Raw genomic sequence first — 57,671 nt, 5'->3', positions numbered from 1 at the left:
TTTGAACCAGCGGCACTGGTCCAAAACTATCCCCGTGGGGGCAAAGCCCTGCGCGGTGCCTTTTCCCGGTTTCAACCCCAAGACACCATTGCCTGGTATCGGCAACGAGGTGTGAAACTAAAAACCGAAGCCGACGGGCGCATGTTTCCCGTCACCGATGATTCTGGCACCATTGTGGATTGCTTAGTCAAAGCAGCCCGCACAGCCGGTGTCACCATCAAGACCCGAGCCGCCGTCAAGCAAGTGACCGCCACCGAACCCGGCTTTGTGTTGAGTCTTAAAACCGGCAAAGTAGCCTGCGATCGCATTCTTTGCGCCACCGGCGGCAGTCCCCAAGGACATCGGATTGCCCACAGCCTAGGCCACGCCATAGCATCCCCCGTCCCCTCTCTGTTTACATTCACCGTTAAAGACCCTGACCTCAGAGCCCGCAGCGGACTATCCATGAACCCAGTGGAGGTGAAACTCAAACTCACCGGTCAAAAAAAGCCCCTGACCCAAACCGGCCCTGTCCTTGTAACCCATTGGGGTCTAAGTGGGCCAGCGATCTTAAAACTATCGGCCTGGGGGGCAAGGGCACTGCACGACCAAGGCTACCAAGGCACCATAGTGATCAATTGGGTGCCCCACATGAACCAAGATGAGGTGCGATCGCTACTACAACAGAGCAGACAGGACGGGGGTAAACGGACAATCTCCAACCACAACCCCACATCTGCCCCCAAACGACTGTGGGCCTACTTTATACACAAAGCCCAAATCGATGCGCACACCCAGTGGACCACCCTATCCAACAAAGCCATCAACAAACTCACCCAAGAGCTATGCCAAGGAAACTATAGGCTACAAGGCAAAGGTGTCTTCAAAGACGAGTTTGTTACCTGCGGCGGCATCACCCTCAAAGAAGTAAACTTTAAAACTATGGAAAGCCGCCGCTGTCCAGGCATTTTCTTTGCCGGTGAGATTCTCGACATTGATGGCATCACCGGCGGCTTTAACTTTCAAAGTGCATGGACCACCGGATGGTTAGCGGGTCAAGCCATTGCGATGCCGTGAAGAATTCCTACAAGGACGAGCCCAAATCAAATTCCCTAGACACAATTGAATTAGGCCTAACGCACATAGTTCACACCACAGGTGACCAGCAGCCATTTGCGCAAGCTATGTGCCGTGTAGCTATGAAACCATTCAGCGGCTTGCCTACACACAGCTTATTCTTCTTAATTTCTCGGCTATCGTACACCATGGACTACCATCTATTGATCAAAGATATCCCTAACGCCACAGTGACCCAATACGAGGATACTTTTTTGATCACCGTGGCCAATAGCCAGCTTGCTGCCACCGTTCTAGAACGGGTCATGCATCATAAAGCGTGTTGCTGGATTGGCCTACAGCCACAGCAAAAAGATGACCTACCCAGCATCTATGCGGCCTACCCCCTCAAACTATGGTTAGCCACAGTCGCCACCCAACTGGCAAACGGATAGAAATTCCACCCATTATCAATGAGCCCCATTAAGGCCATGGCAGTACTGCCATGGCCTTTCAGCAAATTTACGTAAGCATGTTAGGCAATCTGGGGCATCCCACCCACAGGCCCCAAAGTAGACATCAAAAAAAGCACTGAACTCTGCCGAAGAAACTTCATCAGAAGATTAAAAAATCACTGATAGAAACAGAATTAAACAGTTTTTTTGAATTGACTTCATAAACAATCGAGACGCAAAAAGGTTGGCATACAAAGACTATAGCCCACCATCAAGATTGTTTAATTCATAAACTCTCTACACAAAGAACAAAACAGATTCCGCAACTTCCTTAACAGAGGAATCACCAATACTTCGCGGTTCATTTATAGTCATCGCCACGCACAACAGCTACATTAGAAATGTGAGAGCGGGGTATTCACCAATATCCAACTGCATGTAAATGACAACAAGACTAAGGAGAGTCACCAACTCCAATTGAGAGACTCTTCCGTATCAGCTCCCTAACATCAGCTGCATACCTCTTGTTTATGACTCAGTAACAACTGCAATTTTCCCGACCATCTTTTGGCCACGGGGACATTGCACCATGCCAAGGATTATTCCGCAGACCACTTTGTTATTAGATTCAACACACCCAGGAACACGCTTTAGATGAACATCCAGTCTCTTAGTGCAGCTTTACCCCAGCAGTTAACATTAAAAGCAGTCAATCGTATTCACAATCACTACACAGATCCTAACGATCCGACTGACACCAGCTATGTTGACCTTGTTATCGAAGACGGTGGTGCGTTGAATGGTACAGTCGATGGCTTCTGCATCGACTCAGACAGAGATATCGGCTTTGGCGTTGATGAGAACTTCAACGGTCAAATCGATGCGAACACTAACGAAGTGGGCAGCAGCTACACCGCTAAAGTCTATTCCAGCTACGAGCCTCTGCCGGACGCACTCGTAGGCACCGGGCTGATTGAAAAGCCCGAAAACCTAGACCTACTCAACTGGATTATCAACCAAGACTTTACTTACCAAACATCCCCTAGCGGTGGTAACTATACTTGGGCCGATCTACAAAGGGCGATTTGGACCCTGATTGATGACGAAAACTCCACGGCTGGTGGCGTTGGCCCAGAAGGTGACTATTGGCAGCAGGCGCGGGTAGATGAGATTGTTGCGGCTGCCCGTACCAATGGCGAAGGCTTTGTCCCTAGCTTTGGCCAAAAGATGGGAGTCATTATTGTGCCTGACACCGATGGTGACGGTGCCCCTGATGCCCAAATCCAGTTTGCGGCGATTGAACTTGCCAAACTCGGGGACAAAGTTTTTGCAGACAGCAACAACAACGGCCTCCAAGATGCCGCTGAAACAGGGGTTGCAGGCGTCACCGTTAACTTATTAGCTGACATCAATGGTGACGGCACCATCGAAGCGAACGAAGTCATTGACACCACCACCACCGACGAAAATGGTGAATATAGTTTCACAGTTGTTGCCGGCGACTATAAAGTTCAGTTTGAAGCGGCTGATGGCCAAGAGTTTACCAGTGCCAATGCGGGCAACGACGCCCTAGATTCTGATGCCGATGTCGTCACTGGCATGACCGGCACCATTAGCCTCAACCCCGGTGAGTATAACTCCACCATTGACGCGGGCATTGTGGTTGATGAACCCAAGGCAAGCCTGGGCGATCGCGTTTGGTATGACACCGATGGTGATGGCGTGCAAGATGCTGGGGAAAAAGGCGTTGAAGGCGTTAAAGTGACCCTCACCGGCGGTGGCGCTGACGGCATCATCGGCACGGCAGATGACACCACGGCTGAAACAACCACCGACGCTAACGGCAACTATCTCTTCGACAACCTCAATGCTGGCGAAGAGTACAAAGTCACCTTCTCTCATTTGCCCGAAGGCTATGAGTTCACCGCCGCTAACGCGACTGAAATAACTGGCGAAGAAGTCATCTTTGACTCTAGTTTTGAAAGCGCCGCCAAGAGAACAGGCTTTGTGAAAAGTGGTCTGGAAGGCTGGCAATCCACCGATGGTTACATTGAGATTCATTCCACTCACAACTCTGCCGATGGCCGGAACCACATCGAGCTAAACGATGATGCCATCAACTACTTTAACGATGCCCGCAATATTTACCGCCATGTGGAGACTGAGGTGGGCAAGCAATATACCCTGACATTCCAATATGCGGCTCGCCCTGGCTTTAGCGCCGATGTAAACGCCATGGAAGTGCGCCTCGATGGCTCCACCCTCTTGGCTCTAGAGGAAGATGGCTCCGGCAGCCGTGGCTATAACTGGAAGACCTACACGGTTTCCTTTGAAGGCGATGGTACATCCAAGCAGCTAGAGTTTCTCTCCACCGGTCAAGCCCTAGCCTATGGTCGCGGTGCTCGCCTAGACGATATTAAGCTCGTCGCTTCCATGGGCAGCAATGATGACACCCGTGATTCTGATGCTGACCCCATTAGCGGCATGAGCCACATTGTCACCCTAGAAGCCGGTAAACACAATTCCACCATTGACGCGGGCATCGTTGAAAAACCCGTGATTACCACTGGACAAATTATTGGCCATGACTGCATCCACGAAGGAGATTCTGCCTCCTACCAGGTGAAGCTCGATGGCATCGTCACCAAAGACACCTACGTCACCATCAATATTGACAACGGCAGTGCGAAGCAGGCCGATGGATATCACCAAGAAACCATTAAGAGCCTATCCAACCCCTACACCCACAACGTGAAATGGGGTGAAAAGGGTCAGCTTTATACCGCTAACCACTACGACCGCTACTATGCATCTCGCTATTGGAATGGAACTCACTGGTTCTCTGGGGACCTGAACCAGCTGCCCGTCGGTGCCCAGAACCTAACGGATGACTTCGAGGTTGCTGGTGCCCAGGGCGACAAGCTGGTGGTGAAGATTGCCGCCGGTAGCGACACCTCCGAGTCCTTTGATATTTCGGCGTTGAAAGAGATTCAGCTGGGCAAGATGTTCTCTAGGGTAAAGGCCACTGAAGGCACTGAGAGCTTTAGCCTCAACATTGAAAAGATTGGCGATATTGACGTCAACACCGGTGCGAAACAGATTCACATTAAGGACAACTACGCCAACTACTCCCCCATCTCGTTCGATTTGAATGGTGATGGCGTCCAAACCGTGAGCATTGACCAGGGCGTGATGTTTGACATGCTCAACACGGGTACGGCTGTGAATACTGGCTGGCTCTCCGGGGAAGATGGCTTCCTGGCCGTTGATAACAATGGCGATGGCCTGATCTCTTCCCGCGCCGAGCTGTTCGGTGGCCTAGTGGGTGATGGCTTTGCCAAACTAGAGACGTTCGACAGCAATGGCGATGGCCTGGTAAATGAGTCGGACGACCTGTTTGGTGACCTGCGTCTATGGCAAGACAGCAATGAGAACGGCTTCACTGACCAGGGTGAGCTAGTTAGCCTGACCACAGCGGGCATCACTGACCTGGTGACTGGCTACACGGATGTGTTTAGCACCGATGCCCATGGCAACGTCCACGGTGAGCACAGTTCTGCTAAGCGCAATGGCAGCACCATCGACATGGTGGATGTGTACTTCCAGGTTGCCGTATAGAACTTCAGGGTCCATGTCCAAGGCAGCCTTAGCTGCCTTGGACACCATTAGCCACACCAACCGGTAAGGGAATCCTTGATCTCCTACCGGTCCTCATACCTAAAGCTTTTAGCGATGCAGTTGGCTCCTCCTGCATCGCTTTTTTATGGGCTGGATTCCGGTCGCTGACCAGCCTCAAATCTCTCCTTGCCAGGTTAAGGTTTGCTCGGCCGTATTCTGGCCAAAGGAGCGAATAATCTTGAGTTCCACCTGGGCCTGGGTGCCTTCGCTCAATAGCTGGGAGCGAATGGGCAACCGGCCTAGGGATAGGGTGAATCGATTGTGATCTTGCTGCACTAAGCCAGGGGGCACAGGGCCGTCAAACTCCAGGTCATAGCGACGACGGCGACCGTCATCATCCGTGGTGCTATAGCGGACTTCAAACCGGGTGTCGAGGACGTCGGATTGTTGGGCTAAATCCACGACATTTAGCTCAAAGGTGCGACTGCGGCCCTCCACTCGGCCCACCGCTAGCTGGGTTACGTCTGCCACGGAGACAATGCCATTGACACGATAGGTGGTGAGGGTATCTTGTTCCACGGTTTCCCCCAGGAGCCAGTAGGTGTCTGGAAAGTTGATGCTGATATTGCCGTTGGGCTGCAGGGCTAAATTCAGCACATCGTTGAAACTGGCCACGGGCTGGGGAGCCTGCCAGTCTAGGGCAAATTGTTTTTCTATGTGGCCTGTGTAGAACTGGTAGGTATTGGCAATGGTGGAACCGGGGGCTAGGAGCTCGGTGGCCCCGGTGCGGGTCTCCCAGAGGTTGCGCGATAGGGTAATCGGTCGATGGGCCACGGTAGCGATCGCAACCGACCGGGTGGGCGCCTCATCGGGAATGACCTCAGTTTGGTTGATCAACACCAGCTTACCTAGGCGCCCCTCCTCGCCATCACGGCCATGGCGACCATCGCGGCCATGGCGACCATCCGTGCAGTCATACTCTTCCAACCGACAGGTGCCGTCGTTGCACACCTCCACGGTCCAGCGCTCATGGGCACAGTCACAGCCGTCGGTACCCTCGCCACCGCGACCACCGCGACCACCGCGGCCCCCCTCAGCCTCCACCAAAATTTGTTGCAGGGCACTGGGTTCTGTGTAATACACCGTGAGGGCACCGCCGTGGCCACCACGGCCCCCATCACCGCCGTTGCCGCCATCACCGCCGTCAGCGGCCTTGAGATCGTGACGTTCTGCTCGGGGTTGGCGCCGACAAAAGATCCGAGTTGCATATTCACCGTCATCCCCATCTTCACCATCGGTGCCCGACAGATCCACCCGCATTGGCGATCCCGTTGCCTGGATGGGGCGGTTGGGTCCATCGCGACCCTCCCGCCCAGATCGGCCATCGCGACCGTCTAACCCATCGCGGCCATAGGTACGACTGGCTAAGGCCTGGGTATCGCAGATATCCACAGCCGCGATGGATACCCAGCTGGTGGCCGTGAGCGTACTAATGGTCAGGGCGCTGAGGCTCCAACGCACCAAGGAAGGCAATTTTAAGGACATGATCATAGGGACACAAACCAAGAATTAGCGGCAGGGCAGCCGCCTCTCTGTTATCTAAAGAAAACTGGCACCATGGCAATGGGGCATGGGACACAGTTTTTTTTGACTACCCTGGGGGATGGGGCGAAATAAGCGTGGATGAGTTGATAGGCTATAGATTGCCTGTAAGCCGGTTGCTTGCCAGTCACCTTGGCTTTATGCCCTAAAGCCTGTGGGCCGAACCGTGGTCCTAGTCCATGTGAAAGACGTTCTCTATCGGTATCCATGTTATCCACCCTCGACGATCTGAAAAATCGCCTACAAACCGCCCTAGTGAATGCGTTTGGCCCTGACTTGGAGGGTACCGATCCGGTATTAGTGCCGACCAATAATCCTAAGTTTGGCGACTACCAGGCCAATGTGGCCATGTCTTTGGCCAAGCGACTCAAGGATAAACCCCGTGCGATCGCAACCAAAATCGTCGAAAACCTCACCATCGACGACCTGTGCGAAGAACCGCAAATCGCCGGTCCCGGTTTTATTAACCTCAAATTCAAAACCGACTACTTGCAAAACCAGCTCAAGGCCGTTTATGCCGATGAGCGTTTGGGCATCCCCACCGCCAACCCGCCCCAGCGCACCATTGTCGACTTTTCTAGCCCCAACATCGCCAAAGAAATGCATGTGGGCCACCTACGCTCCACCATCATCGGCGAAAGCATTGCCCGCACCCTAGAGTTTCTGGGCCACGATGTACTGCGGCTGAACCACGTGGGCGACTGGGGCACCCAGTTTGGCATGCTGATCACCCACCTGCGGGATGTGTGCCCCGAAGCCATGACCGACTCTTCCACCGTGGATATCGGCGACCTGGTGACGTTTTATAAGCAGGCAAAAAAACGCTTTGACGACAACGACGACTTCAAAACCACATCCCGTGAAGCCGTCGTCGATTTACAGTCTGGCGACCCAGAAGCACGCTTGGCCTGGCAGGCCCTGTGCGAACAATCCCGCAAAGAGTTTCAAAAAATTTATGACCGCCTAGATATTACCCTGCAAGAACGGGGTGAATCTTTTTATAACCCCCTGCTAGATGATGTTGTTGTCGACCTCAAATCCCTTGGACTGCTAGAGGAAGACCAGGGTGCCCAGGTTGTTTTCCTCGAAGGTTTTACCAACAAAGACGGCAACCCCCAGCCCCTCATTGTCAAAAAAACCGACGGCGGCTTTAACTATGCCACCACGGATCTCGCCGCCATCCGCCAGCGCACCACCCAAGAAAAAGCCCAGCGGATTATTTATGTCACCGATGCGGGGCAGGCCAACCACTTTGCCCAAGTCTTCCAAGTAGCCAACCGCGCCCAGTGGATTCCTGAAGGCGTCGAACTGGTCCATGTCCCCTTTGGTCTGGTGAAAGGCGAAGACGGCAAAAAACTGAAGACTCGCTCCGGCGAAACCATCAAGCTAAAAGAGCTGCTCAATGAAGCCATCGATCGGGCCGAAAAAGACCTACGGCAGCGCATTGCGGATGAAACCCGTGACGAAACAGAAGAGTTTATCCATACCGTCTCCACCGGGGTGGGGATGGGTGCGGTGAAATATGCAGACCTCAGCCAAAACCGCACTAGCGACTATATCTTTAGTTTCGATAAAATGCTGGCGCTCCAGGGCAACACCGCCCCCTACATGCTGTACGCCTATGTGCGGGTGCAGGGCATTAGCCGCAAGGGAGACATTGACTTTAGCCAGCTAGGGGATGCGCCTATGTTGCTGGCAGAAGAGTCGGAACTCACCCTGGCCAAGCATCTGCTCGCATTAGATGCCGTTGTGATGGAAGTGGCCCAGGAGCTATATCCCAATCGTCTTTGCCAATATTTGTTCGAGCTTAGTCAAAAGTTCAACCAGTTCTACGATCGCTGCTCAGTCCTGCAAGCGGAAGAACCCAACCGCACCTCTCGACTGATGCTGTGCGACCTGACTGCGCGGACCCTCAAGCTAGGTTTATCACTGCTGGGTATTTCGGTCCTAGGGCGAATGTAGCCCGATGGGGGCATGGCCACAACCAACCTGCCAAGGCCCAAAGTAGTAGAAGGCGTACTTTTATAACAAAAGGTACGGTACCGGTTCGGCATTTTTTTCGCTAGGTTGAAGCTTAATAGTATGCACGTATCCCTAGCCGGTCGACCCGCTAATAGAAATTTCTATGCGAAATCTGACTTCCCTGCGTAAACTACGCATGCGGCCCATCATGGCCATCTGGAAACGCTCTTTGGCCAGACTGTTAGACCTGTACGAAGCCAAGCGGGGAAGCTTCATCTCTTTTTTCCCAAAGCTTTTTTGCTTTTTTACACTGCTCAATATCGGCTGTTACTGGTTAGCGCTGCTGACCGCCTATCCCTACGAAGCCTTTGGTGATGAGCGTGTGCATTATTTGCTGCTGCAATTTCCCGTCGGCATCCTAGGGGCACTATTCGACAGTTTGTCGTTTTTTATCACGGTGTGGATTGCGAAGCGTGCTTTGAAGACCACCTCCATTGGCAGCTACATTGCCCACCTCAGCGTTGATATTGTGATTGCCATTGTGGCCACCTGGTGGGTGCTCTTTGTATTTTCAGTATCTGGCTGGTTGATTAGCTTTGTTCTACAGTCGCCAGAATCTTTAGTGGCTAGGGCCGATAAGTATGAAGCACGGGTGGTGCAGGCGATTACCGACCCAACGAGCAAAAGCAATCTGAAGAATATTTATTTTGGTGTGGTTGTGGGTATTTCGGCCATGCTGCCCACCTTTACCCACCTGTTTTTGTCGGTGCAGGCGGTGGCTACCTATTTGAAGAAGTACGCCCAGCGCTGGAGATTGGGGTAGCGATAAATAAATGCGGTCGGTTGGATAGAACGCAGTGCGACCGAACACCTTAAAGCACACACCAACACGCCCAGATTCCTGTAGCATCAGTACATCAGGGGTTATGGAAGGGTCCGTGGGGCATGCAAGCTACAACTAGGGTGTCAGGTGCTTTTAAGGCTGCTATTGCGATCGCAATTTGTCTAGGCATTTTCTTTCGCTTTTTTCACCTAGATCGCAAGGTTTACTGGTTTGACGAGGTTTATAGCACCACCCGCATCGCCGGATATACCATCGCAGAAGTGCGAGCCGAACTGTTTCAAAACCAGATCCTGCCAGCGCCCACCCTACAGAAATATCAGCGGCCCAAACCCAACAGCACCCTACCCGATACCGTTGATGTCTTGATTCAAGAAGACGCTAAGCATCCGCCGCTCTATTACGGACTGGCCAATGTGTGGATGCGACGGGTGGGCCACTCCATCGCAATGTCCAGGTTGCTGCCAGCGTTAATTAGCCTGGTGGCACTGCCCCTGATGTTTGCCTTGGGGCTGGAACTATTTTCGTCCCAGGTTGTTGCGGCCCTAGCAACAGTCTTTTTAGCCCTCTCCCCATTTGATATTTTATTTGCCCAAACAGTGCGGCAATATAGCCTGCTCACCGTGATTATTCTCGGCAGTAGCTGGGCCTTGTTGAGGGCCATGCGGCTACACAAATGGCAAGCTTGGGCCTGGTATGCCGTCGCCTGTGCCCTGGGTTGGTACACCCACCTATTTTTTAGCTTAACGGCCATGGGCCATGGGGTTTATGTTGTCATGCAGCAATGTTTTAGCCGCAGTCCTGCCCGCTCTTTTCGCCACAGGCTACAGCCCCTGATCTCCTATGCGCTCGCGGTTGGCTGTGCCCTACTGCTTTATATTCCTTGGATGATCGCCTTACTCACAGGGGGTGAACGCACCTATGCGTCGTCCAACTGGTTGAGTTCATCCGTTGATTTTCTATACTTGCTCAAGTTTTGGATCTTGAGCTTTAGCAGTCTCTTTTTTGATCTCGATGTGGGCTTTAACCACCCTGGCACCTACCTCCTGAGGCTACCGTTTATTGCCTTAATCGCGATCGCACTTTACCAGGTGCAACGCCACACATCCAAGGGGGCAGGCTGGTTTATCTTAACCTCGGTGCTGGTGCCCTTCCTGGCATTAGCCGTGCCAGATATTGTCTTCGGCGGAAAGCGATCGGCCATTACGCGATATCTGATTTGTTCTTTTCCCGGCATCCAACTGGCAGTGGCCTATTTATTTGGCAAATATCTGTTAAAACGACGCATCTGGCAGGGTATTTTAGCCATCGTACTCACCGGCAGCATTGCGTCTTGTACGGTGAGCGCCTATGCATCGAGCTGGTGGAGTAAGGGGGTGAGTGTGGCCAATGGTAAAACCGCCGCAGCCATCAATCGGTTGGAGGCACCGCTGGTGATTAGCGACCAGGGCAACAGCTCCCTGAACCAGGGAAATCTGATCTCCCTCAGCTATCGTCTAGATGACGATGTGCGCTTATTGTTAATTGACCCGGATGCGATCGCAACAGGTCTTGCCCTAGTCAACACAAGCGACAATGTTTTACTATATGCGCCATCGAGTGACCTACGTCGCCAGGCTGAGGCCGCGTGGGGGGCCTTGACCCATGTGGACCCACCGGAAGCCAATTTACTAGAGCGTGCTCAACCGACAACAGCCCCATAGCCTAAGGAAATGAACAAGACCATGATTGTAATTTTTAACCAGCCCTAAATGAGCTTCGCTAAGCCCGAGTCAAGCTTGAGGATGGCGTTGGCTGTGTCCGAGCCTGGCTCAATAAGCTCAAAATCTTCAAACTCAAACCCTGGGGCAACAGAACACCCCACCAACACCCGATCCTTAATGGGTACCGCCGCCTGCCAGTAACCAGCCGGAATCACGTGGCAAAAGTTCATCGACTTCACCGACAGTTCAATGGATACCATCCCCGTAGACTGGCCATCCCATTGGTACAAGTACAACCCTTCCCCCTGGTAGAGGTTCCACACCTCATCATTAGATACCCGGTGAAACCGACTGACTTCATGGGGCTCTAGGGAAAAATAGATATGGGTCAAGGCCGTCCTGGTTTTATCACCCGATACTACGTGATTGGCAGAACGATACACTTCAAGATAGCGACCACCTTCGGGATGCTTGAGCAGATCGGAGTATTTCATGGGTCTAGGGGTTGATCATACTGGGTATGCCATACCCTAGGCTAAGGGTTCTGGGCACGATGGCAGCTAGAACTAAAGATTTTCCATAGCTATGGGGGCCCGACGCATCCATCAACGGGGACATAGCGAGAAATCCCCCAAACTCGACAATTTTGACAGTGGGGCTCACCGGGGTTTGCCCGTCGAATTTGTGCGGCAATGGCTTGGGCCCGATCTAACGTATCCAACAGGCCAAACTGGTTTGTTTCAGTTGGCGCGAATATGTCTGGAAACGAGCCACAGTTGAGCAACACACTAATACTGTTATCGGCATCAACAATGTCATAGCCACAAAAATCAAACTGTTGTGTAGGTGAGACATGCTGCTCTGGCTCTTGAGTCAGCTCAAGAATGTTGTGTTTGGCTGGATCAAACTGGATTCGGTCCCGTAGATAGGCATAGTCGGTAAAGAAATACACCCTGTTATCAGCATGGATATTGTGGTCCCAATCGGCAGTAGTGAGCGCATCAATCACGGGAGCACACAGCAAACCGTCGACTGTGATAATTTCTCTGGCCTGGGTTCTGCCTGACCACTGGATATACGCTTGCCAAGCCTCTCCGTTGGCAGCCGTAAAACGATGGTGGGCAGAATACATAGGCATCCGCAACAGTAGACAACAATAATGCTGCTATCTGGCTTCTCCATGTAAAAGAAAAGAATATCCCTTCTACCAGGAGATAGTAGGCTGGGCCAGATTAGTCCTACCCTAGCCCATAAAACGGACGATGTATGGGCTAGCCCCCTTAACCGGCATAGGACTGAGGGCGATGGATGTAGAGACATATCAAACACAGTAACCCTAACCCCATTTCCAGTCCATCTGCCCACACTAAAGACTGGGTAGGTACACCATCAACCATCATGCCGAATAATCGCGAGATCCCATAGGACAGGTAAAGCAAGGTGGCAAGCAGGGTGGACGTAAAGGTGAGCTGGGAGATAAATGCGCCAGCGACAATCAACACCCCGGAGGTGAGCAGGAATCCGGCGGGAGCACGCACCTCGCTCAGCAAGTTCACATTGCTGCCAAGATCAATGTGGTTGAGGCCATAGAAGGCGGCGGGCGATCGCAAAATAGACGAGCCCACTAAAACGGCAATTGCCCCGGTCACCCATAGAATTACTTGCAAAAATTTAGATGATTTCATGGTCTTACCTTGGAAAATAAGCATGTGGAAAGTGGGCTACGGAGCATGGCAAAGCCAGTGCGAAATGCTCCGCAGCATAGGTTCAATTGGGTAGCCCCGTCCGCTGATAGAGGGAGAGGGTGAATAGAGCCGCCGCTATAAACGCAGCTACCGTGCGCACATGGTTCCAAAAGGTCCAATCGCTGAGGTATCTGGCCCACAGTCTGGCCCCTTCGGCACTGCTGGGATTGACCACCGCTAGGGCATCGTTGAGGGGAATATTGCCAGCGACGGTAACGCCAATGGTGCCAATGACATAGACCATGGCCCCCACGAGCCAGTAGATGGCACCGGGCTGGTAGAAGTGGCCCAGGGCTGCGATCGCTAACACCACACCCACCACCGCCGGACCAAAAAACGCCGCCATAAACCAAGGATTAATAACCGTGATGTTGATGGACTGCATGGCCGCGATGCCAGAGGCGGGGGTTTGTTGCCCCAGGGCCTGCATCACAAAGGTAGAAAATGCAAAGAAAATGCCCGCGCTGAGGGCGCTACCCACCGCTGCACAAAGAACTAACGGCAACCGAAACGTTTGAAACAGGTCCATAATGCCTCTAAAAAAATGTAGGAGTACGGGAAAAGCCCCCAGGGGTTGGGGCCTAGAAAGCGGAGTGCGTGGAAGCGGGATAGGTTTAGTAAGACAGGCTGGGAGTCTGGTACAACGAGGACTGGTCCGATAGTTGCTTCAAAATAAAGTCCGCCACATCGGCCCGAGAAATTTTCAATTGGGTCGTCCGATCGGTACTGGGAAAACCATGGCGATACTGCCCGGTGCGTGGCCCATCAATAAAAGCTCCGGCGCGCACAATGGTCCAATCAAGGTTGCTTTGCCGCACCAAGTTTTCCTGGCGCTGATGATCGGCAAACACATGGCGCAAAATCAGACCAAACATAATGTACTTCCAGTAGAAGTCCAGATTGCCCCAGCTATCGCCAGTGCCCATGGTGGACTGGCAAATCAGTCGGCGCACGCCCACCGTTTCCATCGCTTGAATAATCTGCTGAGTCCCTTCCGAGCGCACAGTGCCCGTGAGCTTTTTACCCGAACCCAGCACACAGACCACGGCCTCCTGCCCGGCGATGGCCTGTTCCACGGCCTGCGGATCCATTACATCTCCTTGGACCAGGGTCAAACTGGGATGCTGCATATCCAAATTATCCACGTGGCGGGCAAAAGCGGTCACCCGATGGCCCTGGTCTAGGGCTTGGTCTACCACCTGGCGACCAACGCTGCCGGTTGCGCCGAAAATTACGAGTTTCATAAGCTGTGTAGCTCCTATGCAATGACACCCTCAGCTTAGGAATCGAGTTGCCATGGCGCTGTCACATTATTGGGGAACTATCACAATCTTGCGATGGGTTTGCAGATCGAGACGAAAACCACGGTCTACAATGGCAAATGAAGCCGATGGTAGCGCCCGAGATTGGCCCTATGTCCGAATCTGCCCCCCTGCCCGCCTACAGCCTGCCCCCCAGTTGCCAACCTGGGACTGATGAAAGTAAAGCAACCATGCGCATTACGCAGTTGCACAATGCTGCCTCTGGGGAAGGGCCATACCATTGCGCAGATGGGCACACCCTCTTTATGTCCCTGGCCCCCCGTCCGGTGCACTATTTACAAAAGCAAGATGGCAAAACCTACACGGGGCTATACCAAAAAGGGGAGCTATTGATTACACCGGCCAACACGCCCCTATTTGTCCGCTGGGAAGGGATAGAAAATTGCCTGCAAATTCAGCTAACGGATGCGTTTCTAAAACGAATTGCAGGGGAAACGTTTGGTGGCAATGGGGAAAGGCTACAGCTAGTGCCATCGTTTCAGCAGCGGGATGGCCAGGTAGAAGCGATCGCAAACCTGATCCTCACCGAATATCAACAAAACCCAACAGGCAACCAGCTATACACAGACTCCCTAGCCAACATTTTGGCCGTCAACCTATTGCGCCAGTTTGCCACCACCCAACGACAATTGCCCACCTATGCAGGGGGCCTGCCCCAGCGACAGCTAATCATTATTTTGGACTACATCGACGCCCATTTAGACCAAGAGATTAAGCTAGCCAGCCTAGCTGCCCTGGTGGACATGAGCCAATTTCACTTGAGCCACCTATTCAAACAATCCATGGGGTTATCGCCCTATCAATATCTGTTGCAACAACGCATAGAACGAGCCAAACAACTCCTACAAACAACAGATGGATTGATCGCAGATATCGCCCTAGAATGCGGCTTCAATAGCCACAGCCATTTAACCAAACAGTTCCGCAAAGCCACAGGCATAACCCCAAAAATATTTCGCACGAACAAGGGTTAGGTGAATGCACAAAAAGACGTTTCACCCATGGAAACCCTCACGTATACAGTAATCGTTCAACATCCACCACCAGCTAAGCGCAGCCGAAACTAAAACCTCACCAATATTTCCTGATCCCTCGCCCCCGCTAGCTGAGCGCAGCCGAAGCTAATACCCAACCGAGCCCACCCTGAATCCCCCACCAGCTAAGCGCAGCCGAAGCTAATACCAAACCGAGCCCACCCTGAATCCCCCGCTAGCTGAGCGCAGCCGAAGCTAAAACCACACCAATCCCACCCTGAATCCCCCGCTAGCTGAGCGCAGCCGAAGCTAAAACAATACCGATCCCACCCTAGCGATTTACGTTCTATCCCTTATCCCGCAGCACATAAACATACGCTTCTACCATCTCATCATTCTGCATTTTCACATTCACCACCACCCGCCGATAATCTTCCCCCTCAAACTCATCCAGCTCAGCCCAGTGAGCGGCCAAATGCTCAGAACAAAACACATGTCCCAAGATTTCATCCCCAGTCTCATCTAACACAATCCCTGGATAGCCCATGGCCGCACCCCAGCCCTGGGGCCGTAAATACCCCTGAACCATTGCCTTTTCCCAGGTGCCACCAATGGCACTCAGCACGTGCTCATTGGGCCGACCTGGACCTAACGTACCGTATACAAATAAACGTTGCATAATACAAATAGAGCTACCACACCTTCTTCTTTAACAGATCATTTTAAACCGGGTTGAAAGAGATTGAAGCATCGCGCATCAACAGACAGAACAAGAAACTATTGTTCCTTGACTTTATGCGTTCATATTATGAGCTCTATCCATGATGCGGACTATGTACATGGACCTGGCTGCGGCCATAAAGCTGCCCCCTGCCATATCGTTAATGACCACCTGCACTATCCCCACTGGGCCATTGCGATCACCATGGCCCAGTGAAACTGGTAATCGCTCCCTAACTGGGTAAGCATTGAGAGCGTTAACCCATCAGCCACCGCAGACTATTAGCCCTTTGCGGCAGTTGATGGGTATAGGCAACATTAGGTTTTAACCGCTGAGCCTAGCGCGCTAATGTTTGTCGACGGCGCAGGGTCATCTTTAGTGGAATGACGGATTGTGACGGATCAGGTCCATAAACTCTTGGCGAGTGCGGGCGTCGTCAGCAAACACCCCTTGCATGGAACTGGTAACAGTCCAAGAACCGGGCTTTTGCACACCGCGCATGACCATGCACATGTGGGATGCTTCCACCACCACTGCCACCCCCTGGGGCTGCAGCAGTCCCTGGAGGGCGTTGCCAATTTGCTGGGTGAGCCGTTCTTGCACCTGTAGTCGCCGCGCATACATTTCACAAATACGGGCAATTTTGGAGAGGCCAATCACCTTGCCGTTGGGAATGTAGGCAACATGGGCACGGCCTAAAATCGGCAAGATGTGGTGCTCACAGGAACTAAACAAGTCAATATCTCGCACCAGTACCATTTCGCTGGCATCTTCATGGAAAACGGCTCCATTGAGCAATTCATCCAGGGACTGGTTATAGCCAGAGGTTAAATATTTGAGGGCTTTGACCACCCGCTTGGGGGTGTCAATCAACCCTTCACGGTCGGGGTCTTCGCCTAGGCCTAATAGCAGTGTACGGACCGCTTGCTGCATCTCTTCGTCTGAAACAGGGGCCTTAGATTCAGTTTTAATTAACTGTTTACGAACGTCGTCAGAGGAAATGGAAAAGGTCATAAATAAGTTAGTGGGTAAATTGTGGCTAGAGTTATCAAACTGTCGAGCGATGGCGCAGCCGGTCCAGAGGACCATCGCAAACCGCTCAACCCCCTTCAATCAAGGACTGAAAGACTGGAATTGCAATTGCCCCATAGACAACTGCTCGCCAGGAAACACTGTCCTGACGAATTTTAAGAATCAGGCCAGGCATGCCGTCAGCTGTTGCTGAATGTCGTCGCCATTGAGGTGTCGCCCGATCAAAACAAGTTGGTTGCGTGGTGGTGTGGACCATTCTTCTCCATCAATGGAAAATCGGGGACCACTGAGCTGAAAAATGTTGCGCAGGTCGCTTTCTTTAAACCAGAGAATTCCTTTTCCTCGAAATACAGTCTTTGGAAGATTGTTTTGTAAAAAGTGTTCAAATTTTGCTACCTGGAAGGGGCGATCGCTCTCAAATGCAATTGAGACAAACCCGTCATTATCTAGGTGGGCGGAGTGGTGGTGGTCGTGACCATGATGCCCATGGTGGTGGCCATGATGCCCATGGTCGTGATCATGGTGGTCGTGATGATTGTCGTGACCATGGTGATCGTGATGATCATGCCCATGGTGATCGTGTTCTAATCCGGCATAGTCTTCAGGGTTGTTATACCCGACATCTAAAATTAACTGCAGGGGTACCTGACCCTGCTGACTATGCAAAATCCTTGCCCTCTCTTTAATACTACTCAAATACTTTTCTAACTCTTTCACCTGATCCGTTGGAGCTAGATCAACTTTGTTTACAATTGTAACATCTGAATAGGTAATTTGTTTTAATGCGGCTTCACTTTCAAAGTGATCGGGGGTGAAGGTTTCGGCATCCACCATGGCGATGATGGAATCCAGTCGGGTGAGATCTCGCAGTTCTGTGCCTAGAAATGTGAGAATAATGGGCACTGGGTCGGCCACCCCGGTGGTTTCAATTACCATGTAGTCAACTTGGTCCTGCCGCTCCATAATTCGATAAACGGCATCCACCAGATCGTCGTTGATGGTGCAGCAAATGCAACCATTGCTCAGTTCCACCATGTCTTCATCCATGGTCACTAACAGCTGGCTGTCGATGTTAATGTCGCCAAATTCATTGACGAGAATGGCAACTTTTAGGTCTTTATTGTTGCTGAGGATATGGTTTAAGAGGGTGGTTTTGCCACTGCCGAGGAACCCGGTGATGATGGTGACGGGCATTCCTCTTTTGGTGGGATTGGGGGCTGTGGAAGTTGTCATGGTTTGAGCTCTGGAAGCAACAGGGTGGGTTGGGGTGGGTTGGGTATTATTCAGAAAACAAGGATATTTCTGGCAAAGAAGTTACCAGTTATCCAGGCCCCCAAACCCCCAATTTTGGGGGCTTTGAGTCTTGTCCCCCCCAGCATTGGGGGGCTAGGGGGGCCTTCAACCGGTATAGCCTTTTGAGAAAAGACCTAATTGCATAAACCCACGAATTTACAAGGCTAACTTGCGTCTATTGGGAGCGAGCATGGCTAACAGAAAAATAGCCAGTTGGGCGGTGACAATGCTGGGGCCGGAGGGTAAATCGAAAACGGCGGAGACTATCATGCCGATGACGGCGCTGAGTGCTCCTAGGCCCGCTGAGATCAGGATATATTGAACAAAGGTGCGGCTGAGGAGACGGGCGGCACAGGCGGGAATGACCACAAAGGCGCTAATCAGCAAGACGCCGATGGCCTTGATGGAAATGCCTACCACTAGGGATAACAACACAATAAATGCGGTCCGCTGGGTAGAGACAGATACGCCCCGGGCAATGGCCATGGATTCATGGAGTGTGAGAAGAATTTGCGATCGCAACGTCAGCCCAATAAAGATGACGCAGGCCACCAACATCATGCCGCTAAAGACTAAATCGGTGGTGCGCATAGCCAGGATATCGCCAAACAACAAATGGGTAATGCCGCCCTTATAGTCATCCCGAAAACTCAGCAAAATAATACCAATGGCCAGGGAGGATGAACACACAATATTGAGTAGGGCATCGGTCCACAGATGGGTGCGTTCTAGGAAATAGGCCACCCCCAGGGCAAACAGCACCGCAAAGGGGAGGATCACCCAGGATGGATCCAGGCCCAACAACACCCCCACCCCAATGCCCAGCAGGGCCGATTCTCCTAGGGCATCGCTGAAAAAAGAAAGCTGTCGCAGAATGGTGAAGCTACCCATTAAGCCCCCCATAAATCCAGTCAACACACTGCCCATCAGTGCCCGATGCATAAAGGGCAGCTGCAACAGGTCAATGACACGGGTGAATTCAGCTTGGATGGCCATGGGTGAGTGGTGAGTGGTAAGTGGTGAGTGGGGTATAGGTTAGATTGAAGAATGAACCCCAACAATCGATCAGGAAAGTGGGTTTGGCAAGATATTTAACAAGAATGGCGATAGCGGACAAATTCGGGGCCATAGGCCAGGGACAAATTCTCTGGGGTGAGAGAATGATCTGGGGTGCCCTGGCACAGCAAAGTTCGGTTGATGCAGAGGACGCGATCGCAGCTGCGACGCACCATATCCAGATCGTGGGAAACTTGCAAAATCGCCCAGCCCTGGTCTTTTTTCAGCTGGTGCAGCAACCGATAAAACTCCGACTCGCTGCGCACATCCAAACCAGCGGGGGCCTCATCCAAAACTAACAAACGACGGGGCCGCACCAAACAATAGGCCAACAGTATCCGCTTGAGTTCTCCCCCCGACAGGGCACTGACCGGCTGTTGGTGTAAATGCCAGGCATCCACCTGGGTCAACGCCTGCTGCACCGCTTGGCGACGGGCTTTGCCCCCGGTCCAGGGCAGCTGGAGCCCCAGTCGGTCCCAGCCCAGTCCAACAAATTCGCGAACGGTAATGGGAATGCGGCGATCAAACAGAAAATTTTGGGGCAGGTAGGCAATCTGTTGCCTGACCGCTGGAGAGAGTTTACCGCTGGGGGATAGGGGCTGGCCCAGCACAAACACATCTCCGGACCGGCGGGGCAAGATACCCAAAATGGCCTGGATCAGGGTACTCTTGCCAGCTCCATTAGGGCCGACAATGGCCGTATCCATGCCCGCAGGCACCGTAAACGATACATTCTGCACCGCGGCATAGGCCTCTCGATAAACCGTTACCCCATTGACCACTAAGACTGGATCGCTCAACTGTTTTCTCCTGGCCCCATAGAATTATGCTCCGAACTAAGGGTATACCAACACCAGACCTAGTTCGATACCCCCAGGCTAGCGGCCAGGTTCTCGGCATTTTGCCGCATGGTGTCTAGATAGTAGTCGGGCTCCGTCGCATCTGAGGCCCCCACTTCCAACGGGTTAAACTCGCTGACACCAATGGACAGATCCTGTGCGATCGCCTTAAAGGACGTCTCCCCCACCTGGGGTTCGGTCATAATGGTTTTCAGACCTTCCGCCTGCACCGTATCGATCACCCGCTTCACATCGTCGGGGGAGGGGTTCTCTTCGGGTAGACCCACCAAAACTTCGGCATCCAACCCATAGCTACTGGCAAAGTAGGTGGCAAAGTCATGGAATACCACAAACGTCTGACCGCTAAAGGGAGCCAATGTCTCAGTAATATCCACATCTAACGTCTGCAGTTCAGTCATAAAGGCCTCCGCATTGGCGGTGTATTCCGCCTCGCCTTCAGGATCAGCCGCAATTAAGCCATCACGAATATTTTCCACCTGCTCGATGACGCGCTTAGGATCTAGCCAAATGTGGGGATCAAATTCACCATGGGCATGGCCGTCATGGGCCTTTTCCTCACCATGGTCGTCATGATCGACTTCGCCGTGGTCATCATGGCCTTTGGCTTCAGCATGGTCGTCATGATCGTCTTCGCCGTGGTCGTCGTGACCCTCTTCGCCATGGTCATCATGGCCCTCTTCACCATGGTCATCATGGCCCTCTTCGCCGTGGTCCTCGTGATCTGCTTCGCCGCTGGCCAGGGCAACGATGTCCTCACTGGAATCGATGGTCACCAAATCTGAATTGGCCGCATTTTCAATCAGATCATCTAAAAAGAACTCTATCTCCAGGCCGTTTTTCACCAACACATCCGCATTGGCCACCGCCTGAACATCGCTAGGTTTCGATTGAAAGTCATGGGGCCCCGTATTGGCGGGTAAAAGCTGTACGACTTCAGCGCGATCGCCCGCCACTGCGTTGGTGAACTGGGTGATGGGCAAAAACGTCGTCACCACCTGTAATGGGTCGGTGGCGGCGGAAGGCTCCGCTTCGCTAGTGGTAGGAGCCGTAGTACAGCCGCCCAGGGTGACGATGGCCCCCAGCGCCATGATTGATAACTGTTGTACCTGCCGTTGAAAACTCAGTTTAGACATCACGATTCTCTCTTCAACAAAGACATTCATTCTTTAGGCGCGGCCTTGCTATGGACGTAACGCCAGGGCCGCATCTTTGGCAAAATAGGTCAAAATCAAGTCGGCACCCGCCCGCTTCATACTGGTTAAGGTTTCTAGCATGACGGCCTTTTCATCAATCCAGCCCTGCTGCGCGGCGGCCTTGACCATGGCGTATTCACCGCTGACGTTGTAAGCCGCAACGGGCAGATTTGTGTGCTGTTTAATGCGGCAGATGATATCCATATAGGCCAGGGCCGGTTTCACCATGACAATGTCCGCCCCTTCTTGAATATCCAGCTCCACCTCTTTTATGGCTTCTCTGGCATTGGCCGCATCCATCTGATAGGTCTTTTTGTCACCAAACTTGGGGGCAGAATCCAGGGCATCACGAAATGGACCGTAGTAGGCCGATGCATACTTAGCGGAATAGGCCAGAATGCCCACATTAATCCAGCCCTCTGCATCCAGTGCCTTACGAATTTCCCGCACGCGACCGTCCATCATGTCAGATGGAGCCACAAAATCAGCCCCAGCCTCAGCCTGCACCAGGGCCTGCTTAGCCAGAACGGCAACGGTTTCATCGTTAAGAATTTGCCCATCTTGCACAATGCCGTCATGGCCCTCGCTGCTGTAGGGGTCAAGGGCCACATCGGTAATCACTAACAGATCCGGCAGCGCTTGCTTCAGGGCACGCACTGCCCGAGGAATTAACCCATCCGAGTTATAGCTTTCGGTGCCCGCATTATCCTTTAAATGCTCGGGAACTAGGGGAAACAGGGCAATGGCTCCAATGCCTAGCTCCCACACTGCTTTTGCTTCTTCTAGCAGCAGATCCAGGGAATAGCGAAAACAGTTGGGCATCGACGGTACCGCCTCCCGCTGTCCTTCACCTTCCATAACAAACATTGGATAAATCAAATCCGCCGCAGTTAGCACCGTTTCTTGCACCATCCGGCGCAATGTCCCGGCACGGCGCAGACGCCGGGGACGATGTACTTGGCCGGGATTATTGTCAGCGGGTACAGCTTCTACTATCGGTTCAACCGTATCTGTGTCGGCCTTCGGGGGCGCTGACGTGGGTGACATAAATGTGGATGACATAGGATGGAAACCCGTCATGATAATGATTATCATTTCTAGGTATCTTACATCAGTTTTTCGAAATTGAAGCGATCATAATCCTTAAAAATCATGACTCAGGTTCACTGTACGCGGGCTCAAACGGCGGTACTCCAGGTGCTGCAGCAACAGCGTGAGCCGATCTCGGCCCAGGCACTGTATACGTTGATCAAGCAACAGCAGAGGATTGGTTTAGCAACGGTATATCGAGCCCTGGATGCGCTCAAGCGCATGGGCCAGGTGCAGCATCGGGTCACGCTGACGGGGGAGACGCTTTACAATGCCGTCGAGCAGGACCGGCACTATATGACTTGCTTGGATTGTGGGCAGTCGTTTCCGCTGAATACATGCCCTTTGAAGGGTTTGGAGTTGTCACTAAAACATTCCAGTTCATTTACGATCTACTATCACACCCTGGAATTTTTTGGCCTTTGTGAGCCTTGCTCAGTACAAGGTGGGTGAGGGGCGGGATTTAGCGGGATAGAAATAAGGGGTAAGCTCACAATCATGCCCAGCGTCTAAAATAGGAAACTTATCCTAAGGGCTCTAAGTGGCAAGCCGGTAAGAACATGGACAGCATGTGGTGATGCAGTATGACCCAAGCAGTTGATTTAATATCCTCGCAATCATCACCATTGTCATTGCAAGATTTTCTTGTGTGGGATAGCGGTGATGATCATCTATATGAATTAATTGAGGGTGAGCCGATGCCGATGAGCGATCCCACTGCCAATCATGAGGATGTGGCAGATAATCTTTGTGATCTGCTCAGGCTGCATTATGTAGAGAAAAATTTGCCCTTTGTGCCGAAGCGTTCCAAGTTAATCTCTATTGGGTCTCGGAATGGGCGAGATACTGCCAGACGTGGCGATATTGTTGTTTTTGCCAAGGCTGAATGGGAACGGATGAAGGGGCTGTCTAGCTCTGCGATAGCTTATATTGCTCCACCATTGGTGATTGAGGTGGTGTCAACAAACTGGCGAGATGATTATTTGACTAAGCTGGCTGAGTATGAATCTATTGGTGTTAAAGAGTATTGGATTGTTGACTATGCGGCGTTAGGGGGGATGCGGTATATCGGTCATCCGAAGCAATCTACGTTGTCGATTTATACTATGGACGCCGAGACAGGGGAGTTTGGGATGCCGCAACAGTTTCGTGGGGATAATAATATTAGGTCTACCGTCGTACCTGAGCTTGCGGTAACGGCCCAGACTTTATGGCAAAAAGATTAGAGACTATTGGCCTTTGGATGCAGGCCCCAGATGTTGGATACTCAATCAACTAACTTGTGGTCCGAGGGACTATAACTGAGTTAGAGACCGCTTGAACTCAGTCGTGGGGCATTGGGCGAGGATGTTGATTAGGAGGGAGTAACCATGATGGAAAGCATTAAGGTACGTCAGCGGGTGGGTCAGGATGGCATTTTGCATCTTGAAATTCCGGTTGGCCTTCAGGATCTAGACATTGAAGTCATGGTGATCTATCAGCCCGTCCCAACGGCTACCACGGTTGGTTTGCCTTTAGAAGATCTCTATGGCATCTGCACGGATGATCCTATCAACGTTGATAATGGGGGGGATTTCAGAGGCGCTTGATGAAGATTTGGCGGGAGCGTTTGAGTAGGGATGCGCTATCTGCTGGATACGAATGTTTGTGTGGTGTATCTGAACGGTCGTTCTGCGTCGGTGCGAGACCGTTTGTTAGCGACGCCTACCGAGGAAATGGCTGTCTGCTCTGTAGTTAAGGCTGAGTTATTTTATGGTGCTTGTCGGAGTAACAACCCAAAGCGGACATTAGAACGCCAGCAAGCATTTTTATGACGGTTTGTTTCGTTGCCGTTTGATGATGAATCGGCTTTGTTGTAAGGCCAGAGTCGGACAAAGCTAGCCATTACCGGGACTCCGATAGGGTCTTATGATTTTCAAATTACTGCGATCGCTTTGTCGAACAATCTGACTTTAGTAACTCACAATACGCGAGAGTTTGAAAGGGTTGAAGGATTGCAGCTTGAGCATTGGGAGGCCGAGTAATGCGAGAGTTGTCACCAGGGTGGCTATTGCAATAATTGCTGATTGTGCTGAATATTGATTACGTAGTAAATAACTGAAATAGTCTGACTAAAAAGACTGAAAGATGTCTTCAACAATCTTTATCCCTGGTTAGGCAAACTATTCGGAAAACATTTCAGCTAAGGTAGCCAGCAGATTTTTTTGCTCATCCTGGCTGATGCGGTCCAGTTTTTTTGACTATTTGATTCAGATCTACCGAGATTGCCCGATTAGGCGTCTGCATGAAAATAATCTACCTCTTTGAGACATGTTCGAGGTGTGCTGTCCCCCTTACGAAGGGGGACTTACAGGGGGTTCTCGACAGTTAGCGCTATCGGTCCAGACCCCTCCGCCTACGGCACCTCCCCTTCGTAAGGGGAGGAGGTCCTACGACATATTCTATGATGGGGATTTTATTTATGTGCATTCCCCTTAGTTTCGAGATCGTTACCCAAAAATTAGTCAAACTGCAGATTCCGTAAGCTAACGAATGATAGAGCAGCAGATCCCGGTGCATCATCTATCAGTTCAATCTTTAGTTGACGTTGTTGAATTAGTTTCACAAGGCTTGACTAATAGAGAAATCGCTTTGCAGTTACACATCAGTCGTGATGCTGTGACACAAGTGCTAAAGCGAATGTTTCAGAAACTCGACGTTTCTGCCCGGACAGCAATGGTTGCAAAGTTAAAGATAAGCTAAACGAGATCACCATCAGACGTTTTGCCCAACTCCGTTATGTCTCTATCCACCTGTCGGATCAAAATCATCAACGGCAACACCTGCCAGCCCATGACGGCCAATATCAATGCCTCGGCCCAAAGCATTAAATTTCCAAGTACCGAAATTGTCACGGTGCAGCCCGAAAGCGGCCCTGAATCCATTGAGAGCTTTTACGATGAATATTTAGCAATCCCCGGCATTTTAGAACAGATTATTCTAGACAATGACTCTGACGCCTTTATTTTGGCCTGTTGGGGAGATCCAGGCATTGAAGCAGCCCGTGAGATTACGACTAAACCCGTGATCGGCATTGCTGAAGCTAGCCTGTATGTGGCCAATATGGTAGCGGCCAAGTGGAGCGTTGTTACCACTCTCCACCGCGTGCGGGATATGGTAGAAAAAACAATTGTTAAAACCGGTCTCACAGACCGTTGTGCATCTGTGCGAACAACAAAACTATCGGTGCTAGACACAGAACAAGACCGAGCAAACACCCTAGACGTGTTGCTTGAAGCTAGCCAGTTAGCGATTCAAACCGATGGTGCTGAGGCAATTTGTTTGGGTTGCGCTGGCATGAGTGGCTTAGAACAACAACTGGCAGACCGTTTAGGGGTGCCCGTGATTGATGCGGTTGCCGCCGCCGTCAAAATGGCAGAATCCTTGGTTAGTTTGGGAACGCACACTAGCAAACAATTGACCTATCGGGCACCGGAGCGGAAGAACATCAAAGGCTATCCAGCCCATTATCAGGCTGAGAATTTCCTTCACTAGTGTTAGGGGCAAGTCGCAGCAGCTAGATAGAGCGCAGGATAGCTTCCAAGGCCCACCCCAGTCAATCATTGTTTAATGCCCAGGTGGGCCACGGATGCATTGTGATGATGCACGCCCTGATCCAGGATGTGGAGATTCCCGCCGGTAAGTATGTGCCATCGGGGGCTAGGACATGGGCTAAAGCCTAGGGCAAGGGGAACCAACGGAGGTGTGTTCGGTCGTTAGCGCAGGTTATCCACACACCTCCCTGACGGTTCCCCTAAGTCCAAAGGACAGGCCAACGCCAACGCAAGGGAAACCCTTGTCAGAAAAGGCTGAAACCGTTGAGAATGAAGAGGTTTAGCTATTCTCTCCGACTTATGTATACACGGTAGCCCAGGAGGGGATTACCGTCCTTAGCAGAAACTGGCACCTTATCAGGTTTACTCTGTCGCCGATTATGCGATATTGTTACCCATCCCACGCACAACAAGCTATGAAGCAGCCCAAAATTAGTCCGATCGTTTCCTCCCGTCTACAGCGCCGCGCTTTTCTTGCAATGACGGGGGCAATGCTCGGCACAGTCGCCAGTGGCAGCCTTTGGAGCCCTGCCGCCCATGCCTATGATGTCACCCTCTCGCCAACCAACCCCAGGCTGGGGGATACCATCTCGGTGATGATCTCCGGCGCAGCAGCGACTGGCACGCCGCCGGTGGTGTCGGTCAATGGCACCGACTATCCCAGCTTTCCAGTCTCTGGCAATCGCTACCGGGCGTTGGTACCCACCAGTCCGCTGGACTCCCCCGGACGCCTAACCTTGAATGTCTCTGCCGCAGGCTCATCCCGCAGCTTGGCGGTAAACCTTGGGGGGCGTTCCTTTAGCACCCAGCGCATTTGGCTCCCCGAGGGCAGCAGCGACCTGGGCACCGATCACGAATTTGACCGCGTCGCCGAATTTAAGCGCATCGTCACACCAGAGCGCCGCTGGCAAGGGCCACTGGTCCGTCCTAGCCAGGGCTACGTCAGTACTGTGTTTGGTGTCCGCCGATATTACAATGGCGTGTTTGCTGAAGACTATTACCACCGAGGGGTGGACTACGCCGCCGCCACCGGGGCACCGGTTGTCTCTCCTGCGGCGGGCACCATCCGGCTGGTGGGGCGAGTGGCTGACGGCTTTGAAATCCATGGCAATACCATCGGGATTGACCATGGCCAGGGTGTGTTGAGCATTATGATTCACCTCAGCCGCATCGACGTGGCGGAAGGAGACGTTGTTAATGCGGGACAGGTGATTGGTGGTGTGGGGTCAACGGGGGCATCCACCGGACCGCACCTGCACTGGGGCCTTTATGTGCATGGGGTGGCGGTTGATCCGGTGCCCTGGCGGTTTGAAGGTGTGGAATAGTCTGTTGTTATTTCCCAACAAAAAAGACAATGCGGCCCATCAACTAACAATTATTGAGCCGCATTGGGAAAGTGATGCTGATGCCAATGCCGAGCAATATCGACGCGGCGACAAATCCAAACCCGCTCATATTGTTGAACATAATCCAAAAACCGAGCCAATGCAGCCGTTCTACCCGGGCGGCCCACCAAACGACAGTGCAAGCCAATACTCAACATTTTTGGCGTTTTCTCACCTTCGCGATACAGCACATCAAAGGCATCACGCAGGTAGGCAAAAAACTGATCCCCCGAATTAAACCCCTGGTAGGTGGCAAAGCGCATGTCATTGGTATCCAGGGTATAGGGGATAACTAAATGGGGCTTGCCATAGTCATGCATCCAGTAGGGTAAATCATCGGCATAGCTATCGGCATCGTACAGAAAGCCACCTTCTTCCACCACTAAACGCCGGGTATTGGGGCTTAAGCGACCCTGGTAAAACCCTAAAGGCCGACTCCCCGTCACCTGGGTCTGGATCTCGATGGCCTTACGAATATGTTCTCGCTCGATGTCTTCACCAACATATTGATAATCAATCCAGCGATAACCATGGCTGGCAACCTCCCAACCCGCCTCCACCATGGCTTTACCCGCATCGGGGTTGCGTTCAAGGGCCATGGCTACGGCATAGACGGTAAGGGGTAGCGATCGCGACGTAAATAGTCGATGCAGCCGCCAAAAACCAGCCCTGCTGCCATACTCGTACATCGATTCCATATTGAGGTTGCGTACCCCCGGCAAGGGTGGAGTACCCACCGACTCAGACAAAAACGCTTCCGAGGCGGGATCGCCATGCAAAATGCAGTTTTCGCCCCCTTCCTCGTAATTAATGACAAACTGAAGCGCTAGTTGAGCATTGTTAGGCCACTGGGGGTCGGGTGGCGTTTGGCCATAGCCAATGAGATCGCGGGGGTAAGGGGAGATAGTCATGGAGTTAGCTGGCAGATCTGACAGTAAATAGTCTCTTTCCAAGTTTTAGATCGTTATTGAATGAAGGCATGAACCGTATTGGAACGTTATGTGTTGCAATATTTCCACACGCAGCGTGCATTAAATTCATACTTCCATTGAGCAACACCTTGACCTAGAGTTGTTCACCCCAGGGAACCTGTTGATTGAGGACAGGCACACATCATACAGTTTTTAACTTGCATATCACCTTAGCCTGACGACTATGTGTGATTGTTGAGCATTGCCCTAGGGCAAACGGGCGTTAGCTAGAATTCGTAATTTAAAAACCAGAGTGAGTCTTGAAAAGAGCATTCTGGGCTACGGCATCCTGCGTAGAATTGTCGACAACCATGGGCCGGTCCGCAGCCCGCGCATCATCAAGATGAACAACTATAGTGCGACACCCCACCCACATCAGAAAACGCGCTCGGTCTTAGACGATAGTATTTATCTTCTACGTCTTGTGATTGCTCATCATAGGGAGCGCTTAGTACCGCTTGCAACTCTTTAACCAACGTATAGTCACCCTGCATGGCTTGTTCATAGGCCGGGACAATCAACCACTCCCTCCAGGCGTATTTGGGGTTAGTCTGTTTCATCTTTGTGGATATCTCAGCCAAATTGCCATCATCAAGTAGGCCGCGCCAGCTTTTTAGCCAAGTTTGCCATTGGTCCTCGAACTGTTGCGATGTTTTACCATAGAAGCTCTTTTTCAAGGCTGAGACATCGTCGGGTATGTGGGATAACTCGCGGAAGAAAATGGTGTAATCCACATCTGAGTGGGTGACTAACTGCATTAATTGCTTAAATAGTTCTGGGTTAAATTCAGCCAAGCCCAGTTTGGACGCCCACATGGTTTGAACTTGTTGTTGCATGGCGTCTGCAAAGCCACGGCCTATTTGGTCGAACTGTTCTAAAGCGTCAGTATCGTCTGCCAGGAGAGGTCTCACCGCTTTCCAAAACATATAATAGTTCGCGTCTGCTGCGACTGGCTGATTGATAAAGGCAAAGTGTTGGCCGCCGCCAGTCCAGGGTTGAAACCAAGGGTCAAAAATTTCACAAAACCCAAAGGGGCCATAGTCGAGGGTAAAGCCACCGGCGGCGCAGTTGTCACTGTTAAAATTGCCCTGGCAGTAGCCCACCCGTAGCCAATGGGTCACCAGGGAAATTAGACGCTGGCGAAATAGCTTCGCTAACTCAACCAATTGATCGGCAAAACCAAGGTTGGGATTAATGTCGCTTTTGTATTCTCGTTCAATTAAGTGGGACACGATCAGGCGCAACTCCTCGGATGCTTTGGGGTGAGCATTGTTGCGATTCTCCTTTGGAGAGGCTGCGCCAACGCGGCGGGCAAATAGCTCTAGCTGACCCACGCGCAAAAAGGAGGGGGCAACGCGAGTGGAAATGGCCACAGGATTATCCACCAAAACATCGGGGTCAAGGGAGCAGGAGTCTTGGGAATACCAAGGCCGGGTAACGGTCTCAGATTTAGACACATACAGGGTTAAAGAGCGCGATGTGGGCACCCCTAAGGCGTGCATATAGTCTTGGGCTAGAAACTCCCGCACACTAGAACGGAGAACGGCCCGCCCGTCGGCACCCCGGCAATAGGGCGTTGGGCCACCGCCTTTTAATTGCATTTCCCAGCGCTGGCCGTTGATAATGCCTTCAAATACAGATATCGCCCGACCATCGCCATAGCCATTCCCCGTACCGAAGGGACAATTGTGGGTATATTCGGTGCCATAAATCGACAGGGCATACCCCGTCGCCCAGCCCACCGGTTGCATCGGCCCATGGACAGCGGAGAGATCACCCGAAAAGACCTGGCGAAATTTTTCATCGAACGCCAGCTGATCGCTCAACCCCAGTTCCTTAAAGAACGTGCTGCTGTGGGCTACGTATTCTGGTGCTGGAAGCGGTGTGGGTGCCACCGGTACGAAATGCCCCGAAAAAACCTCGCGGGCACGGTGATCATCCCCATCAACCGTGGCATCCGGATCGGCATTTAAGCTATCCATCAGGGAATAGTCCGCCAATTGCACAAACTGCTCAAAGGTGGTTATGCAGGTCTCTGTTGAGGCCTCAACAGAGGGTGTAGATGGATATGACATGGTTGCTAGCACCCGTATTGCCGGGAAAATTCATGGTTAGGGGACATCAGTCAGCCTCATATCCCTACATGGGGCATTAGGTAGACTCACTGTATTCACTATAGTCAGTCCTTCGTTTCACGACAGCGCAATGGATCTATCGTCCGCTCATGTTAGGCAGCCTGCTTAACGGTGTTTCAAACGGTTGGCTTATGCTGGTAGCGATCGCAGGCCCCCAAATACTTGGTTAATTCGATGCCTCCCTTGCCCGTTTTTATATAGTCAGAGTCGAATTTAGTCGGATTTTCTCGCAAATAGGATAGCAAGGGTTCTGTCCCTGGGAACGATGCATTATCGGTGTAGATATACGCACCTGGGTTGAGTTTATGCTCCACCATTTGTAGCAACGGTAGGTAGAGATTATTCCATCCGTCGAGCAGTAGAAAATCGATACCGTCATCGACACTGGCCAGCGTCTCCATGGCATCTCCTGCGCGCAGATCGACTAAGTCTGCGATGCCGGCGCGGTCAAAGTTTTTCTGTGCGATCGCACATTTCTCGGGTAAAAGTTCACTGGTCACCACATGTCCGCCGGTTTGACGAGCCGCAGCCCCTAGAAACAACGTAGAGATACCGAAGGATGTCCCAAATTCAACAATGTGTTTTGCGCCTTCTGTAATCAACAGGTCATAGATAAACTCACCCTGGTCACGATTAATTGGCAAATACGCTTTCCGCGCATCGCTGGGCTGCAGGTTGCCAAACAATAGTTTAGGAAAGGCAGCGAGCAGTTTACGCTTATCTGAAGACGCATCCTTGTAAAGGACATCTAGCGTGTTCAATACGGTCGCGTCTGTAAGTTTGTGCATGGTCATTTTCCTTTAATACGGTGTGTACGAATGCAGGGCAGGCAAAGTATTTGTCAGCATCATGCCTGCCAATAGCCAGAGGCATAGGTCTTCTCTTTTTGATAGCCGGGTTGTGTTTTTACATAACCGTGGATTGCTTTAGTCTGCGATGCCTCACCGGCAATAAATATGGCAGGCTGCCCATCCATCCAATCGATTTGCTGAACGTGCTGCAGCAGTTCATTGCGTAATACATCCGGGTTCACAACCCACTGAAAATGCATATGAGGTGGAACCTCTATCTGTTGTTGGTCTTGGACGGTGGGCACTTGGGCCAATACATAGCCTTTAGAACTCTTCGGCAGCTTTTCGACCGTCGCAGCCAGGGCGGGTAGAGCCGAGAAATCACCCACGATCAAATGCCAATCCGCTGCAAAATCCGTGTGTTTTATCGGGCCAGGGCCACCGATGCCAAGATAGTCACCTGGTCTTGCTTGTACGGCCCAATCGGCCACTACACCGCTGTGGTTATTGACTGAAAAATCGATGGTTAGCCGATGTTGCTCTGCATTAAATGCGCGCACTGTATAAGAGCGAATCCACTTTTTGGCACCAAAGCTAAACGATAGTTTGGGCTTGGTCTCACCGGGCGGTGGAACGATCACTTTAACGTGGGCACTCTCCTGGCCAACTGGAAAATCCGTTAGGTCGTCACCCCCGAGGACGATACGTCGCATATGGGGGCCTAAATCCTGGACTTCGTGAACCTGCGTCAGTCTTAATTTGGGTTTCATAAAAATGAGTCCTTGTTTACGTGGGTCAAACGGAATATAGTTGACAGTGTCATCTATTCGATAAATTAACTATAGTCAAACTAGATGATAGTGTCAACTAATTAATTGGAGGCTCGCGAAATTGACTGCACCACACCTGATTGAATCGATGTTTCGGCTGATGCATTCATTTAAATCGCGCCTGGCCGCCGAATTAGAGGCGGAGGGTTTGAGGATTGCCCCGACGCATATGAAAATACTAAAAATGATCGCTGCCATGGAGGAGTGTACGGCGCAGCGCATCGCCCAAACCATCCATAGGGACAAAGCACAGGTGAACAGGGTTGTTCAAGAACTGGTGGCCCAAGAAATGATTGAGAGAAAACCGAATCCGGCTGATAAACGCAGTCAACTATTGCTGTTGTCTGACAAAGGCGACGCTGCTTTGAAATCCATGAATGCTGTCGAAAATCGAGTTTTGTGTCGTATGACCCATGGAGTTGAGATGGAGAATCAGAAGGTCTTTATTGCTTTAGCAGAGCAGCTTCGTAGCAATCTGTTATCGGGGGATGAATAGTCGTGGTCATATCCTAATTCGGTTTAAACCAGAAAATCTTGGCTTAGCTAAAACCCACATTGGGTTCAAAACCCAACGCTAATTGAGGGCTGTCTGCTCAAGCGACAATGTTGGCTTTGATGCCCTAATATAGGCTTTCAGCGATTCTTTACCCCCTTTAGAAGGATTTGACCCAATTAGCCATGCGACTTTGAGTCCACGGAGGGTTATCGCTGGAGCGCTAGGCGTCTTAACCTAAGATCTACTTATCACTACCTTCAGGTGACTGGACGCTCTATTTTATTAAAGTAAACGAGATCAAAATTCTTGTCTGCGATAGGACAGAATTAGATGTCTACAGAGAACACCTGTTTAAAAAATCATGCAACTGTCAAATAGTCCTGAAGGCCGAGTAGAAGGAGCAAGATCGCATTATCCTGTTGAGTCTAGATATACTCACACCCCTCCCTACCGCAAGGTTATTCTTACAGGTCCACAAACTGATCAACGTCAGATAGTGTTTCGGTATAGAGTGACAACCGTTGCCCAATTTGAGCATCACAATCCACCGATATGGGCAACACCTCACCCCCATGATTTTACGTTTACGATCTGTTGCGAATCGCCCAAGTCAACCGCTGATATATATGGGTGCGACATGGTAGAAACTGAAAACAACCTAATTCAGTGGTTAAGGACGTTACCGAAACTGGTAAATGATTGGCCTGATTGCCCATTAGGAACAACAGAAGAAATGGCAGTTTTTGTTGCTAACAGATTTGAGGTTTTAGACCCCTTGGCAGTAATTCAGCAAGTTGAGATTTCGGAAACACCAAACCGCACAACTATTTAGGGTTTGCTGTTGAAGTCCAGCCTTCATAGTCAGCAAGGGTTTCAATCTATTGAGATGTGCTTAAGTGCACAGAAAAGTAGCTAAAATGCTCAAAACCCTTGCACCTACCCAGGGAAATGTACCGACAATCTTCACCCGGCCAGCTATCGTTCCAAGATTTTTATCTGCCATTTGGGGGTAAATTATCGCAGGAGAACCGTTGGGTCAAACTGGCCGAGGTGATCCCATGGGAGGAGTTTGAATCGAACTACGCAAGCCAGTTTAGCGAGGATATGGGAGCGCCGGCGAAAGGATTTCGGATGGCTTTGGGCGCGTTGATTATCAAAGAGAAATTGGGAATCAGCGACCGAGAGACGATTGACCAGATACGAGAGAACCCATATCTACAATATTTCCTCGGGCTTCATGAGTACAGTGACACGCCGCCATTTGATGCGTCAATGCTGGTGCATTTTCGCAAACGCATTAGTTTCGACCTGGTGTCAGCGGTTAATGAGTCAGTGGTTCAAGCAGGCATGCCCCCATCCCCACAAGTCTCGTCCCCACCTGAGGAGAGTGCGACCGAGAGCGATGATGACTCAGACCCACCCGACCCACCGCCATCGAATGACCATCAGGGGCAATTGATTGTGGATGCCAGTTGCGCACCTGCCGATATTCGCTATCCGACCGACCTTGATTTGCTCAACGATGCCAGGGAACAGAGTGAACGGCTCATTGATGAGTTATATCAACAGGTGGCGGGATGCCTTCCAAAGAAGCCCCGAACCTATCGAAAAACCGCCCGCAGAGACTTTCTCAGGATTGTAAAACAGCGCAAAAAGCCTCGCAAATTGATCCGCAAGGGTCTGCGACAGCAGCTCAACTATGTGCGTCGAAATCTGGGTCACATTGACCGGTTAATCGAGTCAGGAGCCACACTTGCGGCGCTGAATCCACGGGAGTACAAGACGCTGTTGGTGATTCATGACGTCTATCGGCAACAACAGCACATGTGCGACCACAATCAGCGACGGATTGATGACCGTATTGTGAGTATTTCACAGCCCCATGTGCGCCCGATTGTGCGGGGTAAAGCTGGCACACCCGTCGAATTTGGGGCCAAATTTGACATTAGTTGTGTGGCAGGCTACGTGTTTATCGACCATCTCAGTTGGGATAACTTCAATGAATCCCAACACTTGATTACACAGATAGAACGGTTTCGAACGCGAACCGGACACTATCCGGCCTCAGTCCATGCCGACCAGATTTATCGAACACGGGATAACTTGAAGTGGTGTAAACAGCAGGGTATTCGTCTGAGTGGCCCGCCCTTAGCTCGACCATCCCTTGATGAGACTCAACAAGCGCTCCTCCGACAACAAGCCCGAGACGATGAGAGTGTCCGGGTCGCCGTCGAAGGTAAGTTTGGTCAAGGTAAACGACGATTTGGGCTGGGACGGGTGATGGCCAAACTTGCCCAAACTGCCGAAACCATGATTGCCATCACCTGCTTGGTGATGAACTTGGAGAAACGGCTACGCCGTTTTATCGTCGTGTTTTTGCGGGTGTTGATACGCTTACTACGAGGCTTTCAGGCAGATGTGAGCACCTTGACAGACACCTTAAGCAAGGACGGACTGACAATTCTCGACCATGGGAGAGGGCCTATTGACGATATCTGGGCTGTGGGATAATCCCTAAGATTTCTATTGAGTTTTTCAGCAAACCCCAATTAGCTGTCGCTAACGTTGCCCATCACCCACTGTAAATACTTTCACTCCCACCATATTTTGACATTCGAATGCATGGGCATTGTTAGACAATGGTATTTACACATTAGACAATAGTAAGCAATTTAATTTATACAGAAAGACTAACTCACGCTGGCTTCTGCTACATCAGAAATCCGAGAGATGCTTGGTGCTCTTTCAAAAACTGATGCAATTAAAGGTTCTGGTGCATGTTTTCGAATACACGCTTCCGATACCGAAGAAAACTCTACTTCATAAGCTACCTTCTTTTTAAGTTCTTTAATAGCAGATGCTTGATGAACCAATCGAATTGCGAGAGGATCTGCTCCACCACCCTTGTAATCAGCAATTGCCATCAGACAATCGTCCCAAAAATTAGCTCGTTTTTGGTTTAGTCTAGTTAAACGGTTTAGGCCTAATACTTCTATTGTATTCTCAGCTCTGAATCTCTCAATATCACTAGTATCAGCCGATGGAACAGCTATACAGGCATCTTCATCCTTCTCATAGGAAATTAGCCTAGTTGCCTCTTCTCGTGGATCAATAATTACAGGAGCCTCAAGCTTCAGCATTTTTTCACTGGTAGCTCGTATTCCTTCAAAAAGTGGAAACACATCACTCTTTTTAACATTGATCAATTGACCACAAATTCTATAGTTTTTCCAGTTAAAAGCTAACCTCCAATAACCGTCATCTTCATTGCCTTCTAGGTCTCTTACTCGACCTTTTGGGCGATAGTGATCAACGTGAATTGATGAAACTGATTCGTAGGCTTCGGTATACCAACATTTATTGTTAAATTGAGTCAGTAACCAATCTCGAATACGATCATCTCGCCAAAGCTTTTCGTTCCGCTTAATAATTTTTTCCCTTGCGGCTTTGCCTGTTGCCGCATGTAATTGGTCTGTTACAGCCTTAGCATCATCAATCCAGCTTTGGGGAGGGTTTCCATCAATAATGACTTTCCGCATAATCTAACTTTCCAACCTCAACTTAAGCTCTTGTGCCAATTCAGATAAGTTATCTACACGCTCCCGCTTTACTAATTCAGTCACAATTTCCTGTGCAAGTTCGTTCTGCTGCTGAAGTTCTTTGTCTGTCAGGATTTTGCTTAAAGGCTGACTACGCACCTCATACATTTTCTGAATAAATAGTTGGTAAAGCGGATCTCGATATTCACGGGAGAACCCTAAATCATCAAGATAAGAACTTAATTGATTTAGTTTTTCTTCTTCTATTTGACTCAAGCTTTCTTTTGCTTTCCTGGCAAGTAAGATATTGCGCTCTTCTAACTTTCTTAATGTCGGGCGATCTAAAGTAGATGGCAAGCCGAACATATCGCTTTTCAAAAGTCCTGAAACTCCCATTCCTTGGGGATGTTCAACTGGAGTTTCAACGGTAGATTGACCATGCTCTTTGCGTAGGATTCTGACTTGCTCAAGTCGTAAACTTCCTATCATGAGTGGATCGTGGGTTGTAATAATTATTTGAGAGTCACCCGCTAATGTTTCTTGCTCATTACTAAGAACTACTTTTTCAATTTCTTCAAAATAGCGCAGCTTCCAAATAGGGTTGAGATGGGTGTCAGGTTCATCTAAAAGGAAAAGGCAATCATCCATCTTGGTAATACGCATTAGACCAAGTACTGTGAGTAGCTGTAGTTCTCCTTCAGAAAGTTGACTGAAATTAATATTCCCATCCGAGTCTTTGAGCTTAAAGTTGATACGAACTTCTTCAATCAAATCTCCAATGTAAGAAGCTTCTGCATAGCGAAAGAACCGATCAGCTTCTCCTACTAAGTCTCCCAATTGCTGTAATCTTTCTTTATCAGGCAAAAAAAGGTATAGTTGTTGTTGCTTCTCAGTCCGACCCCGAAAGTCAATCTGCTTACTGACTGTATCCTCTATCGGCGCAACTGCTAATCCCCAAAGGTTATGCAGAAATTCGTTAACAGCTGTGCCACGGGCATACCAGAAACGTTTATCTCCCTCCAAAATATCTTTCTCTTTAGGTTGGCGTAGACGATATGGTTGTTTGAGAACAAACAATGCTGAATCGAGTTCTTCAATATTTAGATCTTCGAGTAATTCAGTGAATAGTTCATCTTTAGAAAGTAAACAGGCCAGTAGCACTAATTGACTATGACCACTGCGGCAATAAAACAAGCGCCGCAATTGATCTTCTCCAAGCTGTTCACGCTGTCTATCGGTTCGGCGTTTATATTCAGCAAGTGCCTCTGCCCGTTCTTCTTGTTCAGCAAAATCCAAAAGCAATTGTTCAGGCAAATACTCTTCTGAAGTTACTTCCATTTGTTTGTTAAAACGTCTCTGATGAGCTTGAAAGAGTCGTTCAATTCGACTATTTTTACCAGAGTAGTAAACAAACACATTGGATGGCAGGTATTCTCGCGCTTCATTATTGAGTTGTTTGGCGGATCTTCGTTTACCATCAATTATGACAGTAGGACGCTTTCCATGCACTGCTTTAAGCTTAATGTTGTGGTCGCGGATACTATAGTCCATTTCGTAATCAAAGCTAGCTGACTGATTCAAATCCAGATCACGAAAGATTGTAATAACAGCTTCAATTAGGTTTGATTTACCGGAACCGTTGGCACCTATTACAGCATGACTATTAAACGTCCGCTGCCCTCCTTCTAGATTCGGATCTTCCACGCTTTCGGTAAACGTAATTTCAAAGTCCTGGAGGTTTCTAAACGCTGGAAGTTTAAGACGCTGCAAGTGCATTAGCTCGCCTCCACCTCTCTCACATCGGCTGGTTCTGGTTGAACAATCCACCCCCTTGCCATTTCAGTTTTAAGCTTTTGATAAAAAGCATCTATTTCTAAACCAGAAGCTTGCCATAAGTTTTTGGCTGATAGTTCTCCATTATTTCTTATTAGTATGGCTGCAAGTGCTGCTCGTTCACTATTAGCTGGACTAACTCCTATGCGTAGATTTGAAACAAGTTCAGTTTTCGGAACTTTCATCTTTGACTGCACCTCAGTTTGAACACCTGTAATAGATTTAACCGCAGCAGATGACAGCATTGTCGCAACATCATTTAAAGCTTGCTGTTGGGCCTTTAGTTTTTGAATAATCGAAATTAAGTACTTAACCTTTTGAACAATCTCAATTTGTTCAGAAGTCGGTGGGATAGGTAAAGGGAACTTACGAAGTTGCGTCATATTTATCGAAGCTAAATTAGTAGTTTGTTTTGAAGCCCCTGCAAAATAATCACGGCCTACCGCAGAATTCAAGACTAATTCAACCCATTCCTTCATTAACAATGGAGAAGATGACCTTGCCTTAAATACATGATTCTGGTGAAGACAATCACGTATTTCTCCTTTCCAAATAGCAGTCCGTCCAACCTTATCCCAATCACCTCCTTCAGTGATTAACAAATCACCGCTTTCAAGACTATATTTATCAACATGCTCAACTGGAACATTAATATACTTCACGCTTGTTAAATCAAAGAAGCCTCGTTGCACATTTGCTACACTCAGGTATTGAAAAGAGCGAACCTCTTTACCCTTGAGTTTATGCCCTTTTGTTATACCGCCAGTTATTACAACTACTTCGTCCAATGGTAGTACCCCCCAATGAGAAGGATATACGTTCATATCATAAGTGCTTGGAGAAATAGATTTTCTAGTGCGCAACCAGCCATTTTCTCTATACTCACTCTTTAGAGTAAGACATGCTTCCTTGATTTTTCCAAGTGATGGAGATTCGTCAGTCGAAATATGTAATAAGCCCTGCACGGCAAGCTTTATGAGACATTTTTCCAAGTCTGCCAAACTCTCTACATCATCTAAAATAATCTCCATATGAGCATTGACCCTAGACAGAGCCACTTCTAGTTCCATGGAATTTTCAGCATTAGACAATGCGTTCAAAGTCGCAGATCTGGCAAGCTTAGCAAGTCTTGTACGTTCTTTTTGCTGAGCTTTGAGCTTATCGCAAAGAACCGTCAATTCATTTGTTTTCTCAACAATCTGTTTTTGCTCTTCAATTGATGGCAGCGCAGCTGGCAAAGCCATCAGTTGGCGTTGCTTAATCCCTGAAACAGTAGTGCCAGTTCCTTTTATTATTCTAGTTCGATAGAGAATATAGAAAAAGTCGGAATCAACTTCAACAGGAAGCTCTAATGCTTTAAGATCTTGGTTAATAGTTGTCTCAATTTCGTTAATGACGATTTTGCCAAGGCCCATACGTGTCGATACGATCACACGTCCAGGAGGAATTAAGTTGGTAGAGCTATTTAGGAGTCCATCTCTTGTTATAAAGTCTTCTGTTTCTTTTAAGTATTTTTCATCTCGTAGATCTTTGACACTAGCCCACGGTATATCTCCTCCCCAGTAAGCAGGATTAGACTTTGATGGTGTTCCGCCACCAGTGATAGTAAGAACAAGATCACCAATGCGACAAGGTGCCCAATGCTTTGGGGCCCGAACTTCACTTGGAGACAACTTAGTTTGCGGTGGTACAACTTTTCTCTGTTCAGGATGAATGGCCTTTTGCTCACGAATTGAATCAAGCAGTGGTCTAGCATCTACACCACTATCATCAGATAACAAAGCTCCTGTTGCTGCCAAGAAAAAGCTTATTTCTTTGAGCTTTTCAACTCCATCTGGCAGTGACACAATGTAATTGAAACTAGAAAGAAATTGTTTGACATTCATCACTTATCCTCCATATTTTGTAAGTGATGAGCTATAGCTGTGCCGAGTTCAATTTTTAGCAGTTCATGTGTTTCTTCTATATCGGATAGGATCACCTTATATCTATCTAACAATGCATCAGGATCGTGCTCCTCTTCCACAAGAATATTAGGGTTTTTGATGTCAAGATTGTATATTGGCCAGTATAAAAGATCCCCAGAATCTTGGGCGTCACGAGCTTTCAGTCGTAATTGCTCTACCTGAGTATGCAAATCAGAAATTTGACTTTCAACTAAAGCACGCTTCTTTGACTCAGTTACTTTTCGAAGGTCTTTCCTCAAGTCGCGAATCTGATTCTCTATATCGGAAGCTTGATTATTTAAATCTTGAGCCTTATCCCAGTGCGGCTTTGCTTTTGTCTCGGCATCCTGTTTCTTTTTCTTAAAATCAAGTTTCCAGACATGTTCACTCTCCTGGCGTTCTGAAAAGTCATTCTCCTCCTGTCCCCACCAAGATTTTTCTTTTGAAAACTCTTCAAGACGAATAGGCTTAGTTTTCGAGTAGCTTTTCCTACCTTTTGGATATGGATGCTCATAGAACCAAATGGTTTCAGTTGGTTTACCCTTGGTGAAAAAAAGTAGATTAGTTTTAATACTTGTGTATGGAGCAAACACACCATTTGGTAAACGAATGATAGTGTGTAGATTACACGTCTCCATCAGAAGTTTTTTGACTCTGCTCTTAATCCCCTCTCCAAAGAGGAAGCCATCAGGCAATACCACAGCCGCACGTCCACCGTCTCGCAGCAATTTTTCCACTATGAGAGTGATAAACATATCAGATGTTTCACGCGTTTGCAGCCCATCTGGATAGTCACTACCTACGCCTTCGTCTTCCATTCCACCAAAAGGCGGATTAGTCACGACACAATCAACTGCCTCATCTATAGGCCAACTATCCCAAGGCCAAGCCAGAGTGTTGCGTCTATCTGCCTGGTTAGGTAACTCAATGTTATGCAGCAGTAGATTAGTGGTACAAAGGAGATGTGGCAGTTGTTTCTTCTCAAATCCAACAATGGATTTTTCAATAGCCTGATAATCTTCTTTGCTAGCATTCTTAGGCAATTGAGCACGTAGATGGTCAATGGTAGCGGTGAGAAAGCCTCCTGTCCCACAAGCTGGGTCCATAACAACTTCTCGTTTAGATAAACGAGGATTCACCTGTTGAACCATAACTTTAGTAATCGCTCGTGGAGTATAAAACTCACCAGCATTACCTGCAGAGCGTAGATCATTAAGGATTTGCTCATAAATATTGCCGAGATTTTGTCGAGTTGTAAAGTCAAGAAAGTTGATTTCTTCGTTAAGTTTGCCAATTACCTCTAGCATTAAATTGCCAGATTTCATGTAGTTATTAGAATCCTCAAAAACCTTAGAAACCAAGTTACTGAGAGGGTCTTCAATAACTCCTATTTCTTTATTCTCAGATTCCCCGCCATCTTTACTCCCTGAAAGCTCTCTTAGAGTAGGAAAAAGTGTATTATTTACAAAACCAATGAGTTTACCAGTGTTTTTAGGCTTGTTTTTTACGTTTTTCTCCGGGACATGGGCCGCCCAATTGCGCCAACGGCATTTTTCTGGAATCGGAGATTTATAATCCTTTTTACTTTCTTCCCACTCCTCTTCACGCTGATCCAAAACCTTTAGAAAAAGCATCCAGGTTAGCTGACCAATTCTTTGTGCATCACCATCTACACCATCATCCTTACGCATAATATCTTGGATAGACTTGATAGTGGTGCTTAGGCTCATAGATAAATGACCACAACTTTGATATTGAACAACTACGACATGAAAAAATGTGTAGCAGCTCGAAATTTTAGCATTTAAGAGACCAATAAAACTTGTTAAAAATAAAAGTTAATGATATGACTGTCTAAACTCTTGATAAAATCGACTTTTTCAGTGTAGTTGCCGAGTTCTCTCAGTAAGTTTTCCTGATTTCAGATCCAGATAAACACATTTTTCCTGTGCCCACCCCACCCACCGCGAAACTTACTAGCGCATCACCTTTTTACATAATCCGACCTCCACCAATCGCCCTCGGGCAACTATGGACCATTGCTGAGCATCCACATCAAGCTTAATCATCAAAATCCAACCGCAACCTTAACATTGACATCAATGTTAAGGTTTTAAACTGGCAGATAGTATCCTACGTAACAGATCACTATGGCTGCCAACGCCTTTGCACCGCCGCGTCTCTCGGCCTCATTCAAAGCTTTATTCAAACACCACCCCGAAGCAGTCGCCGCGATCGCATGTGCCATCCTGGTCTTACTAGGCTGGCAATCCCTCAACTTTGGCTGGGTAGGCGGCGGCCTTTTTATCCTCACCGCAGCCTACGTCATCGGCGGATTCGACAGCGCCCGTGACGGCCTCACCACCCTGCTACAAGAAAACGAGCTAGACGTCGATTTACTCATGATTGTGGCAGCTCTGGGCGCGGCCAGTTTGGGGCTATGGCGGCAAGAATACTACCTGATCGTCGATGGCGCAGTCCTGATCTTGATCTTTGCCATCAGTGGCGCGTTAGAAGGCTACGCCATGCAGCGCACCGAACGCAGCATCCAGGGGCTGATGGGCTTAACGGCAGATACCGCCCGACTGGTGAACCACGGGCAGGAGCGCACCGTCCCCATTGATAGTCTTAAGGTGGGCGATCTCATCTTGGTCAAGCCGGGCGAACTGGTACCCACCGATGGCACGGTGGTAGACGGCGCCAGTATCCTCAACCAGGCTTCCATTACAGGAGAATCTGTGCCCGTAGACAAAACCATTGGCGATGAAGTCTTTGCCGGTACGCTAAATGGCCACGGAGCCCTGCGGATTCAGCTGCATCAACCGCCAGAAAGCAGCCTAATTCAGCGGGTAATCCGGCTGGTGCAACAGGCCCAGACAGAAGCGCCCCCCTCCCAAGAATTTATCGAACGGTTTGAGCGGGGCTACGCCAAAGTAATTGTTATCGGTGGCATACTGCTGGCCATACTACCGCCGTTTCTGTTGGGATGGACCTGGGAAGAAACCATTTATCGAGCCCTGATTTTTCTAGTGGTGGCCTCCCCCTGCGCCCTGATGGCCTCGATTATGCCCACCCTGCTATCGGGCATTGCCAACGGAGCCCGCCGAGGCATTTTGTTTAAGAATGGAGCCCAGTTAGAACAAATTGGACGGGTGCGGGCAATAGCCTTTGATAAAACCGGTACCCTCACCACAGGCCACCTGCAAGTTGTAAACGTCCTAGCAGCGCAGCCCGACTCCACCCAACTGCTCCAGGTAGCCGCCGCCCTAGAGAGTCTATCGGAACATCCCATTGGCGAAGCCATTGTGCAGGCAGCCCGCCAACAAAACCTAACCTGGACCACAGCCACCAACGGCCAGGCCCAGGCCGGACAGGGCATCACCGCCGATCTGGACGGTCAGAGCACCGCCGTCGGTAAAGCGGACTTTGTTCGCACCCAGGTAAACAACATTTCGCCCCATTGGCTAGAACAAAGCCAGCAATGGGAATCCGAGGGTACAACGGTGGTCTGGGTTGCCCAGGCCGGAGACCTGTTGGGACTGATTGCCGTGGCGGATAGGGTACGACCTGCCGCTGCCCAGGCGGTAGCCCACCTCAAACAGTTGGGCGTAGAGCATGTGGTCATGCTGACGGGGGACAATCCCCGCACCGCCAACAGCATCGCTGAGCAAGTCGGGGTTAATCAGGTTTACGCAGACCTGTTACCCGAAGATAAAGTCGACGTGATTCGTAAACTTCAACAGCAGTATCACACCGTTGCCATGGTTGGCGATGGCATCAACGATGCCCCAGCCCTGGCCCAGGCCACCGTTGGCATTGCCATGGGGGCGGCGGGTAGCGATGTGGCCCTAGAAACCGCTGATATTGTCTTGATGGGCGATCGCCTGGAGCGGTTAGAACACGCGATTCGTTTGGGTCGTCGCGCCCAGCGCATCGTCAAGCAAAATATTGTCTTTGCCCTAAGTTTTGTCGTGATTTTGTTAATTCTGAATTTTGCAGGCAATATCACACTCCCCTTTGGTGTGCTAGGCCATGAAGGCTCCACAGTGCTGGTCACGTTGAGTGGCTTGCGGTTGTTGCTGGTTGATGGGTTAAAGAAAGCAAGCTAAAGAGAAGACAAAAATTATCTGTTTTTTGTCCAATCAGACTCCGTTTGTTTAGCCGTTTTCTCCGCCAACCCTAATCCATGGGTTTTGTTGACTAAGTAGGTTGACCCGATGAGCTATCAGATGTCGAGGCCCCTTTTTCCTTTCTTGAATGCCCCTTGGGCTATATCCTGGGGGAGACTAGACTCAAAGCCCCCAGAATTGGGGGTTTGGGGGCAAAAAACGCGAAGTCAAAATGCCTGTTCATATCTTATAAAAGATTGAGTTCACCCACTTAAATGCAGACCCATGTCAATTGTTCATTTTGGTTATACATAACAGATCGACATTCAGCAATCAGAAACCTACGTGGCTCTCCTGGTAGGCTGTTCGCGATTTGAGTCGCTCGACGTAACTCGCAACCTTTGGCGATGCCGTCATCATATTGAAGCCGCAAAAGAATGCGAGCGTACCACCAAAGACAACATCTGCTGCAGTGAACGTTTCCCCGAGTGCCCAGCCGGTAACCGGTGTCATCGACTCGACTGCGGCCATAGCCCGCGGCATATCACCCCACCCCATGGTGTACGGCTTAATATCCTTGATCCCAAGCGAGGTGATCGACAGCAGCGGCTCAAGGGTGGTCCCCGGAAAGAAGAGATACCGATAGTATCTGCCGCGCTCTGGTGAGCCAGGAGATGGTGCAAACCCCTTCTCGGCAAACTTATCAGCCAGATATGCACAAATCGCGGCAGCTTCGGTGATAACAGCGTCGCCATCGACGAGGGTGGGGACTTTGCCCATGGGGTTGATGGCCCGGTACTCGGGCGAGTTTTGCTCACCGGATTGGATATCGATGACGATCCTTTCGTGCTCGGCGTCGAGTTCCTTAAGCATCCAGTCAGACGTCAAGGCCCGGCTCATCGGGTTGAAGTAGTGCTTCATTTGTATAATCCCATCCGTTCGATGATTTTATCACACAGCATCGAACATTTGTACTATACAGAAAAACTCTTATTAGAGCGAATGTTCCAGTCTAGCTACCTGAAACAGGGTGGATATAGCGTTTCTCAAATGGATTGAATACATTCCACTCACGATTCACGATTCACCACTCACTTACACCACCAAAATTTATTCATCTCAACCAGGAACCGCATATGCTGATTGTTCGTAGTATATCTCGCCAAGTTGGATGGATCGGCTTCAATGTATCCATTTTACTGCCGATGCCAGCGGACGGCTCCATTGGTACGAAACACCCTCCCTTTCCGCCTTCCGACTTCAATCTTCTGGCTCATCAATATGTTCAGACGCTTCGCGATACAGATTAAAAATATGTTGATCCTTAAGACAGTAAATAACATTTCGCCCTTGCTTGACATAACCCACAAGTCTCATGGTGCGTAAGACCCGCAATTGGTGAGAGACTGCAGAATCTGTCATCTCCACGGCTGCGGCCAAATCACTCACCCGCATTGATTGCAAAGCCAGGGCTGACAAAATGCGCCAGCGGTTGGGGTCGCCAAGAACTCCAAAGAATTCTGCCATTCGCTGTGCCTTTTCCAGACTCAGAATTTGCTGAATCGGCAAGCCTCCATCCTTATGGAGATCGCCCTGAGTCCCCGATAGGCCGGAGGAGGGGGGCTTGGCGGACTGTTCAGAGGTCATAGGATCAAAGGTACATCCAACATTTATGGCGAATTCTTGGGAAATATCAAGCTTGCCCATCCTAACACCTGAATACCTGTACATGTGTTAGGGTTAAATACATGAACAAGTGTTCAGGTGTTAGGCCCTACACCGGGCGAATAAATATCCAAAATTCACAATGATTGGAGGCGACGATGGTTTGTACAATTCATGAGAATCACGACCATGCCCATGGTCCAGGCTGTGGTCACACGGCCATCAAACATGGTGACCACATCGATTATCTCCACGATGGCCATCTGCACCATCCCCATGGAGATCATGTGGATGAGCATGTGATCGAGGTGACTGATATCAACCCAGACGCCTGTACTGAGGGCCATAACTGCACGGGGCATGATAGCAACCATGTCCATGGACATGGCTGTGGCCATGAAGCAGTCCCCCATGGTGACCATGTGTGCTACATCGTGGATGGTCACCTGCACTATCAACATGACGGCCACTGCGATAACCATGGTCCAGTGGAACTGGTGGCTAGCTGAACTAAATGATTTAGCAATTTAGTAATTGTTGTCTCGTTAACTTGAAATTCAATACCAGATTTGCTGGATAAGCTCCACATTGTTGTAGCTTATCCAGCATTGTTGTGGGCTCCCCTTATGCATAGAACTGGTAGCCTTTTTTATTGTCTAGCTCTGGAACTTGAGGATGTTGTCTAAGGGATTAAGCCACTCTATTTAAACCCTTTCCCTTTCGTCATTTCAGTCCACACCCACAATTCCCCATCACTACCCCCAGCCGCTAAGCGATCGCCCTGCCCAGACCAGGCCAAACACGAAAAACCAGCGCCCCCTTCCAACCGTTGCGCAATCCGCTTAGCCTTTTGCCACAAATACAAACAACCATCCGCGGCCGCAGAGGCCAGCAACAACTCACCGGGCCGAAATCCAATGGCCCGCACCATGCCCTCATGGTCCTCCAACACCTTAGGATTCCAACCTTCCGCTTCCTTCGCCGCCTTGGTCCACACCACCACACCCTCAGCACTGGCCGAAGCCAGCAATGGCGCATCCCGCACCGTCGGTTGCGACCAGGCCAACTGTCGCACCTTGCCAGGAAACCCCTGCATCCGCCAAGGAGAAGGATGATCCGCTGCCCACACCAACACTGAGCGATCATTGTTCCCTGAGGCCAGGTAATTGCCATCCGGCGACCAGGCCACCGCCACGCTAGCCCCGCCCACTTCTCTCACCACCGGGTCCTCATCCCAGTCCTGGGACTTCCAGGTTTTAATGCTCTGGTTTCCCCCCAGCGATAGCCGAGTTCCCTGAAAATTCCAGGCCAGGTTTAACACAGACGAATCTTCAAAATTTAAGGTGGTAACAACCGTTTGTTCCACCGCATGCCACACCTGCACATAGCGACCAAAGCTAAAGGCCAGCTCTGGAGCACTGGGGTGCCACTGCAGCCGATCAATCCAGGTCCGCTTATGCTCCAAGGTGGTTAGCAGTGCGGGCTCATCGCCATCAAGCTGCCAGATCCATACTGTCCCTGCCTGCCCGCCAGCGGCTAGAAATTTGCCATCGGCGGAGATGCCCAGGGCGTCTACGGACTCTCCTTGGCCGCTTTGTAGGCATTGAGAGTCGCCTGTTTCAGGGGTGTAGAGTAGCACCTCGCCTGCACCAGAGCTGGCGGCGAGTTGGGTGCCGTCGGGGGACCAGGCAATGGCGGTTACGTAGTCGGAAAGTTGGGTATCCCACAGGGGTTTGAGTACAGTTGGTTTATGCTTTTTTGTTTTTAGTATGTTTCTGGGCATTGCTGGCTAGGGAGATTGTTGGGGAAACTCAGATCTTGCACCTGGCGGAGTGGCGTTATCTCGCCCTGTACTCAAAGTAACAGGGCTAATTGGATCAAAACCCATTAAAGGGGTTAAGAAATCGTCAAAAGCTAAATACATAGGCTTTCAGCCGATTTTGTCGCTTTAGCGACAGCACTCAATTAGCGTTCGGTTTTGAACCGTGCGTGGGTTGGAGGCTCACCACCAACATTAGTGCAAGATCTGAGTAATAGCGATAGGTCGGGGTTACGGTGGGGTCGATGATCAATGTTCTGGATCGATGTCTGCGAAAAATGCAGCGCATAAAATTCGAAGCAGAAGTTGTTGCCTATTAGCTCGCTACCAAACAATCGCGGAAGCGTTCTTCTAACTTTAAGTTCTCCAGGTTACGACCGATGAAGACGAGTTCGTTTTTACGAGTCTCATCCGGTTTCCAGGGGCGATCCTGGCGACCATCCAACAACATGTGGATACCTTGAAAGACAAATCGATTATCTTCTCCGGCCATATTGAGAATGCCCTTCATGCGAAAAATATCGGGTCCGTGCTCCCGCAGTAGTTCGCCTATCCAGGCTTCTAGTTTGTCGCCGTCCAGCTCGCCGGACTCGACTAGGGCAACGGAACCGACGGTTTCGTCGTGTTCGTGGGCGGTTTCGTCGAGGAAATCTGGGTCGATTTGCAGGGCCTTATTCAGGTCAAAGGCGCTAACGCCCAGCAGGGCATCCATTTCAATTTGGGCATCACGGGTGCGGTGGATTTTGGCTAGGGCATTCATGCCCCGAATCCGCTGTTCCAGTTTGGTTAGTTCGTCTTCTGTGACCAGGTCAATCTTGTTGAGCAAAATCACGTCTGCAAAGGCGATTTGCTCGACGGCTTCTTCGGCTTCCCAATGCTGCCAGATGTGGCGGGCATCCACCACCGTTACCACCGCATCCAGCTGGGTCTGCATCTGCACTTCGTCATCCACAAAGAAGGTTTGGATCACGGGGGCGGGGTCGGCCAGTCCGGTGGTTTCAATTACCAGATGGTCAAATTTATCGCGGCGCTTCATCAGGTTGCCAATGATGCGAATCAGGTCCCCTCGCACGGTGCAGCAGATACAGCCGTTGTTCATTTCAAAGACTTCTTCATCGGCGTCCACGACTAGCTGATTGTCGATGCCCACTTCGCCAAATTCGTTGACGATGACGGCTACTTTTTTGCCATGCTCGTGGGTGAGGATGCGGTTTAACAGGGTGGTTTTACCTGCGCCAAGATAGCCGGTCAGAACGGTGACGGGTACGGTGTTGTAGATTTCTTCGGTGACCATGAATCGACTCCTTTGAATGGTGTTTATCTATGTGTGGAAGTATGCGATCAGGACTTGACCGTCATTACATTTCGCCTTTTATCCGGTGCCACTGCCAGGGTAATTGCATGGCTACCTGGTTATAATTGCATAAGAATGATAATCATTCTTGCCGCCAAAAGGTTGACTCGTTACCCTTTATTAACTTTTAGGGACGATGGCAATCGGAGTGTGGCCAGTCATAGATCAGTAGAATGGACCCATAGCACCTGATGAACCCTGCAAAATCTGTGACTAAACCCAAAAATGATGTCTGCCAAGTCCGCTGCTTCAACGAAGAGTTAGTCCAGCAGATCGGCCAGGTGCTTCCCAGCGACGACTTGCTGGAATCGGCTCAAGTTCTATTTGGGGCCCTAGCCGATCGGTCACGGCTAAAGATTTTGTATGCCCTGCGCAACGGCGAAGAGCTATGCGTCTGTGATGTGGCGTCCCTACTACAAATCAAGGTGGCAAGCGCCTCCCACCACCTGCGGAAGCTACGCGACCTGAGTATTTTGAAATACCGCAACGACGGCAAACTGGCCTACTACTCCCTCAAGGACCCACGGGTTGCCGATATTCTCTGCTATGCCCTCAAGCAACTCGTCGAATAGTCGGACCTTAACTGCAAATTCCTGAGGCTGCTGACCCCATTCAGGTCATTCTAACGATGGCTTGAATGTCATGCATTTTATGCTAACGTTCTAATGTTAGTTTGAATATTTGAGTAACTCTTTACGTCAACATTCTAATATCAATTTGAACATTTGATCGAACAGTCGGAGGTCACCATGGCTGAACATTGCTGTCAGGCTAAGGCCTGTGAAATTGCCAAGCTCAAAGAACGGCAGGCAAAGGTGCTTTGGGCCGTATTGCTAATCAATGCGGTGATGTTCGTTGTTGAGTTTGGGGCCGGTATCCGAGCGGCTTCGCTGTCACTTACTGGGGACTCGCTGGATATGCTGGGGGATGCCCTGGTGTATGCCAGCAGTTTGTATGTAATTCACAAAAGCACCAGAGCCCAGGCGGGGGCCGCCATGTTCAAGGGTCTAATTATGTTTTTGTTTGCCATTGCCGTATTTGCCAGGGCCACCTATCAGCTCTTTGCCGGGGCAAGTCCGGCAGGGTCCATCATGGGTGCAGTGGGGGTATTGGCGCTATTGGCCAACCTGGTGTGTTTGTTGTTGCTGACGCGCCACCGCAACGACAATTTGAATATGTCTTCCGTGTGGCTATGCTCCCGCAATGACATTATTGCCAACACATCGGTGCTGGTGGCCGCGGTGCTGGTATTCTTCACCCATTCAATTCTGCCCGATTTGGCGGTGGGGTTGTTATTAACGGTTGTTTTTGCTAAATCCGCTGGACAGGTGCTGTCACAGTCCTGGCGAGAGCTGCAACGGGCATAGCGTTATTAGAGCGTATTATTTTGTGGTCCCAACTCCTTAGGGCTGGCCATAGTTCACGCTTCTAAAGGCAAGCTGTCCATTCTCTGGACTAAATAGCGTATAGGTCGCCTGGCCAGGACTGCGACCCACCGAACCCACACCAATGACCTGGCGGGGTGTTTTGCCACAGTCCTGGGGAGCTTGCACACCGTCTAGGGTGGTGACCGTAGACCGCAGCGCCACCGGGGTAACCGAGCATTCAAAGGTGAGTCCGGAGCGGCCACAAAAAAGATGATTGGCATCGGCGCGGATCAGGCGATCGCACAGTTCAATTGCCGGTGTATCCGGCGTCAGCTCATCGGCATAGCTAACGGTGCTGCCATGGATTAATAAACAATCCTGCTCATGGAAGCCGAAGTGTTGCGATCGCAACCACCGCACCGACTCCCGAGATATCGACTTCCAAAAGGTTTTCACCCCATCGCCCCCCACTTTCGCCATCAGCTCCGGCGCATCCTGCAAACCGCTCACCCCGTACAAACTAAAACACTGCTCTTCCCACCAGCCCACACAGACCTGGGGCTCCAATTCTCCAGCGCGCGGCGACTGCAGCCGTTGAATGATCGCCTCATTATCTCCCTGCAGACCCACCACATCCCCCAGAATATAGAGATCGGTTACCGCCTGGTCCTGTATGTCCTGCAACACCGCCTCGTAAGCCGTCAGATTCCCTTCAATGCCACTTAAGATCGCCCAATTCACTGAATCATCTCTCCATTTGAATATCTAGCGCTCACACACATGGGTAGGATCATCCGCCCGCTCCGCAAACTCCATGCCCCGTGCCAACCGCCATGCAAAAATAGACGGCAATCCCTTTTCGAGGATGGCCAGACAGGTCTTGGTATAGTTGTAGGCCACTTCCCGCAGTGTGACCTGGGCTGTGTCCGTATCGTAGAGAACATAGGTGGCATTGGGCCGACCGTGGCGGGGTTCACCGACGGAGCCCGCGTTGATAATACGTTTTAGCGTTGCCTGAAACTGTTGGGGAGCGTCTGAGCGCGCCGGACTTTTTACCGTCACCGACAGTTTTGCATCCGCTAATTCCCGCACATAGGGCACATGGGTATGGCCACAGAACAACACATCGGCATCGGTAGAGAGCACCCGCTCCAGGGCCGCAAAGCCATCCATGCTGGGTAACAGATATTCGTGCTGACTGTTGGGGCTGCCATGGACAAAACACAGATTATCCCGTTTCAACGACAGGGGTAATGTGGCCAAATACTCCCGCACATCGGGCCGAATCTCTTTATTGGTCCACTCATGGGCCAGTTTGCCCCGGTGCTCCGCTAGCTGCGAAGGATAGCTACATTCACAGGCATTTAGCCCTTCCACAATGTCCTCATCCCAACAGCCCTGGCAGGTGGGAATCTCCAACGAGCGAATCTGATTTACCACCTCATTGGGGTAAGGGCCATAGCCCACCAGATCCCCAAGACAATAAATCTGATCGGCCTTTTGAGCCTCAATATCTGACAGCACCGCCTTCAGCGCTTCGTAGTTGCCATGGATGCAAGAGATCACCGCTAGTTTCATGCCACCACCCCTGGCTCAGTTTCTGCTGCTACAGTCTCGTCTTCTAATTGCAATTGTTGGTACTGCCGCTGGTACTGCAACAACACATCATCGGCTAAACAACAGGTCAACAATGCCTGCGCAATTGTCTTTTGCTCTAAATTGTGACCCACAATTTCCAAACCGCTAAAACGATCGGGACGTCCCTCTAGCCAGCGGGGTAACTTCAGTTCAGTGTATTCAATCCCCGGTAACCCTTCGACAAAATCCACATAAAACGCCTGACCATCCGGCAGTTCAAAAATGCCTTTTAAGCGCGTCACCTGACCGTAGGCACCCCCGGTCAGCTCAATCAACACTTCATCCAAACTGGGTGGGTCGAACACTTGCCCCGTCAGCGGCGATCGCCAAATGGTCGGTAGCTTGCCAGAAGCAGATGCAAGTTCCCCCGACACCTGCTGGTTGGGACTCGGGATCACCTCGTCTGCCCAGTTGTGCCATTCAGAGGAGTCTAAACTGGGCGGCACAATGGCGATCCGTCGCCCAGGCAACGCGACTAAAAGCGGCGAGCCCAGGTCCATATGAAAGCCTAGCTCGATAAACACCTGGGCCTGGTCCGGCAAATCGGCCAGCACGTCAGCCGCCTGGTCATCCGAAATAATCGACACCCAGGGAAAGCAATAGCCAATGCGGGCGAAATCAACCGCATCCTGGGCACAGGGACACAGATAAAACAAAGGACGGGATGGGTTGGCAAGAAACTGGCTGATCCAGGTGGTTTTACCCACCCCAGGGGGGCCAGCCACCAACGTCAGGTCAAAGGATTGCATAGGCGCTAACGGGCTTCAAGGGCAGGCATAAGGTCAGGCATTGGGTTCAAAACTTAACTTGACGGCTTACAACTAGATTTGCATTATAGGCCTAGAACGATAATCATTATCATTTTTTAGTTTTATTTATGGTTGCTGCGGAGCTGCCCAAGACGATTGATGTGGCCATTGTGGGGGCAGGTCCCCAGGCGTTAACCCTGGTCACGCATTTACTGAAAAAGAAGCCGTCCATGGGCGACCGCTTTGTGGTGCTGGATCCATCTGGGCAGTGGCTACGGCAGTGGCAGCATCAGTTTGCGGCCTATGAAATCCCCCATTTGCGATCGCCCGCCGTCCACCATCCCGATCCTAACCCCCACGCCCTGCGCACCTTTGCCGAGTCGCGGTTCGACGAACTGTTTCCCCCCTACGATTTGCCCGGCACCCAGCTATTCCAAGACTTTTGCCAGGAGTTAATCCGCCGCTGGCAGCTGCAAAATCGGGTAATTCCGGCCCAGGTGGAGCACCTGGAGCCCATCCGCCAGCGGGGACAACGCTTTCGTTTGACCATGGCCGATGGCCGGATATTAATCGCGCGGCGGGTGGTGTTAGCGATCTCGGGGGGCGTACCCCACCTGCCCGCCTGGGCTAAGGCCCTGCCCACCCACTATCCTGGCGAGCGGCTGTGCCATTCCCACCAGGTGGACCTGCGCCGACTCCGACTACAGGGAGAACAGATTTTGATTGTTGGTAGTGGTTTGACGGCAGGGCATTTGGCGGTGGGTGCGATCGCACGCGGTGCCCAGGTACTGATGATGGCCCGCCGCACCTTTTACGAAAAGCTGTTTGATGCCGCCCCCGGTTGGTTAGGGCCAAAATATCTCAAGGGGTTTCACGCCCAAACCTGTTGGCAAACCCGCTGGAAAATGATTCGAGATGCCAGAAATGGCGGCTCCCTCACACCGGCTGTCCTAACAAAATTGCGACGGCTGGAACGCAGCGGCAAACTCTCTTTTTATGAGCAGTGCGAGGTGCACTCTGCCACCTGGCAAGACAATACCTGGCAGGTGAGCTGTAACCACCCAGAGGCTCACCACTGTATTACCCACCTGCCCATTGACCGCATCTGGCTTGCCACGGGCAGTACGTTGAATATTAATCACTGGCCGTTGTTATCGGCAGTGCGGGAACAGTATCCGCTCACGGATGTGGAAGGTTTGCCGATACTCGATCAGCACCTGCGATGGCCCGGATGCAATCTATTTATTATGGGCGGTGCCGCTGCGCTGCGAGTGGGTCCCGTGGCGAGAAATCTGTTTGGTGGAAAATTGGCGTGCGATCGCATTGTTCCTGCACTGATTAAGTCTGATCGCCTTGGAGTTATCTCTTAATATTGCTATTTTTCTCAGTAATGAGATTTTATTGTTGCTCATCCCTGGGAAAACTGTTGCTCCAGGTTGCCTTTGAGACATTCAACGGCTCAAGACAATCGTTGTAACCGTTACCAGAAAATCGATCACAAACAGTACGATCCAACTAATGACGACGGCTGACGTCACCGATCGACCCACACCTTTGCCATGACATGCAGCCGTTAGCCCTCGACTACAGCTAGTAATTGCCATGGCTCCCCCAAATAGGCTGGCCTTCGCCAACACTGATAGGACATCCATAATGGCCAGCGATGAATGCACACCTTGCAAAAAGGTCTGGGCGGTGACGTCATAGAGCACCCCCGTGATGAACAAACCGCCAAGAACGCCGACAAATAAACCAATGATGGTCAAAAACGGTAACATCAGCGCGCAAGCTAGCACACGGGGCATGACTAGATAGTCAATCGGGTCCGTACGCAGCAGTTTCAGGGCGTCAATCTGCTCAGTCAGCTTCATAGAGGCTATTTCCGCTGCAAACGCAGACCCGACCTGACAGGCAAAGACAGCGGCTGTCAAAATGGGAGCGAGTTCACGGATGTAGCCAAATGCAAACGCACCGCCGATTTGGCCGATGGCACCATAGCGTATCAGCTCACGGGCTGACTGAGTAGCAAAAATCATGCCTGCAAATAGGTTAGTCAGCAAAACCGGCATCATCGCATCAGGTCCAGCACAGGCCAGATGCTCCATCATGTTTCGCCGATTGCAACGGCCGCGCACTAACCGGATGATAATCTGGCCAGTCAGTAGCACCATCATGGTGAGATGGAACCCAATATTTTCGGTCACCAGCGATGGTTGCACCGCTTGGTTTGCGATGGATTGATGCCGAGATCGGCTCCGATGAGGGAGGGCTTGCGATCGCTGCAGCCCGGATTTTGATACCGGCTTTGTCATGGATTCCCTCGTGTCAAAAACTGGCCTGGCGACGCACTGCCCACCGCTGGATATGTAAGTCACCGTTGCCGGTTGTTTGCTTTCCCAGCTTAGTGGGAACTTCGATGGGGCGGCTGGATGCCTAACACATCATTGGCATAACCGTGATAAATGCTGATGTCTGTGCAAAACAATACGGCTAGCAGGGTAAACGCATACTCAATTAAAACGCTTCAGCTCCTGACTCAGCCAAAATTCATATATTGTTTGTTGATAAATCCAATATACCCAAGGTGCACTGTTCAATACATGGGGCATTAGTCTCATTGGAGTTCAGGCTAAAGTCCTAAGAAATGCTGGGTCAATTGTCAGGGCGATGTCTTAATGGCTGCAGATGTTGCCTCAATTCGGCCCTGAGTTAGGAAGTATGCGTTCATAAATCGCATCAGCATTAGTCTTAGTATTACAACCAAAGAATCCATAAGCAAAGCAGTAGAAACCACTAGAAATGATTGCGGACGGGCAACTACAGGATGTCTTGGTTACTTATGCTACAAAGTACCGCATATTAGATGATAGTCTAGTAAATGTAGATGATTTCATATTCCTGGGTAAAAAAGTACGCCATAAGTACAATCATTTGGCGCACTTGACAGGAGAATATTGGACGTTTTTATCAGCTGATGGAGTACTACATAGAACGACAGAGGCTGAAGTGAGCTTTGGGTATGCACTACGGTAAAATTCTTTGTTCTATTGGGCTTGGTGCAATTGCGCTACTTAGCCTTTCAGTGCCCGCAAAGTCAGACGACACATCACCCATCAAATTTATCGACACGGAATGTTTTACTAAGTTAAATACAGCACCATCCAATACTCTTCGAAGTCAGAGAGTTGAGCTATATTACTACCGAAATGCAACAAATATAGCAGCTATTTTACAAGCCTTAAACGCATCCATTGAAGGCATAGGATGTCCAGTAGCCCTACCTGTTAATAGTTTTACACTTCCCGAGAATCTCTCCGAGGGCAAGCAGCCCCCTAATGGAGGAGAAGGTCCAGGAGGAAGAGGCGTGGGCACGGGTGGCGGCAACATCATATTACTCTACGGCAATTCAAAATATATACGGAACGCACACCGATTAATTACTACACTTGATTTACCTCTACCTGGCATTAGTTTACAACTATGGGGAGTCCAATTATCTAGCAGTGACCCCGATGACTTAGCAGAAACTCTTGCTGATGTTAGAAACAAAATTTCAGTAACTCAAGACTTATTGCGAACTACATTTGCTGCCGTGCAGGCCATATCGCAAGACGTACTAAAGGATAGTCAGCGCGTCGATCCAGCTTTTAAGACAATTGCAACAGGCTTGAGATATGCAGAAGCTATAAATGGTTTTGGCAGTGAATCTCTTATAGAAGTTACCCTCGCAGGGGATGCGATGAAAGATGACGAACGTCAAAGTTTCTATCAAAAGCTTTACGATGAAGCTCTTCTACCGGGAACCATTAAAAATGGACGCTTCGTAACCAAAGATCGTAATCTGCAACCTTATTTCGATGCCTACAAAACCCGAGTCAATCGTCCACCGTTCGAACGATTTTTCCGATCTCGCGGACTCAAAGCAGATTGTGCAGTACCTGAAAATTATGACGAGTCATCAAATGATGTATGTGAACAATGGAAATGGATAGAAGCCAGAGTAGATGATTTAGCTCCGCAAAAAGGTTTCCTTGCAGAAAGAATTACTAATTCTGAAAGGAAACAGATACTAGAGTTCGCTCATCAGTACACCGATTTTGTTTCACATCCTGATCATTTTGACCCTAATGAATTGCAAAGCACCTCTGAAGCTTTGAATACATTGCTACAGCGAAAATCAAGTCTACTTCAAAAAGATATTGAAGATTTTTGTGTTCGTCCAACCTTAGATGATATTCAAGAGATTGTAGATGACAATCAAAAAGTCTCCTATGCACAGGTTGGCCGAAGTACTATATCCACGCTAAATGGCGTACCAACCTCTCTGAATACGACATCCTACAGTACAGGCTTTGAAAATCGCCAGAATAATACCTTCGAGGACTTATTAGAGGCAATAACAACAACTCTCGGCATAACCAATCCTGATATAGATAGCATTGGGTCCCTAGCAATACCGCAAATCATCAATGTTATTGCAGAACTATCCAAAAAAGAGCAAGAAAACACACTATTCTCAGTTAGGACAGGAACTAATCTAACGTTTACCCCTGGCATATCGCGCAATTTAGGCGCTGCTGAAATCAATATTAGACTACAAATTACAGATCCTTCCATTTCACCTACAGAACAAGGGAATAATGTGCCATCGATTTCACGCATCGGCACACAAACGTTAGTGACCACAGTTTATACCCAAGCACTAGATTTCTTTGATCTTTCCACCTTTACCAGTCAAGCATCCGTTGATGGAGGCCGTTATGTAGTGCCTATTATTGGTCAAGTTTGGAATGCCATCTTTGACCCAATACCCATCCTAGGAAATTTGTTTAGTTTTGACAGGGGCAATCAAACGGTATTAAACGAAAGTCTGTTACTACAATACTCCGGACAGAATTAGGATACTAGAACCCCATAATCACAAAGGCTTGAATAGTTGGGGTGTGATTT

The 57,671-nt window shown here is 50.1% G+C and carries 52 protein-coding genes and 2 pseudogenes (1 of these 54 running past the window's edge); 25 read left to right on the top strand and 29 right to left on the bottom strand.

Features of this window, described 5'->3' with window-relative positions:
• The 3 genes from IXB28_RS13535 to IXB28_RS13525 all read left to right on the top strand — a co-directional run.
• Positions 1-1,056, top strand: partial view of a BaiN/RdsA family NAD(P)/FAD-dependent oxidoreductase gene (locus IXB28_RS13535; RefSeq protein WP_215619137.1) — the 3' portion only. It extends 186 nt beyond the left edge of the window; 1,056 of the gene's 1,242 nt are visible here — the last part of the coding sequence; its start codon lies off the left edge, out of view; its stop codon occupies positions 1,054-1,056.
• 188 nt (positions 1,057-1,244) lie between these two features.
• Entirely contained in the window at positions 1,245-1,490 is a 246-nt protein-coding gene (locus IXB28_RS13530) for a hypothetical protein (protein ID WP_215619136.1), read from the top strand.
• A gap of 654 nt (positions 1,491-2,144) precedes the next feature.
• A complete protein-coding gene (locus IXB28_RS13525) occupies positions 2,145-5,108 on the top strand; it encodes an SdrD B-like domain-containing protein (RefSeq protein ID WP_215619135.1) in 2,964 nt (987 codons plus the stop codon).
• Between the two features lie 174 nt (positions 5,109-5,282).
• On the opposite strand, the gene IXB28_RS13520 is transcribed toward IXB28_RS13525, so the two are convergent.
• Positions 5,283-6,659 carry a hypothetical protein gene (locus IXB28_RS13520; protein WP_215619134.1) on the bottom strand — a complete coding sequence of 459 codons (1,377 nt, stop codon included), beginning with the start codon at positions 6,657-6,659 and terminating at the stop codon, positions 5,283-5,285.
• Between the two features lie 258 nt (positions 6,660-6,917).
• On the opposite strand from IXB28_RS13520, the gene argS reads away from it, so the two are divergent.
• The 3 genes from argS to IXB28_RS13505 all read left to right on the top strand — a co-directional run bounded on the left by argS (position 6,918) and on the right by IXB28_RS13505 (position 11,216).
• A complete protein-coding gene (gene argS / locus IXB28_RS13515) occupies positions 6,918-8,672 on the top strand; it encodes an arginine--tRNA ligase (RefSeq protein ID WP_215619133.1) in 1,755 nt (584 codons plus the stop codon).
• Positions 8,673-8,835: 163 nt separating this feature from the next.
• Entirely contained in the window at positions 8,836-9,495 is a 660-nt protein-coding gene (locus IXB28_RS13510) for a hypothetical protein (RefSeq protein ID WP_215619132.1), read from the top strand.
• Between the two features lie 122 nt (positions 9,496-9,617).
• Positions 9,618-11,216, top strand: a complete 1,599-nt coding sequence (locus IXB28_RS13505) for a glycosyltransferase family 39 protein (RefSeq protein ID WP_215619131.1) — start codon at positions 9,618-9,620, stop codon at positions 11,214-11,216.
• Between the two features lie 44 nt (positions 11,217-11,260).
• Here IXB28_RS13505 and IXB28_RS13500 read toward each other — a convergent pair whose 3' ends face one another.
• From IXB28_RS13500 to IXB28_RS13480, 5 genes are all read right to left on the bottom strand, one after another.
• Positions 11,261-11,710 (bottom strand): cupin domain-containing protein, encoded by a 450-nt coding sequence (locus IXB28_RS13500; protein ID WP_215619130.1) that lies wholly within the window; start codon positions 11,708-11,710, stop codon positions 11,261-11,263.
• Between the two features lie 89 nt (positions 11,711-11,799).
• The gene (locus IXB28_RS13495; protein WP_215619129.1) at positions 11,800-12,348 is read right to left on the bottom strand and encodes a PDDEXK family nuclease; all 549 of its coding nucleotides are present in this window, start codon (positions 12,346-12,348) and stop codon (positions 11,800-11,802) included.
• 148 nt (positions 12,349-12,496) lie between these two features.
• Positions 12,497-12,901 carry a DUF4345 domain-containing protein gene (locus IXB28_RS13490; RefSeq protein WP_215619128.1) on the bottom strand — a complete coding sequence of 135 codons (405 nt, stop codon included), beginning with the start codon at positions 12,899-12,901 and terminating at the stop codon, positions 12,497-12,499.
• 82 nt (positions 12,902-12,983) lie between these two features.
• Positions 12,984-13,490 (bottom strand): anthrone oxygenase family protein, encoded by a 507-nt coding sequence (locus tag IXB28_RS13485; protein WP_215619127.1) that lies wholly within the window; start codon positions 13,488-13,490, stop codon positions 12,984-12,986.
• Positions 13,491-13,575: 85 nt separating this feature from the next.
• Positions 13,576-14,205 (bottom strand): NAD(P)-dependent oxidoreductase, encoded by a 630-nt coding sequence (locus IXB28_RS13480; protein ID WP_215619126.1) that lies wholly within the window; start codon positions 14,203-14,205, stop codon positions 13,576-13,578.
• 170 nt (positions 14,206-14,375) lie between these two features.
• Here IXB28_RS13480 and IXB28_RS13475 point away from each other — a divergent pair, with 170 nt between their 5' ends.
• Entirely contained in the window at positions 14,376-15,257 is an 882-nt protein-coding gene (locus IXB28_RS13475) for a helix-turn-helix domain-containing protein (RefSeq protein ID WP_215619125.1), read from the top strand.
• 346 nt (positions 15,258-15,603) lie between these two features.
• Here IXB28_RS13475 and IXB28_RS13470 read toward each other — a convergent pair whose 3' ends face one another.
• Entirely contained in the window at positions 15,604-15,936 is a 333-nt protein-coding gene (locus tag IXB28_RS13470; RefSeq protein WP_215619124.1) for a gamma-glutamylcyclotransferase family protein, read from the bottom strand.
• 129 nt (positions 15,937-16,065) lie between these two features.
• On the opposite strand from IXB28_RS13470, the gene IXB28_RS16845 reads away from it, so the two are divergent.
• Positions 16,066-16,194: a hypothetical protein gene (locus IXB28_RS16845; RefSeq protein WP_274609698.1), complete on the top strand. Its 129-nt coding sequence runs from the start codon at positions 16,066-16,068 to the stop codon at positions 16,192-16,194.
• Between the two features lie 159 nt (positions 16,195-16,353).
• On the opposite strand, the gene folE is transcribed toward IXB28_RS16845, so the two are convergent.
• The 6 genes from folE to hemB form a co-directional block, all read right to left on the bottom strand.
• Positions 16,354-16,992 carry a GTP cyclohydrolase I FolE gene (gene folE, locus IXB28_RS13465; protein WP_215619323.1) on the bottom strand — a complete coding sequence of 213 codons (639 nt, stop codon included), beginning with the start codon at positions 16,990-16,992 and terminating at the stop codon, positions 16,354-16,356.
• Positions 16,993-17,172: 180 nt separating this feature from the next.
• A complete protein-coding gene (locus tag IXB28_RS13460; protein ID WP_215619123.1) occupies positions 17,173-18,243 on the bottom strand; it encodes a CobW family GTP-binding protein in 1,071 nt (356 codons plus the stop codon).
• 216 nt (positions 18,244-18,459) lie between these two features.
• Positions 18,460-19,299 carry a metal ABC transporter permease gene (locus IXB28_RS13455; RefSeq protein ID WP_215619122.1) on the bottom strand — a complete coding sequence of 280 codons (840 nt, stop codon included), beginning with the start codon at positions 19,297-19,299 and terminating at the stop codon, positions 18,460-18,462.
• 95 nt (positions 19,300-19,394) lie between these two features.
• Positions 19,395-20,159 (bottom strand): metal ABC transporter ATP-binding protein, encoded by a 765-nt coding sequence (locus IXB28_RS13450; protein ID WP_215619121.1) that lies wholly within the window; start codon positions 20,157-20,159, stop codon positions 19,395-19,397.
• A gap of 59 nt (positions 20,160-20,218) precedes the next feature.
• Complete coding sequence (locus tag IXB28_RS13445; protein WP_215619120.1) at positions 20,219-21,352, bottom strand: metal ABC transporter solute-binding protein, Zn/Mn family; 1,134 nt, start codon at positions 21,350-21,352, stop codon at positions 20,219-20,221.
• A 48-nt stretch (positions 21,353-21,400) separates the two neighbouring features.
• Positions 21,401-22,474 (bottom strand): porphobilinogen synthase, encoded by a 1,074-nt coding sequence (hemB, locus tag IXB28_RS13440; RefSeq protein WP_215619119.1) that lies wholly within the window; start codon positions 22,472-22,474, stop codon positions 21,401-21,403.
• A gap of 90 nt (positions 22,475-22,564) precedes the next feature.
• Between hemB and IXB28_RS13435 the strand changes: the two genes are divergently transcribed.
• From IXB28_RS13435 to IXB28_RS13405, 8 genes and pseudogenes are all read left to right on the top strand, one after another.
• Positions 22,565-22,954 (top strand): Fur family transcriptional regulator, encoded by a 390-nt coding sequence (locus IXB28_RS13435; protein ID WP_215619118.1) that lies wholly within the window; start codon positions 22,565-22,567, stop codon positions 22,952-22,954.
• 131 nt (positions 22,955-23,085) lie between these two features.
• A complete protein-coding gene (locus tag IXB28_RS13430; protein WP_215619117.1) occupies positions 23,086-23,727 on the top strand; it encodes a Uma2 family endonuclease in 642 nt (213 codons plus the stop codon).
• A gap of 144 nt (positions 23,728-23,871) precedes the next feature.
• Positions 23,872-24,090 carry a hypothetical protein gene (locus tag IXB28_RS13425; protein ID WP_246559785.1) on the top strand — a complete coding sequence of 73 codons (219 nt, stop codon included), beginning with the start codon at positions 23,872-23,874 and terminating at the stop codon, positions 24,088-24,090.
• Positions 24,091-24,120: 30 nt separating this feature from the next.
• Positions 24,121-24,525 (top strand): annotated as a pseudogene (gene vapC, locus IXB28_RS17100) (type II toxin-antitoxin system tRNA(fMet)-specific endonuclease VapC).
• 508 nt (positions 24,526-25,033) lie between these two features.
• A complete protein-coding gene (locus IXB28_RS13415; protein WP_215619116.1) occupies positions 25,034-25,243 on the top strand; it encodes a helix-turn-helix domain-containing protein in 210 nt (69 codons plus the stop codon).
• Positions 25,244-25,279: 36 nt separating this feature from the next.
• Positions 25,280-26,035, top strand: a complete 756-nt coding sequence (locus IXB28_RS13410) for an aspartate/glutamate racemase family protein (RefSeq protein WP_215619115.1) — start codon at positions 25,280-25,282, stop codon at positions 26,033-26,035.
• A 65-nt stretch (positions 26,036-26,100) separates the two neighbouring features.
• Positions 26,101-26,202, top strand: a pseudogene (locus tag IXB28_RS17095) (ribulose bisphosphate carboxylase small subunit); the annotation flags it as partial.
• A 308-nt stretch (positions 26,203-26,510) separates the two neighbouring features.
• The gene (locus IXB28_RS13405; RefSeq protein WP_215619114.1) at positions 26,511-27,419 is read left to right on the top strand and encodes a M23 family metallopeptidase; all 909 of its coding nucleotides are present in this window, start codon (positions 26,511-26,513) and stop codon (positions 27,417-27,419) included.
• A 50-nt stretch (positions 27,420-27,469) separates the two neighbouring features.
• Here IXB28_RS13405 and puuE read toward each other — a convergent pair whose 3' ends face one another.
• The 4 genes from puuE to IXB28_RS13385 form a co-directional block, all read right to left on the bottom strand.
• Positions 27,470-28,390 carry an allantoinase PuuE gene (puuE, locus tag IXB28_RS13400; protein ID WP_215619113.1) on the bottom strand — a complete coding sequence of 307 codons (921 nt, stop codon included), beginning with the start codon at positions 28,388-28,390 and terminating at the stop codon, positions 27,470-27,472.
• 398 nt (positions 28,391-28,788) lie between these two features.
• Complete coding sequence (locus IXB28_RS13395) at positions 28,789-30,525, bottom strand: protein adenylyltransferase SelO (protein ID WP_215619112.1); 1,737 nt, start codon at positions 30,523-30,525, stop codon at positions 28,789-28,791.
• 176 nt (positions 30,526-30,701) lie between these two features.
• On the bottom strand, positions 30,702-31,373 hold the full coding sequence (locus IXB28_RS13390; RefSeq protein ID WP_215619111.1) for an O-methyltransferase: 672 nt from the start codon (positions 31,371-31,373) through the stop codon (positions 30,702-30,704).
• 59 nt (positions 31,374-31,432) lie between these two features.
• On the bottom strand, positions 31,433-32,146 hold the full coding sequence (locus tag IXB28_RS13385; RefSeq protein WP_215619110.1) for a siderophore-interacting protein: 714 nt from the start codon (positions 32,144-32,146) through the stop codon (positions 31,433-31,435).
• A gap of 121 nt (positions 32,147-32,267) precedes the next feature.
• Here IXB28_RS13385 and IXB28_RS13380 point away from each other — a divergent pair, with 121 nt between their 5' ends.
• The 3 genes from IXB28_RS13380 (at position 32,268) to IXB28_RS13370 (ending at position 35,213) form a co-directional block, all read left to right on the top strand.
• The gene (locus tag IXB28_RS13380; RefSeq protein WP_215619109.1) at positions 32,268-32,702 is read left to right on the top strand and encodes a MarR family winged helix-turn-helix transcriptional regulator; all 435 of its coding nucleotides are present in this window, start codon (positions 32,268-32,270) and stop codon (positions 32,700-32,702) included.
• Positions 32,703-33,339: 637 nt separating this feature from the next.
• Entirely contained in the window at positions 33,340-33,534 is a 195-nt protein-coding gene (locus IXB28_RS13375; RefSeq protein ID WP_215619108.1) for a hypothetical protein, read from the top strand.
• Positions 33,535-33,650: 116 nt separating this feature from the next.
• Positions 33,651-35,213, top strand: coding sequence for an IS5 family transposase (locus IXB28_RS13370; RefSeq protein WP_246559783.1), 1,563 nt, complete (start codon positions 33,651-33,653; stop codon positions 35,211-35,213).
• Positions 35,214-35,392: 179 nt separating this feature from the next.
• Here IXB28_RS13370 and IXB28_RS13365 read toward each other — a convergent pair whose 3' ends face one another.
• From IXB28_RS13365 to IXB28_RS13350, 4 genes are read right to left on the bottom strand one after another with little or no spacing between them, the layout of a single operon-like run.
• Positions 35,393-36,241, bottom strand: coding sequence for an HNH endonuclease family protein (locus tag IXB28_RS13365; protein WP_215619107.1), 849 nt, complete (start codon positions 36,239-36,241; stop codon positions 35,393-35,395).
• Between the two features lie 3 nt (positions 36,242-36,244).
• A complete protein-coding gene (locus IXB28_RS13360) occupies positions 36,245-38,017 on the bottom strand; it encodes an AAA family ATPase (RefSeq protein ID WP_215619106.1) in 1,773 nt (590 codons plus the stop codon).
• Positions 38,017-39,960, bottom strand: a complete 1,944-nt coding sequence (locus IXB28_RS13355; RefSeq protein WP_215619105.1) for a restriction endonuclease subunit S — start codon at positions 39,958-39,960, stop codon at positions 38,017-38,019. Before IXB28_RS13355 ends, IXB28_RS13360 begins: the two co-directional genes overlap by 1 nt.
• Entirely contained in the window at positions 39,960-41,750 is a 1,791-nt protein-coding gene (locus tag IXB28_RS13350; RefSeq protein WP_215619104.1) for a class I SAM-dependent DNA methyltransferase, read from the bottom strand. The genes IXB28_RS13355 and IXB28_RS13350 overlap by 1 nt, the downstream gene beginning before the upstream one ends.
• 420 nt (positions 41,751-42,170) lie before the next feature.
• Here IXB28_RS13350 and IXB28_RS13345 point away from each other — a divergent pair, with 420 nt between their 5' ends.
• On the top strand, positions 42,171-44,129 hold the full coding sequence (locus tag IXB28_RS13345) for a heavy metal translocating P-type ATPase (protein ID WP_215619103.1): 1,959 nt from the start codon (positions 42,171-42,173) through the stop codon (positions 44,127-44,129).
• Positions 44,130-44,462: 333 nt separating this feature from the next.
• Here the strand turns inward: IXB28_RS13345 and IXB28_RS13340 are convergent, their stop codons facing one another.
• Positions 44,463-45,050, bottom strand: coding sequence for a glutathione S-transferase family protein (locus tag IXB28_RS13340; protein WP_215619102.1), 588 nt, complete (start codon positions 45,048-45,050; stop codon positions 44,463-44,465).
• A gap of 339 nt (positions 45,051-45,389) precedes the next feature.
• Complete coding sequence (locus IXB28_RS13335) at positions 45,390-45,656, bottom strand: ArsR/SmtB family transcription factor (protein WP_407659210.1); 267 nt, start codon at positions 45,654-45,656, stop codon at positions 45,390-45,392.
• 296 nt (positions 45,657-45,952) lie between these two features.
• Between IXB28_RS13335 and IXB28_RS13330 the strand changes: the two genes are divergently transcribed.
• Positions 45,953-46,303, top strand: coding sequence for a hypothetical protein (locus IXB28_RS13330; protein WP_215619100.1), 351 nt, complete (start codon positions 45,953-45,955; stop codon positions 46,301-46,303).
• A 191-nt stretch (positions 46,304-46,494) separates the two neighbouring features.
• Here the strand turns inward: IXB28_RS13330 and IXB28_RS13325 are convergent, their stop codons facing one another.
• Positions 46,495-47,577: a WD40 repeat domain-containing protein gene (locus tag IXB28_RS13325; protein WP_216863035.1), complete on the bottom strand. Its 1,083-nt coding sequence runs from the start codon at positions 47,575-47,577 to the stop codon at positions 46,495-46,497.
• A 352-nt stretch (positions 47,578-47,929) separates the two neighbouring features.
• Positions 47,930-48,907: a CobW family GTP-binding protein gene (locus tag IXB28_RS13320; RefSeq protein ID WP_215619099.1), complete on the bottom strand. Its 978-nt coding sequence runs from the start codon at positions 48,905-48,907 to the stop codon at positions 47,930-47,932.
• Positions 48,908-49,158: 251 nt separating this feature from the next.
• On the opposite strand from IXB28_RS13320, the gene IXB28_RS13315 reads away from it, so the two are divergent.
• Entirely contained in the window at positions 49,159-49,539 is a 381-nt protein-coding gene (locus IXB28_RS13315; RefSeq protein WP_215619098.1) for an ArsR/SmtB family transcription factor, read from the top strand.
• A 177-nt stretch (positions 49,540-49,716) separates the two neighbouring features.
• Positions 49,717-50,334, top strand: a complete 618-nt coding sequence (locus IXB28_RS13310; RefSeq protein WP_215619097.1) for a cation transporter — start codon at positions 49,717-49,719, stop codon at positions 50,332-50,334.
• Positions 50,335-50,370: 36 nt separating this feature from the next.
• Here IXB28_RS13310 and IXB28_RS13305 read toward each other — a convergent pair whose 3' ends face one another.
• The 3 genes from IXB28_RS13305 to IXB28_RS13295 are packed head-to-tail and all read right to left on the bottom strand — an operon-like array spanning position 50,371 to position 52,721.
• Complete coding sequence (locus IXB28_RS13305) at positions 50,371-51,075, bottom strand: metallophosphoesterase family protein (protein WP_215619096.1); 705 nt, start codon at positions 51,073-51,075, stop codon at positions 50,371-50,373.
• Positions 51,076-51,099: 24 nt separating this feature from the next.
• On the bottom strand, positions 51,100-51,912 hold the full coding sequence (locus tag IXB28_RS13300; RefSeq protein WP_215619095.1) for a metallophosphoesterase family protein: 813 nt from the start codon (positions 51,910-51,912) through the stop codon (positions 51,100-51,102).
• Positions 51,909-52,721 (bottom strand): GTP-binding protein, encoded by an 813-nt coding sequence (locus tag IXB28_RS13295; RefSeq protein ID WP_215619094.1) that lies wholly within the window; start codon positions 52,719-52,721, stop codon positions 51,909-51,911. The genes IXB28_RS13300 and IXB28_RS13295 overlap by 4 nt, the downstream gene beginning before the upstream one ends.
• Before the next feature lie 128 nt (positions 52,722-52,849).
• On the opposite strand from IXB28_RS13295, the gene IXB28_RS13290 reads away from it, so the two are divergent.
• Positions 52,850-54,091: a SidA/IucD/PvdA family monooxygenase gene (locus tag IXB28_RS13290; RefSeq protein ID WP_215619093.1), complete on the top strand. Its 1,242-nt coding sequence runs from the start codon at positions 52,850-52,852 to the stop codon at positions 54,089-54,091.
• 81 nt (positions 54,092-54,172) lie between these two features.
• Here IXB28_RS13290 and IXB28_RS13285 read toward each other — a convergent pair whose 3' ends face one another.
• A complete protein-coding gene (locus IXB28_RS13285; protein ID WP_246559781.1) occupies positions 54,173-55,033 on the bottom strand; it encodes an MlaE family ABC transporter permease in 861 nt (286 codons plus the stop codon).
• 707 nt (positions 55,034-55,740) lie between these two features.
• Here IXB28_RS13285 and IXB28_RS13280 point away from each other — a divergent pair.
• On the top strand, positions 55,741-57,621 hold the full coding sequence (locus IXB28_RS13280) for a hypothetical protein (RefSeq protein WP_215619092.1): 1,881 nt from the start codon (positions 55,741-55,743) through the stop codon (positions 57,619-57,621).
• Positions 57,622-57,671 lie beyond the last annotated feature (50 nt).

Origin of the sequence: Leptothoe kymatousa TAU-MAC 1615 (assembly GCF_018739865.1) — a bacterium.
GTDB classification, from domain to species: domain Bacteria; phylum Cyanobacteriota; class Cyanobacteriia; order Phormidesmidales; family Phormidesmidaceae; genus Leptothoe; species Leptothoe kymatousa.
The sequence above is the reverse complement of the archived record's forward strand: the minus strand, read 5'-3'. Positions and strand labels throughout refer to the sequence as shown.

What these genes read in the sequence shown, in the direction of transcription:
- IXB28_RS13330 (WP_215619100.1), top strand. Translation starts at nt 45,953, where the DNA reads ATGGTTTGTACAATTCATGAGAATCACGACCATGCCCATGGTCCAGGC.
- IXB28_RS13475 (WP_215619125.1), top strand. Translation starts at nt 14,376, where the DNA reads ATGTCCGAATCTGCCCCCCTGCCCGCCTACAGCCTGCCCCCCAGTTGC.
- IXB28_RS13500 (WP_215619130.1), bottom strand. Translation starts at nt 11,710, where the DNA reads ATGAAATACTCCGATCTGCTCAAGCATCCCGAAGGTGGTCGCTATCTT.
- IXB28_RS13520 (WP_215619134.1), bottom strand. Translation starts at nt 6,659, where the DNA reads ATGATCATGTCCTTAAAATTGCCTTCCTTGGTGCGTTGGAGCCTCAGC.
- IXB28_RS13390 (WP_215619111.1), bottom strand. Translation starts at nt 31,373, where the DNA reads ATGCACAAACTTACAGACGCGACCGTATTGAACACGCTAGATGTCCTT.
- IXB28_RS13280 (WP_215619092.1), top strand. Translation starts at nt 55,741, where the DNA reads ATGCACTACGGTAAAATTCTTTGTTCTATTGGGCTTGGTGCAATTGCG.
- IXB28_RS13360 (WP_215619106.1), bottom strand. Translation starts at nt 38,017, where the DNA reads ATGCACTTGCAGCGTCTTAAACTTCCAGCGTTTAGAAACCTCCAGGAC.
- IXB28_RS13310 (WP_215619097.1), top strand. Translation starts at nt 49,717, where the DNA reads ATGGCTGAACATTGCTGTCAGGCTAAGGCCTGTGAAATTGCCAAGCTC.
- IXB28_RS13415 (WP_215619116.1), top strand. Translation starts at nt 25,034, where the DNA reads ATGATAGAGCAGCAGATCCCGGTGCATCATCTATCAGTTCAATCTTTA.
- IXB28_RS13430 (WP_215619117.1), top strand. Translation starts at nt 23,086, where the DNA reads ATGACCCAAGCAGTTGATTTAATATCCTCGCAATCATCACCATTGTCA.
- IXB28_RS13300 (WP_215619095.1), bottom strand. Translation starts at nt 51,912, where the DNA reads ATGAAACTAGCGGTGATCTCTTGCATCCATGGCAACTACGAAGCGCTG.
- IXB28_RS13405 (WP_215619114.1), top strand. Translation starts at nt 26,511, where the DNA reads ATGAAGCAGCCCAAAATTAGTCCGATCGTTTCCTCCCGTCTACAGCGC.
- IXB28_RS13290 (WP_215619093.1), top strand. Translation starts at nt 52,850, where the DNA reads ATGGTTGCTGCGGAGCTGCCCAAGACGATTGATGTGGCCATTGTGGGG.
- IXB28_RS13470 (WP_215619124.1), bottom strand. Translation starts at nt 15,936, where the DNA reads ATGCAACGTTTATTTGTATACGGTACGTTAGGTCCAGGTCGGCCCAAT.
- IXB28_RS13320 (WP_215619099.1), bottom strand. Translation starts at nt 48,907, where the DNA reads ATGGTCACCGAAGAAATCTACAACACCGTACCCGTCACCGTTCTGACC.
- IXB28_RS13345 (WP_215619103.1), top strand. Translation starts at nt 42,171, where the DNA reads ATGGCTGCCAACGCCTTTGCACCGCCGCGTCTCTCGGCCTCATTCAAA.
- IXB28_RS13375 (WP_215619108.1), top strand. Translation starts at nt 33,340, where the DNA reads ATGGTAGAAACTGAAAACAACCTAATTCAGTGGTTAAGGACGTTACCG.
- IXB28_RS13295 (WP_215619094.1), bottom strand. Translation starts at nt 52,721, where the DNA reads ATGCAATCCTTTGACCTGACGTTGGTGGCTGGCCCCCCTGGGGTGGGT.
- IXB28_RS13485 (WP_215619127.1), bottom strand. Translation starts at nt 13,490, where the DNA reads ATGGACCTGTTTCAAACGTTTCGGTTGCCGTTAGTTCTTTGTGCAGCG.
- IXB28_RS13480 (WP_215619126.1), bottom strand. Translation starts at nt 14,205, where the DNA reads ATGAAACTCGTAATTTTCGGCGCAACCGGCAGCGTTGGTCGCCAGGTG.
- IXB28_RS13385 (WP_215619110.1), bottom strand. Translation starts at nt 32,146, where the DNA reads ATGAAACCCAAATTAAGACTGACGCAGGTTCACGAAGTCCAGGATTTA.
- IXB28_RS13490 (WP_215619128.1), bottom strand. Translation starts at nt 12,901, where the DNA reads ATGAAATCATCTAAATTTTTGCAAGTAATTCTATGGGTGACCGGGGCA.
- IXB28_RS13510 (WP_215619132.1), top strand. Translation starts at nt 8,836, where the DNA reads ATGCGAAATCTGACTTCCCTGCGTAAACTACGCATGCGGCCCATCATG.
- IXB28_RS13325 (WP_216863035.1), bottom strand. Translation starts at nt 47,577, where the DNA reads ATGCCCAGAAACATACTAAAAACAAAAAAGCATAAACCAACTGTACTC.
- argS (WP_215619133.1), top strand. Translation starts at nt 6,918, where the DNA reads ATGTTATCCACCCTCGACGATCTGAAAAATCGCCTACAAACCGCCCTA.
- IXB28_RS13460 (WP_215619123.1), bottom strand. Translation starts at nt 18,243, where the DNA reads ATGACAACTTCCACAGCCCCCAATCCCACCAAAAGAGGAATGCCCGTC.
- IXB28_RS13355 (WP_215619105.1), bottom strand. Translation starts at nt 39,960, where the DNA reads ATGAATGTCAAACAATTTCTTTCTAGTTTCAATTACATTGTGTCACTG.
- IXB28_RS16845 (WP_274609698.1), top strand. Translation starts at nt 16,066, where the DNA reads ATGAGCTCTATCCATGATGCGGACTATGTACATGGACCTGGCTGCGGC.
- IXB28_RS13340 (WP_215619102.1), bottom strand. Translation starts at nt 45,050, where the DNA reads ATGAAGCACTACTTCAACCCGATGAGCCGGGCCTTGACGTCTGACTGG.
- IXB28_RS13530 (WP_215619136.1), top strand. Translation starts at nt 1,245, where the DNA reads ATGGACTACCATCTATTGATCAAAGATATCCCTAACGCCACAGTGACC.
- folE (WP_215619323.1), bottom strand. Translation starts at nt 16,992, where the DNA reads ATGACCTTTTCCATTTCCTCTGACGACGTTCGTAAACAGTTAATTAAA.
- IXB28_RS13495 (WP_215619129.1), bottom strand. Translation starts at nt 12,348, where the DNA reads ATGTATTCTGCCCACCATCGTTTTACGGCTGCCAACGGAGAGGCTTGG.
- IXB28_RS13455 (WP_215619122.1), bottom strand. Translation starts at nt 19,299, where the DNA reads ATGGCCATCCAAGCTGAATTCACCCGTGTCATTGACCTGTTGCAGCTG.
- IXB28_RS13445 (WP_215619120.1), bottom strand. Translation starts at nt 21,352, where the DNA reads ATGTCTAAACTGAGTTTTCAACGGCAGGTACAACAGTTATCAATCATG.
- puuE (WP_215619113.1), bottom strand. Translation starts at nt 28,390, where the DNA reads ATGACTATCTCCCCTTACCCCCGCGATCTCATTGGCTATGGCCAAACG.
- IXB28_RS13395 (WP_215619112.1), bottom strand. Translation starts at nt 30,525, where the DNA reads ATGTCATATCCATCTACACCCTCTGTTGAGGCCTCAACAGAGACCTGC.
- IXB28_RS13525 (WP_215619135.1), top strand. Translation starts at nt 2,145, where the DNA reads ATGAACATCCAGTCTCTTAGTGCAGCTTTACCCCAGCAGTTAACATTA.
- IXB28_RS13350 (WP_215619104.1), bottom strand. Translation starts at nt 41,750, where the DNA reads ATGAGCCTAAGCACCACTATCAAGTCTATCCAAGATATTATGCGTAAG.
- IXB28_RS13285 (WP_246559781.1), bottom strand. Translation starts at nt 55,033, where the DNA reads ATGACAAAGCCGGTATCAAAATCCGGGCTGCAGCGATCGCAAGCCCTC.
- IXB28_RS13435 (WP_215619118.1), top strand. Translation starts at nt 22,565, where the DNA reads ATGACTCAGGTTCACTGTACGCGGGCTCAAACGGCGGTACTCCAGGTG.
- IXB28_RS13425 (WP_246559785.1), top strand. Translation starts at nt 23,872, where the DNA reads ATGATGGAAAGCATTAAGGTACGTCAGCGGGTGGGTCAGGATGGCATT.
- IXB28_RS13410 (WP_215619115.1), top strand. Translation starts at nt 25,280, where the DNA reads ATGTCTCTATCCACCTGTCGGATCAAAATCATCAACGGCAACACCTGC.
- hemB (WP_215619119.1), bottom strand. Translation starts at nt 22,474, where the DNA reads ATGTCATCCACATTTATGTCACCCACGTCAGCGCCCCCGAAGGCCGAC.
- IXB28_RS13365 (WP_215619107.1), bottom strand. Translation starts at nt 36,241, where the DNA reads ATGCGGAAAGTCATTATTGATGGAAACCCTCCCCAAAGCTGGATTGAT.
- IXB28_RS13370 (WP_246559783.1), top strand. Translation starts at nt 33,651, where the DNA reads ATGTACCGACAATCTTCACCCGGCCAGCTATCGTTCCAAGATTTTTAT.
- IXB28_RS13505 (WP_215619131.1), top strand. Translation starts at nt 9,618, where the DNA reads ATGCAAGCTACAACTAGGGTGTCAGGTGCTTTTAAGGCTGCTATTGCG.
- IXB28_RS13335 (WP_407659210.1), bottom strand. Translation starts at nt 45,656, where the DNA reads ATGGCAGAATTCTTTGGAGTTCTTGGCGACCCCAACCGCTGGCGCATT.
- IXB28_RS13315 (WP_215619098.1), top strand. Translation starts at nt 49,159, where the DNA reads ATGAACCCTGCAAAATCTGTGACTAAACCCAAAAATGATGTCTGCCAA.